Origin of the sequence: Streptomyces sp. NPDC091972, assembly GCF_044756385.1 — a bacterium.
GTDB lineage: Bacteria > Actinomycetota > Actinomycetes > Streptomycetales > Streptomycetaceae > Streptomyces.
This window is the reverse complement of record NZ_JBIVSV010000003.1, coordinates 336,320-390,784: the sequence shown is the minus strand read 5'-3', so window position 1 is coordinate 390,784 and position 54,465 is coordinate 336,320. Positions and strand designations below refer to the sequence as shown.

The 54,465-nt window shown below is 71.8% G+C and carries 54 protein-coding genes (1 of these 54 running past the window's edge); 21 read left to right on the top strand and 33 right to left on the bottom strand.

The features are described from left to right. Positions 1–74 precede the first annotated feature (74 nt). A complete protein-coding gene (locus ACIQJT_RS10905) occupies positions 75–410 on the bottom strand; it encodes a hypothetical protein (protein ID WP_365448958.1) in 336 nt (111 codons plus the stop codon). 87 nt (positions 411–497) lie between these two features. Beyond that, entirely contained in the window at positions 498–1,193 is a 696-nt protein-coding gene (locus tag ACIQJT_RS10900) for a type 1 glutamine amidotransferase domain-containing protein (RefSeq protein WP_402642001.1), read from the bottom strand. A 50-nt stretch (positions 1,194–1,243) separates the two neighbouring features. Here ACIQJT_RS10900 and ACIQJT_RS10895 point away from each other — a divergent pair, with 50 nt between their 5' ends. Beyond that, the gene (locus ACIQJT_RS10895; protein WP_402641999.1) at positions 1,244–2,188 is read left to right on the top strand and encodes a LysR family transcriptional regulator; all 945 of its coding nucleotides are present in this window, start codon (positions 1,244–1,246) and stop codon (positions 2,186–2,188) included. A gap of 161 nt (positions 2,189–2,349) precedes the next feature. Beyond that, positions 2,350–3,084: a maleylpyruvate isomerase family mycothiol-dependent enzyme gene (locus tag ACIQJT_RS10890; protein WP_402641996.1), complete on the top strand. Its 735-nt coding sequence runs from the start codon at positions 2,350–2,352 to the stop codon at positions 3,082–3,084. Here ACIQJT_RS10890 and ACIQJT_RS10885 read toward each other — a convergent pair. After that, a complete protein-coding gene (locus tag ACIQJT_RS10885; RefSeq protein WP_365448951.1) occupies positions 3,081–3,464 on the bottom strand; it encodes a MarR family transcriptional regulator in 384 nt (127 codons plus the stop codon). The genes ACIQJT_RS10890 and ACIQJT_RS10885 overlap by 4 nt on opposite strands. A gap of 86 nt (positions 3,465–3,550) precedes the next feature. Here ACIQJT_RS10885 and ACIQJT_RS10880 point away from each other — a divergent pair, with 86 nt between their 5' ends. Together ACIQJT_RS10880 and ACIQJT_RS10875 are read left to right on the top strand one after the other, a co-directional pair. Beyond that, positions 3,551–5,038, top strand: a complete 1,488-nt coding sequence (locus tag ACIQJT_RS10880) for an MFS transporter (protein WP_402641993.1) — start codon at positions 3,551–3,553, stop codon at positions 5,036–5,038. 74 nt (positions 5,039–5,112) lie between these two features. Next, positions 5,113–5,400, top strand: a complete 288-nt coding sequence (locus ACIQJT_RS10875; RefSeq protein WP_053851378.1) for a DUF6332 family protein — start codon at positions 5,113–5,115, stop codon at positions 5,398–5,400. On the opposite strand, the gene ACIQJT_RS10870 is transcribed toward ACIQJT_RS10875, so the two are convergent. The 3 genes from ACIQJT_RS10870 to ACIQJT_RS10860 form a co-directional block, all read right to left on the bottom strand. Next, complete coding sequence (locus ACIQJT_RS10870; RefSeq protein WP_402641989.1) at positions 5,361–6,026, bottom strand: response regulator; 666 nt, start codon at positions 6,024–6,026, stop codon at positions 5,361–5,363. The genes ACIQJT_RS10875 and ACIQJT_RS10870 overlap by 40 nt on opposite strands. Next, entirely contained in the window at positions 6,023–7,261 is a 1,239-nt protein-coding gene (locus ACIQJT_RS10865) for a sensor histidine kinase (protein ID WP_402641986.1), read from the bottom strand. Before ACIQJT_RS10865 ends, ACIQJT_RS10870 begins: the two co-directional genes overlap by 4 nt. A 115-nt stretch (positions 7,262–7,376) precedes the next feature. Then, positions 7,377–8,069 carry a TetR/AcrR family transcriptional regulator gene (locus tag ACIQJT_RS10860; protein ID WP_402641984.1) on the bottom strand — a complete coding sequence of 231 codons (693 nt, stop codon included), beginning with the start codon at positions 8,067–8,069 and terminating at the stop codon, positions 7,377–7,379. Between the two features lie 132 nt (positions 8,070–8,201). Here ACIQJT_RS10860 and ACIQJT_RS10855 point away from each other — a divergent pair, with 132 nt between their 5' ends. Continuing rightward, complete coding sequence (locus ACIQJT_RS10855) at positions 8,202–8,651, top strand: nitroreductase family deazaflavin-dependent oxidoreductase (RefSeq protein ID WP_365448941.1); 450 nt, start codon at positions 8,202–8,204, stop codon at positions 8,649–8,651. 19 nt (positions 8,652–8,670) lie between these two features. On the opposite strand, the gene ACIQJT_RS10850 is transcribed toward ACIQJT_RS10855, so the two are convergent. Further along, positions 8,671–9,957 (bottom strand): geranylgeranyl reductase family protein, encoded by a 1,287-nt coding sequence (locus ACIQJT_RS10850; protein ID WP_402641981.1) that lies wholly within the window; start codon positions 9,955–9,957, stop codon positions 8,671–8,673. Positions 9,958–10,090: 133 nt separating this feature from the next. On the opposite strand from ACIQJT_RS10850, the gene ACIQJT_RS10845 reads away from it, so the two are divergent. After that, on the top strand, positions 10,091–11,446 hold the full coding sequence (locus ACIQJT_RS10845; protein ID WP_365448939.1) for a dipeptidase: 1,356 nt from the start codon (positions 10,091–10,093) through the stop codon (positions 11,444–11,446). Positions 11,447–11,511: 65 nt separating this feature from the next. Further along, positions 11,512–12,219 (top strand): MBL fold metallo-hydrolase, encoded by a 708-nt coding sequence (locus ACIQJT_RS10840; protein ID WP_402641978.1) that lies wholly within the window; start codon positions 11,512–11,514, stop codon positions 12,217–12,219. 404 nt (positions 12,220–12,623) lie between these two features. Here the strand turns inward: ACIQJT_RS10840 and ACIQJT_RS10835 are convergent, their stop codons facing one another. The 7 genes from ACIQJT_RS10835 to ACIQJT_RS10805 form a co-directional block, all read right to left on the bottom strand. After that, a complete protein-coding gene (locus tag ACIQJT_RS10835) occupies positions 12,624–13,718 on the bottom strand; it encodes an ABC transporter ATP-binding protein (protein ID WP_402641976.1) in 1,095 nt (364 codons plus the stop codon). A gap of 26 nt (positions 13,719–13,744) precedes the next feature. Continuing rightward, a complete protein-coding gene (locus ACIQJT_RS10830; protein WP_365448933.1) occupies positions 13,745–14,821 on the bottom strand; it encodes an ABC transporter ATP-binding protein in 1,077 nt (358 codons plus the stop codon). A gap of 27 nt (positions 14,822–14,848) precedes the next feature. Beyond that, entirely contained in the window at positions 14,849–15,841 is a 993-nt protein-coding gene (locus ACIQJT_RS10825) for an ABC transporter permease (protein WP_365448931.1), read from the bottom strand. 87 nt (positions 15,842–15,928) lie between these two features. Further along, positions 15,929–17,596, bottom strand: coding sequence for an ABC transporter substrate-binding protein (locus tag ACIQJT_RS10820; protein ID WP_402641972.1), 1,668 nt, complete (start codon positions 17,594–17,596; stop codon positions 15,929–15,931). A 76-nt stretch (positions 17,597–17,672) separates the two neighbouring features. Beyond that, positions 17,673–18,701 carry an ABC transporter permease gene (locus tag ACIQJT_RS10815; protein ID WP_402641970.1) on the bottom strand — a complete coding sequence of 343 codons (1,029 nt, stop codon included), beginning with the start codon at positions 18,699–18,701 and terminating at the stop codon, positions 17,673–17,675. A 367-nt stretch (positions 18,702–19,068) separates the two neighbouring features. After that, a complete protein-coding gene (locus ACIQJT_RS10810) occupies positions 19,069–20,109 on the bottom strand; it encodes an NUDIX domain-containing protein (protein WP_402641967.1) in 1,041 nt (346 codons plus the stop codon). Between the two features lie 207 nt (positions 20,110–20,316). Next, positions 20,317–20,511, bottom strand: a complete 195-nt coding sequence (locus ACIQJT_RS10805) for a hypothetical protein (protein WP_402641965.1) — start codon at positions 20,509–20,511, stop codon at positions 20,317–20,319. A 151-nt stretch (positions 20,512–20,662) separates the two neighbouring features. Between ACIQJT_RS10805 and ACIQJT_RS10800 the strand changes: the two genes are divergently transcribed. Further along, a complete protein-coding gene (locus ACIQJT_RS10800; protein WP_402641962.1) occupies positions 20,663–22,678 on the top strand; it encodes an NPCBM/NEW2 domain-containing protein in 2,016 nt (671 codons plus the stop codon). A gap of 88 nt (positions 22,679–22,766) precedes the next feature. On the opposite strand, the gene ACIQJT_RS10795 is transcribed toward ACIQJT_RS10800, so the two are convergent. After that, positions 22,767–23,717 (bottom strand): ROK family protein, encoded by a 951-nt coding sequence (locus ACIQJT_RS10795; protein WP_402641959.1) that lies wholly within the window; start codon positions 23,715–23,717, stop codon positions 22,767–22,769. Positions 23,718–23,911: 194 nt separating this feature from the next. Between ACIQJT_RS10795 and ACIQJT_RS10790 the strand changes: the two genes are divergently transcribed. After that, complete coding sequence (locus ACIQJT_RS10790; protein ID WP_402642606.1) at positions 23,912–24,961, top strand: LacI family DNA-binding transcriptional regulator; 1,050 nt, start codon at positions 23,912–23,914, stop codon at positions 24,959–24,961. 6 nt (positions 24,962–24,967) lie between these two features. Then, the gene (locus ACIQJT_RS10785; protein ID WP_402641957.1) at positions 24,968–25,771 is read left to right on the top strand and encodes a hypothetical protein; all 804 of its coding nucleotides are present in this window, start codon (positions 24,968–24,970) and stop codon (positions 25,769–25,771) included. On the opposite strand, the gene ACIQJT_RS10780 is transcribed toward ACIQJT_RS10785, so the two are convergent. After that, a complete protein-coding gene (locus tag ACIQJT_RS10780; protein ID WP_402641954.1) occupies positions 25,717–27,639 on the bottom strand; it encodes a protein kinase in 1,923 nt (640 codons plus the stop codon). The genes ACIQJT_RS10785 and ACIQJT_RS10780 overlap by 55 nt on opposite strands. A 135-nt stretch (positions 27,640–27,774) precedes the next feature. After that, positions 27,775–29,079: a DUF6986 family protein gene (locus ACIQJT_RS10775; RefSeq protein WP_402641951.1), complete on the bottom strand. Its 1,305-nt coding sequence runs from the start codon at positions 29,077–29,079 to the stop codon at positions 27,775–27,777. A 221-nt stretch (positions 29,080–29,300) separates the two neighbouring features. Between ACIQJT_RS10775 and ACIQJT_RS10770 the strand changes: the two genes are divergently transcribed. Continuing rightward, entirely contained in the window at positions 29,301–30,164 is an 864-nt protein-coding gene (locus tag ACIQJT_RS10770) for an endonuclease/exonuclease/phosphatase family protein (protein WP_402641948.1), read from the top strand. 58 nt (positions 30,165–30,222) lie between these two features. On the opposite strand, the gene ACIQJT_RS10765 is transcribed toward ACIQJT_RS10770, so the two are convergent. The 4 genes from ACIQJT_RS10765 to ACIQJT_RS10750 form a co-directional block, all read right to left on the bottom strand. Further along, positions 30,223–31,185 carry an electron transfer flavoprotein subunit alpha/FixB family protein gene (locus tag ACIQJT_RS10765; RefSeq protein ID WP_280853074.1) on the bottom strand — a complete coding sequence of 321 codons (963 nt, stop codon included), beginning with the start codon at positions 31,183–31,185 and terminating at the stop codon, positions 30,223–30,225. Positions 31,186–31,256: 71 nt separating this feature from the next. Further along, positions 31,257–32,045, bottom strand: coding sequence for an electron transfer flavoprotein subunit beta/FixA family protein (locus tag ACIQJT_RS10760; RefSeq protein WP_365448907.1), 789 nt, complete (start codon positions 32,043–32,045; stop codon positions 31,257–31,259). Positions 32,046–32,272: 227 nt separating this feature from the next. Continuing rightward, positions 32,273–32,779, bottom strand: coding sequence for a flavin reductase family protein (locus ACIQJT_RS10755; protein WP_402641944.1), 507 nt, complete (start codon positions 32,777–32,779; stop codon positions 32,273–32,275). A gap of 208 nt (positions 32,780–32,987) precedes the next feature. Further along, complete coding sequence (locus tag ACIQJT_RS10750) at positions 32,988–33,401, bottom strand: TlpA family protein disulfide reductase (RefSeq protein WP_402641941.1); 414 nt, start codon at positions 33,399–33,401, stop codon at positions 32,988–32,990. Positions 33,402–33,476: 75 nt separating this feature from the next. Between ACIQJT_RS10750 and ACIQJT_RS10745 the strand changes: the two genes are divergently transcribed. After that, a complete protein-coding gene (locus ACIQJT_RS10745) occupies positions 33,477–33,893 on the top strand; it encodes a DUF4395 domain-containing protein (protein WP_365448903.1) in 417 nt (138 codons plus the stop codon). Between the two features lie 187 nt (positions 33,894–34,080). Then, positions 34,081–34,809, top strand: coding sequence for a lysophospholipid acyltransferase family protein (locus tag ACIQJT_RS10740; RefSeq protein WP_365448901.1), 729 nt, complete (start codon positions 34,081–34,083; stop codon positions 34,807–34,809). On the opposite strand, the gene ACIQJT_RS10735 is transcribed toward ACIQJT_RS10740, so the two are convergent. From ACIQJT_RS10735 to ACIQJT_RS10710, 6 genes are all read right to left on the bottom strand, one after another. Beyond that, complete coding sequence (locus ACIQJT_RS10735) at positions 34,772–35,488, bottom strand: B3/4 domain-containing protein (protein WP_402641937.1); 717 nt, start codon at positions 35,486–35,488, stop codon at positions 34,772–34,774. The genes ACIQJT_RS10740 and ACIQJT_RS10735 overlap by 38 nt on opposite strands. 7 nt (positions 35,489–35,495) lie before the next feature. After that, the gene (locus ACIQJT_RS10730; protein WP_365448897.1) at positions 35,496–36,068 is read right to left on the bottom strand and encodes a transglutaminase domain-containing protein; all 573 of its coding nucleotides are present in this window, start codon (positions 36,066–36,068) and stop codon (positions 35,496–35,498) included. 61 nt (positions 36,069–36,129) lie between these two features. Continuing rightward, entirely contained in the window at positions 36,130–36,633 is a 504-nt protein-coding gene (locus ACIQJT_RS10725; protein ID WP_402642604.1) for a GNAT family N-acetyltransferase, read from the bottom strand. Between the two features lie 50 nt (positions 36,634–36,683). Further along, positions 36,684–37,754 carry a threonine aldolase family protein gene (locus ACIQJT_RS10720; RefSeq protein WP_402641934.1) on the bottom strand — a complete coding sequence of 357 codons (1,071 nt, stop codon included), beginning with the start codon at positions 37,752–37,754 and terminating at the stop codon, positions 36,684–36,686. Further along, positions 37,751–38,500, bottom strand: coding sequence for an SDR family oxidoreductase (locus ACIQJT_RS10715; protein ID WP_365448893.1), 750 nt, complete (start codon positions 38,498–38,500; stop codon positions 37,751–37,753). Before ACIQJT_RS10715 ends, ACIQJT_RS10720 begins: the two co-directional genes overlap by 4 nt. A gap of 62 nt (positions 38,501–38,562) precedes the next feature. Beyond that, positions 38,563–39,960: a DUF6421 family protein gene (locus tag ACIQJT_RS10710; protein WP_402641932.1), complete on the bottom strand. Its 1,398-nt coding sequence runs from the start codon at positions 39,958–39,960 to the stop codon at positions 38,563–38,565. Between the two features lie 271 nt (positions 39,961–40,231). Between ACIQJT_RS10710 and ACIQJT_RS10705 the strand changes: the two genes are divergently transcribed. Continuing rightward, a complete protein-coding gene (locus tag ACIQJT_RS10705; protein WP_365448889.1) occupies positions 40,232–40,915 on the top strand; it encodes a glycerophosphodiester phosphodiesterase family protein in 684 nt (227 codons plus the stop codon). Between the two features lie 33 nt (positions 40,916–40,948). Here ACIQJT_RS10705 and ACIQJT_RS10700 read toward each other — a convergent pair whose 3' ends face one another. Next, on the bottom strand, positions 40,949–41,485 hold the full coding sequence (locus ACIQJT_RS10700) for a GNAT family N-acetyltransferase (RefSeq protein WP_365448887.1): 537 nt from the start codon (positions 41,483–41,485) through the stop codon (positions 40,949–40,951). Between the two features lie 71 nt (positions 41,486–41,556). Here ACIQJT_RS10700 and ACIQJT_RS10695 point away from each other — a divergent pair, with 71 nt between their 5' ends. Beyond that, positions 41,557–41,949 carry a VOC family protein gene (locus ACIQJT_RS10695; RefSeq protein WP_365448885.1) on the top strand — a complete coding sequence of 131 codons (393 nt, stop codon included), beginning with the start codon at positions 41,557–41,559 and terminating at the stop codon, positions 41,947–41,949. A 219-nt stretch (positions 41,950–42,168) separates the two neighbouring features. Beyond that, the gene (locus ACIQJT_RS10690; protein ID WP_402641927.1) at positions 42,169–43,491 is read left to right on the top strand and encodes a diacylglycerol/lipid kinase family protein; all 1,323 of its coding nucleotides are present in this window, start codon (positions 42,169–42,171) and stop codon (positions 43,489–43,491) included. An 83-nt stretch (positions 43,492–43,574) separates the two neighbouring features. Here ACIQJT_RS10690 and ACIQJT_RS10685 read toward each other — a convergent pair whose 3' ends face one another. From ACIQJT_RS10685 to ACIQJT_RS10675, 3 genes are all read right to left on the bottom strand, one after another. Next, positions 43,575–46,178: a cellulosome protein gene (locus ACIQJT_RS10685; protein WP_402641925.1), complete on the bottom strand. Its 2,604-nt coding sequence runs from the start codon at positions 46,176–46,178 to the stop codon at positions 43,575–43,577. A 125-nt stretch (positions 46,179–46,303) separates the two neighbouring features. Beyond that, entirely contained in the window at positions 46,304–46,843 is a 540-nt protein-coding gene (locus ACIQJT_RS10680) for a MarR family winged helix-turn-helix transcriptional regulator (protein WP_402641921.1), read from the bottom strand. Further along, entirely contained in the window at positions 46,840–48,453 is a 1,614-nt protein-coding gene (locus ACIQJT_RS10675; protein ID WP_402641919.1) for an FUSC family protein, read from the bottom strand. Before ACIQJT_RS10675 ends, ACIQJT_RS10680 begins: the two co-directional genes overlap by 4 nt. 159 nt (positions 48,454–48,612) lie before the next feature. On the opposite strand from ACIQJT_RS10675, the gene ACIQJT_RS10670 reads away from it, so the two are divergent. From ACIQJT_RS10670 to ACIQJT_RS10655, 4 genes are all read left to right on the top strand, one after another. Continuing rightward, entirely contained in the window at positions 48,613–49,143 is a 531-nt protein-coding gene (locus ACIQJT_RS10670) for a DUF5134 domain-containing protein (RefSeq protein WP_365448875.1), read from the top strand. Positions 49,144–49,425: 282 nt separating this feature from the next. After that, entirely contained in the window at positions 49,426–50,097 is a 672-nt protein-coding gene (locus tag ACIQJT_RS10665; RefSeq protein ID WP_365448873.1) for a phosphatase PAP2 family protein, read from the top strand. Positions 50,098–50,149: 52 nt separating this feature from the next. Continuing rightward, entirely contained in the window at positions 50,150–50,842 is a 693-nt protein-coding gene (locus ACIQJT_RS10660; protein WP_402641915.1) for an HAD family hydrolase, read from the top strand. Positions 50,843–51,095: 253 nt separating this feature from the next. After that, positions 51,096–51,770, top strand: coding sequence for a helix-turn-helix domain-containing protein (locus tag ACIQJT_RS10655; RefSeq protein WP_365448869.1), 675 nt, complete (start codon positions 51,096–51,098; stop codon positions 51,768–51,770). On the opposite strand, the gene ACIQJT_RS10650 is transcribed toward ACIQJT_RS10655, so the two are convergent. After that, a complete protein-coding gene (locus ACIQJT_RS10650) occupies positions 51,758–53,260 on the bottom strand; it encodes a hypothetical protein (protein ID WP_365448867.1) in 1,503 nt (500 codons plus the stop codon). The genes ACIQJT_RS10655 and ACIQJT_RS10650 overlap by 13 nt on opposite strands. A 120-nt stretch (positions 53,261–53,380) precedes the next feature. Between ACIQJT_RS10650 and ACIQJT_RS10645 the strand changes: the two genes are divergently transcribed. Further along, entirely contained in the window at positions 53,381–54,025 is a 645-nt protein-coding gene (locus ACIQJT_RS10645) for a DUF305 domain-containing protein (RefSeq protein ID WP_402642601.1), read from the top strand. A gap of 27 nt (positions 54,026–54,052) precedes the next feature. Here ACIQJT_RS10645 and ACIQJT_RS10640 read toward each other — a convergent pair whose 3' ends face one another. After that, positions 54,053–54,465, bottom strand: partial view of a DUF6214 family protein gene (locus ACIQJT_RS10640; protein ID WP_402641911.1) — the 3' portion only. Its footprint extends 52 nt past the window's final position; only the last 413 of its 465 coding nucleotides appear in the window; its start codon lies off the right edge, out of view — the gene reads right to left on this strand; the stop codon is at positions 54,053–54,055.

Genomic DNA, 54,465 nt, shown 5'->3' with positions numbered 1-54,465 from the left:
CCGCGCCCGTCCGCCGCCCAGCACCCGGCTCCCCCTCGCCCCGGGGCCGTCGGATCACTGAGGCGCCTTCCGGATCACTCCGGATGGGCCACCGCCTCCTTCTGCAACTGCACGGCGGCCAGCAGGCTCAGCTTCGGCTCCGCCTTGCGCAGAGCCCGCACCGCCGCGACCGAGGTGAGGTCACCCGTGAAGCCGACGGCGGCCAGCCGGGCGCGGACCCAGCGGGCGCGCAGCTCCGCCTCGGTGGCGGCGGCGGTGGACTCGACGAGGGCCACGGCACGTTCCAGCCCGGGGCGTTCCTCGGGCGGGGCCTCGGCCAGCGCCTGGCGCAGGGCTGCTCCGACGACATCCGCGTCCCGGACGAGCAGCACGAAGTTGTGTTTCTTGTTCAGTCCCGCGATTCCCGACATGCGGATCATCGTGACGGCAGGGTTCCGTCCGCGCCAAGCGACTTGAGGAGCCTCAGAGGCTCCGCTCGCCGCTAGAAGGCTCGCCGCTCAGCCGAGCTTCTTCAGTAGTTCGGCGGCGAGCGGCGCGGAGGACGCCGGGTTCTGTCCGGTCACCAGGTTGCCGTCGACGATCACGTGCGGGGCCCACGGCTCGGCCGCCTCGACCTGGACTCCGGCCTCGGTGAGCCGGTCCTGGAGCAGCCACCTGGCCTTGTCGGCGAGGCCCGCCTGGGTCTCCTCGGCGTTGGTGAAGGCGGCCACCCGGCGCCCGGCGAACGCGTTGGAGCCGTCCGCCTTGGTGGCGGCGAGCAGCGCGGCCGGGGCGTGGCAGACCACCCCGAGGGGCTTGCCGCTCTCCAGGGCGCGGGTGAGCAGTCGGCCGGAGTCCGCGTCGACCGCGAGGTCCTCCATCGGCCCGTGGCCGCCGGGGTAGAACACCGCCGCGTAGTCGTCGAGGTCGACCTCGTCCAGCCGTACCGGGGTCTGGAGTTCGGGGGCCGAGGCGAGCACCCCGGCGATGCGGTCGGCGTTCTCCTGCCCGCCGTTGACCTCGGCGGCGAGGCTGCCCTTGTCCACGGTCGGCACGACACCGCCCGGGGTGGCCACGACGATCTCGTGGCCGGCGGCCTTGAAGGCCTCGTACGGGGCGACGGCCTCCTCGGCCCAGAAGCCGGTGGGGTGCTGGGTGCCGTCGGCCAGGGTCCAGTGGTCGGCACCGGTCATCACAAAGAGGATCTTCGACATGGTGAAACCGTAGCCCCGCCCTCCCATAGAAATCCAATAGGCTCGTCCATGTGAGAGATAGGAACACCAATGGCTCCGAGGATCCGGGGCGGACCGTCGGAGCACCGCTGGACCTGAACCTGCTGCGCACGTTCCTGACCGTGTACCGCACCGGCTCCTTCACCGCCGCCGCCCGTCTCCTCGGTCTGTCCCAGCCCACGGTGACCACCCAGATCCGTGCGCTGGAACGGCAGTTGGACCGTGAGCTGTTCGAGCGCCGGGCGCGGGGCGTGACCCCGGCGCCGTACGCGGACGAGCTCGCGGCCCGGATCGTGCAGCCCCTGGACTCGCTGGCCGCGGTGGCGGGGCCGGCCGGGAGCGCGGAGGACGGGCCGGTCGAGCCGGTGCATCTCGCCGGGCCGGCGGAGCTGCTGTCCCGGTGCGTCCTGCCCGGTCTGGCGCCTCTGGTGGACCAAGGGGTACGACTGCGTGTGACGCCGGGTCTGACCGAGCCGCTCCTGGACGACCTGCGGGCGGGGCGCCACGACCTGGTGATCGCCACGTTCCGGCCGCGCGGCCGCACACTCACGGCCGTGCCGCTCAACGACGAGGAGTTCGTGCTGGTCACCTCTCCCGCCTGGGCCGGGCGGCTCGGCGCGCCGGAACACCTCGCGGCCGCGCTGCACGGCGTCCCGCTCGTCGCCTACGCCGAGGACCTGCCCATCGTGCGCCGCTACTGGCGGCACGTCTTCGGTAGACGGCTGGTACGCCGGCCCGCCCTCACCGTGCCCGACCTGAACGCCGTCAAGGCCGCGGTGGTCGGCGGGGCCGGGTTCACCGTGCTCCCCCGCTACCTGTGCGCCGAAGAGCTGGCGTCGGGCGCGCTGGTCCTGCTCCACGACCCCGACGACCCACCCATCAACACGGGCTTCCTGGTACAACGCCCCGGCACCTCCGGCAACCCCCACGTGACACTGCTCCGCGACCACCTCCTACGAGCGGCCCGCGACTGGTGACCCGACGGGGTTCGATGGGCCGCCCACGAATCCACGGCCAGGCCGAATTCCAGTCCGCGGGCAGCCGGGCACGGGCCCGGTCACCCACACCTCCCGCGGACCCTCCCCAGCGACCAAAACCGCCGCCTCACCCCCCGGCCACCGTCAGGCACACTCCTCCCATGGAGACAGCCGAGTTCATCCGGATCCTGGATCACGAGGGCCAGTTGCTCGCGTCGGCCGCCGAGCAGGCGGGCACCGACGCCAAGGTGCCGACCTGCCCGCGGTGGCAGGTGCGGGACCTGCTGCGGCACACGGGCACGGTGCACCGCTGGGCGACGGCGTTCGTGGCCGAGGAGGAGCCCGACTTCCGCCCCATGGGCGAGGAACCGGCTCTCGACGGGGCCGAGTTGCTGACCTGGTTCCGCACCGGCCACCGCCTCCTCGTCGACACGCTGGGTTCCGCCGCGCCCGACGTCCGCTGCTGGCACTTCCTCCCCGCCCCCGCACCGCTCGCCTTCTGGGCCCGGCGGCAGGCGCACGAGACGACCGTGCACCGCTTCGACGCGGAGGCGGCGCGCGGCGGCACCCCCGACGAGATCGGCCGGGACTTCGCGGCCGACGGCATCGACGAGTTGCTGCGCGGTTTCCACGCCCGCGCGAAGAGCCGGGTCCGCAGCGCCGAGCCCCGGGTGCTGCGGGTGCGGGCGAGCGACACGGACGGCGCCGTGTGGACCGTACGCCTGACCGGGGAGCCGCCCGTCACCGAGCGCGGCGAGGCGGGGGACGCCGACTGCGAGGTGTCCGGGCCCGCCGCCGGGCTGTACCTGGCGCTGTGGAACAGGCTGCCCTTCCCGCGGGTGACCGGGGACGCGTCGGTCGCCGCGCTGTGGCGGGAGAAGTCGGCCGTGGGCTAGGAGGAGGTCTCCAACATCCTGGTGAGGACCGCGCGTTGCACCGGCAGGGCGTCACGGTGCAGCGCGCGGCCCTTGGCCGTGAGCGACACCGTGACGCCCCGCCGGTCCTCGGCACACATCCCGCGCTCGACGAGTCCGTCCTTCTCCAGCCGGGCGATCAGACGAGACAGCGCGCTCTGGCTCAGATGGACCCGCTCGGAGATCTCCTGCACGCGGTAGGCGCAGCCGCCGTCCGCCAGGACGTCCAGAACCTCGAAGTCGCTGCCGCACAGGCCGTGTTGCTGAAGAGCGCGGTCCAGTTCGCACTGCGTGCGCGCGTGCAGCGCCAGGATGTCCCGCCACTGCTCAGCCAGCGCCTGCTCGGGCCTCTTCGCCACCATGCGCGGCACCGTAGCAGAGAAGACGAATTATTGCATCGGAATTAAATGCGCTTGCATTCGATGCATGCGCATGTAGTGTCTTCCGCATGACCTCTTCGCTCACCACGACCGCGGACGCGACCTCGGCGGTCCGCTGGACACCCAGGCTCTGGGGCACCCTGCTGGTGCTGTGCGCCGCGATGTTCCTGGACGCCCTGGACGTGTCGATGGTCGGCGTCGCACTCCCGTCCATCGGCGCCGACCTGGGCCTTTCCACCTCGACGCTGCAATGGATCGTCAGCGGCTACATCCTCGGCTACGGCGGCCTCCTGCTCCTGGGCGGCCGGGCCGCCGACCTGCTGGGCCGGCGCCAGGTCTTCCTGGTGGCCCTCGGCGTCTTCGCGGTCGCCTCGCTCCTGGGCGGCCTCGTCGACTCGGGCCCGCTGCTGATCGCCAGCCGCTTCATCAAGGGCCTCAGCGCCGCCTTCACCGCGCCCGCGGGCCTGTCCATCATCACCACGACGTTCCCGGAGGGCCCGCTGCGCAACCGCGCGCTCTCCATCTACACCACCTGCGCCGCCACCGGCTTCTCCATGGGCCTGGTGCTGTCCGGCCTGCTCACCGAGGCCAGTTGGCGGCTGACCATGCTGCTGCCCGCGCCCATCGCGCTGGCCGCCCTGATCGCGGGCCTGAAGCTGCTGCCGCGCAGCGCCCGCGAGAAGGACCACAACGGCTACGACATCCCCGGCGCCGTCCTCGGCACCGCCTCGATGCTGCTGCTGGTCTTCACCGTCGTCCAGGCTCCCGAGTCCGGCTGGGCCTCGGCCCGCACGCTGCTGTCCTTCCTCGCCGTGGCCGTCCTGCTGAGCGTGTTCGTCCTGGTCGAGCGGCGCTCGCCCGGCCCGCTGATCCGGCTCGGCGTGCTGCGCTCCGGCACCCAGATCCGGGCCCAACTGGGCGCCATGGCCTTCTTCGGCTCCTACGTCGGCTTCCAGTTCCTCGTGACGCTGTACATGCAGTCGCTGCTCGGCTGGTCGGCGCTGCACACCGCGCTCGCCTTCCTGCCCGCGGGCGCGCTGGTGGCGGTGTCCTCGACCAAGGTCGGCTCGATCGTGGACCGGTTCGGAACCCACCGGCTGATCCCGGCGGGCTTCGCGCTGATGGTCGTCGGGTACGCGCTCTTCCTGGGGATCGACCTCAACCCCGTGTACGCGGCCGCGATCCTGCCGTCCATGCTGCTCATCGGCGCCGCGTGTGCGCTGGTCTTCCCCTCGCTCAACATCCAGGCCACCAACGGGGTCGAGGACCACGAGCAGGGCATGGTCTCCGGGCTGCTCAACACCTCGGTGCAGGTCGGCGGCGCGATCTTCCTGGCCGTCGTGACCGCCGTGGTGACCGCGGGCGCACCCGAGAACGCCACTCCGCAGGCCGTCCTCGACAGCTACCGCCCCGGCCTGATCGTGGTCACCGCGATCGCCGCGGCCGGGCTGCTGATCACCCTCACGGGAGCACGCACCCCGCGTCGGCCGCAGCAGTCCGTCGTCGTCGCCAAGTCCACCGCGCGGGAGGCGGAGCGCGTCGCCGTACGCGACTAGGGGGACGCCTCCGACACCGTGTGCCCGGCGGAGCCCGCTTGCTCCGCCGGGCGCACGGCTGTGAGACTCGGAGGATGGAGACGTACGGGGGACGCCGGAACCAGGCGGAGCGGGACGCGGTCACCGTCGAGACCGGATACGCGCTGTGCAGTGCGCTGTTCGCGGCGGCGGTGCTGTTCGGGGCGGTGGCGGGACCGGCGCTGTTGTTCGAACTGCCGGACACCGTCGAGAAGTTGCTGCTCCGCGCCGGGCTGGCGATCGCTCCCGTGGTCTTCGTCGCCCGGGTGGTCAGCGTGCTGGTGCGCTTCCGGCGGGAGCGTCCTCAGCCCAGCCAGCCGGGTCGCACCAACCCCGACTCGTAGGCCAGCACCACCAGTTGGGCGCGGTCCCGGGCGCCGAGCTTGACCATCGTGCGGCTGACGTGGGTCTTGGCGGTGAGCGGGCTGACGACCAGGCGCCGGGCGATCTCCTCGTTGGACAGCCCGATGCCGACCAGGGCCATCACCTCCCGTTCCCGCTCGGTGAGTCCGGCGAGGACGTCCGCGGCCGCGGGCTCCTTGGAGCGGGCCGCGAACTCGGCGATGAGACGGCGGGTCACGCCCGGCGACAGGAGCGCGTCACCGTCGACCACCGCCCTCACGGCACGCAGCAGTTCCTCGGGGTCGGTGTCCTTGACCAGGAAACCGGAGGCACCGGAGCGGATCGCCTCGAAGACGTACTCGTCGAGCTCGAAGGTGGTGAGCATGACCACCTTGACGTCCCGCAGGGCGGTGTCCTCGGTGATGCGCCGGGTCGCGGCAAGTCCGTCGAGGAGCGGCATGCGAATGTCCATCAGGACGATGTCCGGCCGCAGTTCGCGCACCTCGCGCACCGCCTCCTCGCCGTCGGAGGCCTCCCCGGCCACCTCGATGTCCGGCTGCGCGTCGAGCAGGGCCCGGAAACCGGCCCGCACGAGCGACTGGTCGTCGGCGAGCAGTACGCGGATCACCGGTCGTCCTCCTTGGCCTTCACCTTGAGCGGCAGTACGGCGAGCACCCGGAACCCGCCCTCGGGGCGCGGGCCCGCCTCGATCGTGCCACCGAGGGCCGCGGCCCGCTCCCGCATTCCGGCCAGGCCGTTGCCGCTGCCGCCCGCGTCCGCGCCGGTCGCGGGTCCGTCGTCGTCGATACGGAGCCGTAGCGCGTCCGCGTCGTGATCGAGCCGCACGCGCGCGTGCCGCGAGCCCGAGTGCCGTACGACGTTGGTGAGCGCCTCCTGCACGATCCGGAAGGCGGCGAGGTCCGCGCCGGGCGGCAGGGTCGGCGCCGTGCCCGCCACCTCGACCGTGAGGCCCGCGCCGGCCGCCTGGGACACCAGCTCGGGCAGCCGGTCGAGGCCCGGCGCGGGGGCGCGCGGCGCGTCCCCGGGGGTGCGCAGGGTGTCGAGCACCTGGCGGACCTCGCCGAGCGCCTCCTTGCTGGCGGCTTTGATGGTGGTCAGCGCGGTGCGCGCCTGGTCGGGGTCGGTGTCGAGGAGGGCGAGACCGACCCCGGCCTGGACGTTGATGACGGAGATGCTGTGCGCGAGGACGTCGTGCAGTTCGCGGGCGATCCGCAGTCGCTCCGCGTCGGCGCGGCGCTGCGCGGTCCGGGCCCGCTCGGCGCGTTCCCGAGCCCACTGCTCGCGGCGGGTCCGGGCCAGCTCCGAGACGGCGACGATGGCGACGACCCAGGCGGCGATCACGCCCTCCTGCCCCCAGGGTGCGGCGGAGTCCCCGGACGGCGGCAGCCACCGGTAGAGCCAGTGGGCCACCAGAACGTGCCCGGCCCACAGCATCCCGAGCGCGGTCCAGGCGGCCCTGCGGTGTCCGGCCACCACGGCGCTGAAGCAGGCCAGGGCGACGCTGAGGAACACGGGCCCGTAGGGATACCCGGCGCCGAGGTAGAGCATCGCCGCAGCCGCCGTACCGAAGACGACGAGCACCGGCCGCCGGTGCCGCCACAGCAGCAGCCCGCAGCCGGCCACCAGCAGCGCCCGAGCGAACAGGTCGAGCTCGGCCCGCTCGCCGGCCTGCTGGTGGGCCGCGTAGTTGGATCCCCCGAGCACGAAGAACGTGAGGAGCAGGGTGGACGGCCACGGCCACCGGGCACCCCGTACGTCGCCGTCGGCACTCCGCCACCACGGCGGCCCGTGCCACCGCCACCGCGGCCGGCCTGCGCCGCGCCCGCCCCGCTCACCGTCCATGACAACCACGCTAGACGGCCGGGCCCGGCCGGGACGTCCCACGGGCGTGGTGATCACGCCTACTCCCGGCGGAGTACGACGACGGCGGAACCGGTGCCCTGCGGCCCCCGCGCGCCTATCGCAGCCCGACGCCCCGCCCCGACTGCCGCACCGCGTGCCGGAAGAACGGCTCGCGCTCCTCGACCACCCGGTTGAACTGGCCGAAGAGTTCGAAGCCGACCAGGCCGAAGAGCTGGGCCCAGGCCACCACCAGGGCCGCCACCACCGGGGAGGGAAGGTCGGGCGCGAGGTCGGTGGCGATGCGCTCGGCCTCGGCGCGCAGGTCCTCGGGGACCGGCGGCAGCTCCGCCAGGCCCTCCGGGCCGTGGTCGGCGTCGCGGACGATGCCGACCAGGAGGAGGCCGACCCGGGCGGCGGGCGGAACGGTGGTCTGGGGCGCGGTGTAACCGGGGACGGGAGAGCCGTAGATCAGGGCGTACTCGTGCGGATGGTCGAGCGACCAGCGGCGGACCGCCTCGCACACCGCGACCCAGCGCTCCAGCGGGGCCGCCTGCGCGACGGCCTCGTGCGCCCGTTCCGCGCTCTCCCCGAGGGAGTCGTACGCGTCGATGATCAGTGCGGTGAGCAGGTCGTCGCGGCTCGGGAAGTAGCGGTACAGCGCCGAGGAGACCATGCCGAGCTCACGGGCCACGGCCCGCAGCGAGAGCTTCGCCGCGCCCTCCGCCGCGAGCTGCCGGCGCGCCTCGTCCTTGATGGCGGCGGTGACTTCGATCCGGGCGCGGGCCCGGGCTCCTTGTGCGGTGCTCATACGGCTCAGTCTCGCACAAGAACAGAGCAGTGCACACAATCGAGAGCACCGCTCTTGCTTTGCGTCGCCGAACCGTGCAGACTGATCCCACCGAAAGCGAGAGCACCGCTCTCTCAACCGATGGGGGTCACCATGTCGTCGCCTTACTACCTCAAGGGCAGCCCGCTCAACGTCCGCCTCAACAGCGTCATCGGATGGCTCGCGCGGCACGGCTTCAGCCTCGCGGGTACGGCGGAGATGTCGGTGCGCGGCCGCAAGAGCGGGCAGATGCAGCGCATCCCGGTCAACCCGCACACGTACGAGGGCGGGCAGTACCTGGTCTCGGCGCGCGGCCACTCCCAGTGGGTGCGCAACATGCGCGCCGCCGGTGGCGGGGAGCTGCGGGTCGGCCGCAGCGTGCGGCGGTTCACCGCGGTGGAGCTCCCCGACGCGGAGAAGCTCCCGATCCTGCGGACCTACCTGGAGAAGTGGGGCTGGGAGGTCAACCAGTACTTCCAGGGCGTGACCGCGAAGTCCTCCGACGAGGAGATCGTCGCGGCCGCCCCGGACCACCCGGTCTTCCGGATCACGGTCGAGAAGTGACCCGCGCGGAAGGCACCGGTCAGGACGTGGCCTCGCCCTCCGCGGCCCGCTCGGCCGGACGCGGGTCCAGCGCGGCCAGCGCCCGCTGGGCCATCGGGCGGCCGCGGACCAGTTCGCCCAGCGAGGTGGCGCCCTGGGTGATGTCCCTGAACGCGTTCCACGCGGGCCGGAAACCCGTCAGCGCCGCGTGGAACAGGCCGGGCCGGCGCTCGAACGCGCTCAGCAGCCGCTTGCCGACGCTCATCTCGACGCCGAGGCCCGCCTTCACGGCGAACGCGTAGTTCAGCGCCTGGCGCCGGGTGTCCACCGCGTCGTGGGCCTCCGCGATCCTGACCGCCCACTCCCCCGCGAGCCGCCCGGAACGCAGCGCGAAGGAGATGCCCTCGCGGGTCCACGGCTCCAGGAGCCCCGCCGCGTCACCGCACACCAGCACCCGCCCGCGCGAGAGCGGCGAGTCGTCCGCACGGCAGCGGGTCAGATGCCCCGAGGAGATGCTCGGTTCGAACCCGGCGAGACCGAGCCGCCCGATGAAGTCCTCCAGGTACCGCTTGGTGGCCGCGCCCTCGCCGCGCGCCGAGATCACCCCGACCGTCAGGGTGTCCCCCTTCGGGAAGACCCAGCCGTAACTGCCCGGCATCGGCCCCCAGTCGATGAGGACCCGTCCCTTCCAGTCCTCGGCGACGGTCTCCGGCACCGGGATCTCCGCCTCCAGACCGAGGTCGACCTGGTCCAGCTTCACCCCGACGTGCGCGCCTATCCGGCTGGCGCTGCCGTCGGCCCCGACGACCGCCCGCGCGAGCAGGGTCTCGCCGCCCTGGAGGACCACCGCGACCGTACGCCGGTCCGGCACCGCCGAACCGTGCTGCTCGACGCGCTGCACGGTGACGCCCGTGCGCAGCTCGGCGCCTGCCTTCTGGGCGTGCTCGACCAGCTGCTGGTCGAACTCGGGCCGGTTGATCAGCCCGAACAGCATCTGCTTGGAGCGCCGGGTCCGCGTGAAGCGGCCGTTGTTCGAGAAGGTGACCGCGTGCACCCGGTCCCGGAACGGCAGCTCGAAGCCCGGCGGCAGCGAGTCCCGCGAGGGGCCGATGATGCCGCCGCCGCAGGTCTTGTACCGGGGCAGCTCGGCCTTCTCCAGCAACAGCACGCGCCGTCCCGCGACCGCCGCCGCATAGGCGGCCGAGGCGCCCGCGGGGCCCGCGCCCACCACGACGACGTCCCACACCCGCTGCGCGTCGTCCTGCACGCCGTCCGCCGAAGAGTCGTCCGCCGAAGTGCCGTCCGCCGAAGAGTTCTCGCTGCTCACGATGGTCTGCTGCTCCCGATCAAGCCGATGCCGCACCTGTCTCCCGCATCCTACGGCGGGCCCGCCCACAGACCACTGTGGGAGGATCTACGGCACTCACAGGTACAACGTCGCACCCACAAGGAGCGTGCCCATGTCGTCGAATCCGGTCGCCGAGACCGTCGCCTCACTGATGCCGAGGGCACGGGCGGAGCTCACCGAACTGGTGGCGTTCAAGTCGGTGGCGGACTTCGAGCAGTTCCCGAGGAGCGAGAGCGAGGCCGCCGCCCGCTGGGTCGCGGACGCGCTCACCGCCGAGGGGTTCCAGGACGTGGCCCTGCTCGACACCCCGGACGGCACCCAGTCGGTGTACGGCTACCTGCCCGGCCCCGAGGGCGCCAAGACCGTCCTGCTGTACGCCCACTACGACGTGCAGCCGCCGCTGGACGAGGCCGGCTGGACGACCCCGCCCTTCGAGCTCACCGAGCGCGACGGCCGCTGGTACGGGCGCGGGGCCGCGGACTGCAAGGGCGGTGTGATCATGCACCTGCTCGCGCTGCGCGCCCTGAAGGCGAACGGCGGAGTGCCGGTCCACGTCAAGTTCATAGCCGAGGGCTCGGAGGAGCAGGGCACCGGCGGCCTGGAGCGGTACGCCGAGGCGCATCCCGCGCTCCTGGAGGCGGACACCGTCGTCATCGGCGACGCGGGCAACTTCCGCGTCGGCCTGCCCACGGTCACCGCCACCCTGCGCGGCATGACCATGCTGCGGGTCCAGGTCGACACCCTCGCGGGCAACCTGCACTCGGGCCAGTTCGGCGGCGCCGCCCCGGACGCGCTGGCCGCGCTGATCCGCGTCCTGGACTCGATGCGCGGGAAGGACGGCACGACGAGGATCGACGGGCTCACGCCGGACGCCTCCTGGGACGGCCTCCAGTACGACGAGGAGCAGTTCCGGGCGGACGCCAAGGTCCTGGACGGCGTCGAGCTGATCGGCGACGGCACCGTCGCCGACCGCATCTGGGCCCGCCCGGCCGTCACCGTCCTCGGCATCGACTGCCCGCCGGTCGTCGGCGCCACCCCGTCGGTGCAGGCCAGCGCCCGCGCGCTGGTCAGCCTGCGCGTGCCGCCGGGCATCGACGCCGCCGAGGCCACCAAGCTGCTCCAGGCGCACCTGGAGCGGCACACTCCGTGGGGCGCGCGGGTGCGCACCGAGCAGATCGGCCAGGGCCAGCCGTTCCGTGCGGACACCACCAGCCCGGCGTACGCGGCGATGGCCGACGCGATGGCGGTGGCCTACCCGGGCCAGGAGATGCAGTACGCGGGCCAGGGCGGCTCCATCCCTCTGTGCAACACCCTCGCGTCGCTCTACCCGCACGCCGAGATCCTCCTCATCGGCCTCAGTGAGCCGGAGGCCCAGATCCACGCCGTGAACGAGAGCGTCTCCCCGGAGGAGCTGGAGCGCCTGTCGGTGGCGGAGGCCCTGTTCCTGCGCAACTACGCGGCGAGCTGATCCGACGGCTCTGCTGTCGGCAGAAGGCCCTCGTCCCCGGACGGGGGCCTTTCTACGGTCGTCCCATGGACGTCATCGAGATCCTCCCCCGTCTCCACCTCCTGCGCTTCCCGGTCGGCCAGGCCTACCTCTGGCGCGACGACGACGAGTTGACCCTGATCGACGCCGGTCCGCCGGGTTCCGCGGCCCCGATCGCCGCCCGCCTCCCCGGGCGCCTGCGGCGGATCGTGCTCACCCACTTCCACGAGGACCACGTGGGCGGGGCGGCCGAGTTGGCCGCCATGACGGGCGCCGAGGTGCTGGCGCACCGGTCGGACGCCCCTGCCGTACGCGGCGAAGTCCCGGGCCCGTCCCCGGTGTTCGAGGACTGGGAGCGTCCTCTGCACGCGGAAGCCCTGCGACACCTGCCGCAGGGCGGGTTCGAGCGACCGTCGAAGGTCACGGAGCTGTCCGCGGGCGATCCGCTCGACGTCGGCGGCGGCGCGCGGGTCCTTCACGTCCCCGGCCACACACCCGGCAGCATCGCGCTCCATCTCCCCACCCACGGGGTGCTGTTCACCGGGGACGCGGTGGCCACGTCCCCGGTGGACGGCCGGGTGATACCGGGGGTGTTCAACGTCGACCGGGCCGGAACCCTGCGCTCCTTCGCGAGGTTGGCGGCCGTCGGTGCCCGCATCACCTGCTGCGGCCACGGGGGACCGATCATGGGGTCATGGTCTCCCCCGAGCGACTCAACGACCACGCCGACACCGCCACCGCCCTCGCCCTCCTGAGCGACCGCGAGCTCGCCGAACTGGGTGCGCGCCGGCCGCTTCCCGGGATTCCCGCTGCTGCACCACTGGCGCGTGTTGCCCGAGGCGCGGCGGTCGCTTCCCGCGGAGCTCGTCAACGCGGAACGCACCGGTGTGCAGCTGGTGCTCTAGAAGCAGTGCGATGCTCGCGGACGCGCTGCGCAAGCCCTCGATGCGTTCACGGCCGCCGCCGCAGCAGGCCACCGTCCACGACTGGCTCCACCAGCGGCTCCGCTCGGACGACGCCGGGCCTGTGCCGACGGCAGGCGCCCCGAGGGAGTCCCCGAGGCCGCCGCCGCGCTCGTCTCACGTCATGCCCGACTGGCAGCCCTCGTCGGTGACTGCAACCGCCGTCTGGAACAGGAGAGCAGGCTCACTCCCTGGCCTCACGCCGAGGTGGCCGCACTGTCCCCGGAAGCAGCCGTCAGCGCCGGATCGAGCACGATGTCCTCGTCCCGGGCCGCGACGCTCGGCTCCTCGGGGAAGTGACAGGCGGTCAGGTGGCCGTCGACGTTGCCCGACAGACGCACCAGCGGCGGTTCCTCGCTCGCGCACTTGTCCTGCGCCTTCCAGCAGCGGGTCCGGAAGCGGCAGCCGGAGGGCGGATCGACCGGTGAGGGCACGTCTCCGGCGAGCCGGATGCGCTCCCGGCGCCGGGTGCCGTCCGGGTCGGCCTCGGGGACGGCGGACAGCAGCGCGTGGGTGTAGGGGTGCCGAGGACGGCTGTAGAGGGTCTCCCGGTCCGCGACCTCGACGATCTTGCCGAGGTACATCACCGCGACCCGCTCGCAGAAGTGCCGTACGACGGCGAGGTCGTGGGCGATGAACACGAACGCGATGCCGAACTCCCGCTGGAGGTCCTGGAGCAGGTTGACGATCTGCGCCTGGATCGACACGTCCAGCGCCGAGACCGGTTCGTCGGCCACGATGAGCTTGGGGCGCAGGGCGAGCGCGCGGGCGATCCCGATGCGCTGGCGCTGACCGCCGGAGAACTCGTTCGGGTAGCGGTTGTAGTGCTCAGGGCTGAGCCCGACCGTCTCCAGGAGTTCCTGGGCGCGCTTCTTGTGCCCCTGCGGCGGGTTGATGCCGTTGAGCCGCATCGGCGTCTCCACGATCGTGCCGACCGTGTGCCGGGGGTTCAGCGAGGAGTACGGGTCCTGGAAGATCATCTGGAGGTTGCGGCGGGCCTCCTTCATCCGGTTCTCCGGGGTGTGGGTGATGTCCTCGCCGTCGAACACCACCTTCCCGGCCGTGGGTTCCAGCAGCCGGGTCACCAGCCGGCCGGTCGTCGACTTGCCGCAGCCGGACTCCCCGACCAGGCCGAGCGACTGCCCGGCGCCGACCGTGAAGTCGATGCCGTCGACGGCGTGCACGGCCCCGATCTGCCGCTGGAAAACGATCCCGTGCCGGATCGGGAAGTGCTTGGTGAGGCCGCTGACTTCGAGGAGGGGGTCCGCGGCCACGGGCCGGCTGGTGCTCATCGCGTGCTCCTGTTCGTCCGCCGCCCTCACTGCGTCGCCCCGGAGGCCGTACGGTCGCGGATCTCTGTCCTGGTCTCCGGGGTGAGGTGGCAGGCGGCGAGATGCCGGCCGGTGCCGGGGACGGGCACCAGCTCGGGCCGCTCCACCGCGCAACGCCCCCCGGGCACCCAGCCCTTGTAGGTGCAGCGGGGGTGGAAAGCGCAGCCGCCGGGCGGGTTGATGAGGCTCGGCGGGGACCCGGCGATCGGGTTCAGCCGTCGCCCGACGTCCCCGGTGATCTGCGGCATCGACTCCAACAAGCCCCAGGTGTAGGGGTGCTGGGGCTCCTTGAGCACGTCGTGCACGGTGCCGTACTCGATGCGGCGGCCGCCGTACATCACCAGGATGTCGTCGGCGATGTCGGCAACCACCCCGAGGTCGTGGGTGATGAGGATGACCGCCGAGCCGAACTCCTGCTGGAGATCACGGATCAGGTCGAGGATCTGCGCCTGGACGGTGACGTCCAGCGCGGTCGTCGGCTCGTCGGCGATGAGCAGTTCCGGGTCGCAGACCAGCGCCATGGCGATCATGGCACGCTGTCGCATGCCCCCGGAGAACTGGTGCGGGTAGTCCCGCACCCGGCGTTCGGGCTGCGGGATGCCGACCCGCTTCAGCATCTCCACGGCACGGTCCCGGGCCTCCTTCTTCGAGACCTTGTGGTGGACCCGGTAGGCCTCGGCGATCTGGGCGCCGACGGTGAAGTACGGGTGCAGTGCGGACAGCGGGTCCTGGAAGATCATGGAGACGGTGCGGCCGCGCAGGGCGCGCATGTCGTGCTCGGGAAGGGAGACCAGCTCTCTGCCGTCGAGCCGGATCTCGCCGGAGACCTGGGCACGGGTGCCCTTGTGCAGCCCGAGCAGGGCCAGGGAGGTGACCGACTTCCCCGAGCCGGACTCGCCGACGATGCCGAGGGTGCTGCCCTTCTCCAGGGTGAAGGAGACGCCGTCGACGGACTTGACGATCCCGTCCTCGGTCGGGAAGTGCACGCGCAGGTCCCGTACGTCGAGGAAGGGGGCGGCCGCGGGATCGGCGGCCGCCGGTTGCGGTGAGGTCAGGAGGGACACGGGGTTTTCCTTGCTGCGACGAGGGGCTCAGGCGAGGCGGACGCGGGGGTCGACGAGGCCGTAGACCACGTCGACGACCACGTTGGCGAGCACGACGAACGTGGCCGCGAAGAGCGTGGTGCCGAGGATGACCGGCAGGTCGGAGTTCTGCACCGAGTCGACCGCGAGCTTGCCGATGCCGTTGATGCCGAACACCGATTCGGTGATGACCGCGGAGCCGCCGATCAGCGAGCCGACGTCCATGCCGAAGATGGTGAGGATCGGGGTGATCGCGGCCCGCAGGCCGTGCTTGAGGACGACTCTGTTGCCGGACAGGCCCTTGGCACGGGCGGTGCGCATGTAGTCCTCGGCGAAGACCTCCAGCATGGAGGAGCGGGTGAGCCGGGTGTACAGGGCGAGGTAGACGATGACGAGGGTGGCCCACGGCAGGATCAGGCCCTGGAACCAGGCGCCCGGGTCCTGGGTGATCGGGGTGTAGCCGGAGGCGGGCAGGATCTGCCACTTGTCGACGAACAGGTAGAGCAGCAGCAGGCCGACGAAGTAGATCTGCACGGAGACCCCGAGCAGGGCGAGTCCCACGGCCGCCTTGTCGGCCGCCCTGCCCCGGCGGACCGCGGCCAGCGTGCCGAGGCCGACGCCCAGGACCAGGAAGAACACCGCTGCGCCCAGTCCCAGCGAGAGGTCGGCCGGGAAGTCGTCCAGCAGGGTGCTCAGGACGGGGGTGTCGGTCTGGAAGGAGATGCCGAGGCAGGGCGCGCCGCAGTGCACGCGTACGCTCTGGTCCCCGAAGTCCCGCCCGGCGAAGAGTCCCTTGAAGAACTCCCAGAACTGCTTCAGGAAGCTCTGGTCGAGCCCGAGCGAATGCTTGATCTCGGCCAGCCGGGAGGGCGAGCAGGTCTTGCCGCAGGCCAGGAGCGCGGGGTCGGACGGCAGCGCGAAGAAGATCACGAAGGTGATCACGGTGATCACCAGCAGGATCGCCGCCGCTGCCAGCAGGCGCCGGATGAGGTAACGAAGCATGTCGTGCTGGACCCTGACGTGAGAGGGGGTGTGCCCGCCGGCCGGGGCCGCCGGCGGGACCGGGAGGGATGCGTCAGCGCGTGACGGTCAGCTCTTGACGTACGCGTGGACCAGGCTGGGCTCGGCGAGGATGGGGTCCGAGATGACCCCGCCTACCTTGGAGCCCGCCAGTTCGCTGAAGTTCATGTACATCAGCGGGACCACGGCGGCGTCCTTCATGATCTGCTCGTCCAGGGCGCCGTAGGCGGCGTCGGCCTGCTTGATGTCGGTCATCTTGGCGATCTTGTCGATCTGCGCGTTAGCCGCGGGGTCGTCGAGGTAGGACAGGTCCTGGTTGGACTGGGGCAGCTTCGCGATCTGCCGTCCGTCGAAGAGCACGGGCAGCACGGTGGAGGCGTTGGGCCAGTCCGCGATCCAGTCGCCCCAGGTGAGGTCGTACTGGTTCTTCACGTTGTCGATGGTGCTGAAGTAGTTCGCCGCGTCGATCGGCGTGATGTTCACGGTGATGCCGATCCTGCCGAGGGAGGTCTTCACGGCGTCGGCGAAGTGCTCCTCGGTCGTGGTGTTCTCGACCGCCAGCGACATGGTGAGCTTGGGGTTGCCGGCCTGCTTCATCAACGCCCGCGCCTTGGTGAGGTCACCGGCGGGGTCGGTGCTGTAGAGGTCGAACTTCTTGTAGCCGCCGATGCCGGGGCTGAGCATGGTGCTCGCGTAGTCGCCGTAGGCCGCACCGCCGAACGCGCCGCGGACGGTGGTCTTGTCGATGGCGTACTCGATGGCCTGACGGACCTTCAGGTCCTTGACCCGGGTGGTGTTGACGGCGAGGTAGTTGATGCCGGGGGCCGGGATGTCGTAGAGCCGCGACTTCAGGGACGGGTCCTGGGAGATCGTCGTCAGGTCCGAGCCCGCGATCGGCCACTGCATGATCGAGGTCTGGGCGCTGCCGGCGTCGGACTTGATCTGCTGGTCGATGGCCGACTGGTCCTGCCCGAGCTTCACGTCGATCTCGTTGACGTTCTGCTGCCGGATCGGGTCGGTCGACTGCTTCCAGGCGGTGTTCCGGGTGAGGACGAGCTCCTTGTTCTTCGCGTACGACTTGATCATGTAGGGCCCGTCCGACCACACGTGCGTGTCGTACGTGGACCCGGTGTCGTGGGCCTTGGGCACCGCCGACCAGCCGGGCATGGCGGTCGCCTGGTTGAAGTCCGTGACGGGCTGGTCGAGGTGGAACACGATCGTGGACGCGTCCGGGGTCTGGACGGAGGCGAGCTCCTTGCCCGAGTAGGGCCCCTTGTAGGAGGAGCCGCCGACCAGCCACTGACTGGCGTACGGCGGGCCGCCGTTGATGTCGGGCGAGAAGAACCGCTCGACGCCGTACTTGACGTCCTGCGCGGTGACCGCCTTGCCGTCCTGCCAGGTGACGCCCTTGCGCAGGTGGAAGGTCCACACCGTGTCGCCCTTGCTGGGCGTGCCGGTGTCGGTGGCGAGGTCACCGACCAGCTTCGGCCGGGAGCCGGTCTCGTCCCAGCCGGTCAGCGTGCGCACGAGCTCCTGGTCCATGCTCGAACCCTCGGTCGTGTAGACGCGCTGGGGGTCGAGGTGGTCGAAGTCGGCGTGGTCCAGGACGGTCAGCGTGCCGCCCCTGGTCGGGGAGCCGCTCCCGGTGGTGCCGGAGGAGCCCCCGCATGCGGTGGCCCCCAGGGCGATCGCCACGGCGGTGGCCGCGAGCGCGATCGAGCGCCTTCTGCGCGTCATGAGGTAACACTCCGTTCTTGTACGGCTCGGCGCAGGCCCAAGGGGGGCCGTTCGCGCCGGTGTTGAGGGGACCGCGTCAGCCGCGGGCCGCGCGGGGGTCCAGGGCGTCCCGGACGCCGTCGCCGAGGAGGTTCAGCGCCAGGACGAGCATCAGCAGCAGGACGCCGGGCACGAACAGGTACATCGGGTCCTGGAGGAAGAACTGCGAGGCGTCCGAAAGGAGCGCTCCCCAGTCCGGGTTGGGCGGGATGACGCCCACGCCGAGGTAGGACAGGGCCGCCTCGGTGGTGATGTTCTGCGGGACCGCCAGCGCGAAGGAGATCAGGACCGGCGCCCACAGGTTCGGCAGCAGCTGCCGGAAGAGGATGTGCCACTTCCCGGCGCTCATGATCCGCGCGGCGTCGACGAACTCCCGCTCGCGCAGCGACAGGACCTGTCCGCGCACCAGGCGGGCGGTGTAGGCCCAGGCGAACACCGCGATGTTCAGGACGAGGACGAGCAGCCGGAGGTTCTCGTCGGTGCCGCCGTGGCTGTTGGTCTGCATCGCGTTCTGGATGACCGGGGTCAGCGCGATGATGAACAGCAACTGCGGGAACGCCAGCATCACGTCCATGATCCGTGACAGCACGGAGTCGACCCAGCCGCCGGAGTAGCCCGCGGCGAGACCGGCCACCACGCCGACGACGGTGGACAGCACGGCCGAGGCGAAGCCGACGAACAGCGAGGTGCGCAGGCCGTAGACGATCCGCGCGAACAGGTCGTATCCCGTGCCCGGTTCGACCCCGAGGAGGTGGGTGAGGCTGAGGCCGCCCAGGGCCCCGCGCGGGAAGTTGCCGGTGTCCGGGTCGATCGCCCGGCCGTCGGGGGTGATGGGCCCCCAGCCGGTGACCGCCGTCAGGACCGGGGCCAGCAGTGCGATCAGGATGAAGAGCACGGTGATCACGAACGCGGCCAGGGTGACCTTGTCCCGTCTGATGCGCCGCCAGGCCATCCGGGCAGGTGAGCGCCCGGCGATGACCGTGCTGTCGCTCCGCGGTGGCGCAGTCGGTTCACCGGCTTGCGTGGTGCCGGTGTCGGCGGGCATCGGCTGCTGTTGCGTCGTCATGGTGCGGACGTCCCGGGTATGTGCTGGGGCCGGCGCGGTGTCGTGGCCGTCGCCGGCGGACGGGGTCTCGTCATGGGGCTTTTCCCTGGGGGAAGGGCGTCGGTCGCCGGCCGTTGTCGGCGCCGTGAGACTGAGCGGACTGTCGCAACCCGTCGAGAGGCCGGTCAAGGCGGAAAATGACCGGAAAGGGGATTGTTTGCGCTCCTTGCCAAGAGTTGACGAGGGCGGGACGTTTCGTTAGCTCTGGCATGGAGGTGTCGCGACGATTCCCTTGGCGTGCTCTCGCACTCCGCTTGCCTGCCTCGAACATGCCGCGCACATGGCGAAGCCCCGTCGGCGGTGCGCACCGACGGGGCCCATACGCGTGTCAGCCGATCGGAACCCCGGCTTCCAGGTACAGCGCCGCCCCGCGCTCCCGGGCCCGCAGCGCCCACCGCAGCCGCTCGTAGCGCACCGGCGGCAGCAGCTCCGCGGCCTCCTCCTCACTGGCGAAACACCAGCCGCGCAGCTCCGGGCCCGGGAGCAGCACCGCCTCCGCCCGGGTGGAGTCGAGCCGGCCGCCGTCGAAGAGGAGGCGCAGTCCGCCGTATCCGGGAGGCACGGGCGGTTCCCAGTCGACGACGAGGAGCCGTGGCACGTCGTCCAGTCGGATGCCGGTCTCCTCGGTGACCTCGCGCATCCCGGCCCGCGCGGGTGCCTCGCCGGGCTCGACGACACCGCCGGGGAACTCCCAGCCGGCCTTGTAGGTGGGGTCGACGAGCAGCACCCGGTCCTGCTCGTCGAAGAGGAGGACCCCGGCGGCCACGGTCTCGGCGGTGGGTTCCGGGGTCTGCACGATGTCGCACTCGGGCACGGTCCCGGCGGCGAGGTCCTGGGCGATCCGGGCGGCCGTCTCGTACGGGGTGAGCGCGCTGGTGTCGATCGGATGGGCGTCGGCGGTGAGCCAGGAGGCGAGGGCGGCCCGGTAGGGCTCGATGTGGTCGTACGCCCAGTGTCCCTGGCTCATCTGGCCGAGCGGCAGGGTCGGCGGGGCCTCCCGCCCGGCTATTCGTTCACGCAGGATCGTTTCCGCCGGTGCGAGGAGAACGTGCCGGACCGTGATCCGACGGGCGGCGAGCCCGCCGAAGATCTCGTCGCGGTACTCCTGGCGCAGCAGGGTCATCGGGACCACGAGGGTCCCGCCGAGCTCGGCGAGCATCGCCGCCGCCGTGTCGATCACCAGGCGCCGCCAGATCGGCAGGTCCTGGAAGTCGCCGACCTCGGCGAGGTGCTTGGGCGGCAGGAGACGCACGACCGCCGCGCCGATGTCCTCGGGGTCGAAGAGCGTGCTGTTCGGGATCAGTTCGATCAGTTCCCGTGCGGTGGTGGTCTTCCCCGCACCGAACGCGCCGTTGATCCAGACGATCACGGACTCCCCCTCTTCTGTTTGGCCCCCTGTGGCTTGCCCGTTCCACCCTGCCACGGAAACCAGCCGCAGATGAGGGCGCACGAACGCGGCACCGGGGCCCCTCGGTGGAGGGACCCCGGTGCCGCTCATGCTGTTCGGGTACCTGACGTCCGGAAACGGCCCGACTTCGCGTCCCGGCCCCAGGCCACCCCCTGCGTGCGACCCCCGTCAGTCCCCCTGGCCGAGGGCGGTCCCGCCCACGCCTTCCAGGCTCTCGCCGGAGACGGTGTGGTCGAGGGTGCTGAGGGTCTTGTCGACGTCGAGGTGATCGAGTTCCTCGCCCAGGGCGTGCGAGGGAGTGACCGCCGCGACGACGAAGCCGGTGGCGAGGGAGGCGATGGCGAGCATGCTGCGCTTCTTCATGGCCTGATCAACGGCACCGGACCGATTGGGTCACGCTGCCGTATCCGCGACCGCTCCCTTCCACCACAGTCCAACACGTCCTAACGTAAACGCTCATAACATGACGCGTACATGGCGTCAGCACCTTCAGCTGGTTCGGAGGAACGTAACGATGCGTCACCTTCACACCCGCACCACCCGCCGAAGGACGGTCGCCGCACTCACAGTGCTGCTGCTCGCGGTGCCCGGGGCGGCCCACGCCGTCGCCGACGAGCCGTCGGCCGACCCGCCCGCCCTGGCCGACGGACTCGCCCTCACCCCACCCATGGGCTTCAACAACTGGAACTCCACCCACTGCCGGGCCGAGTTCGACGAGTCCATGGTCAAGGGGATCGCGGACATCTTCGTCGACAAGGGCCTCAAGGACGCCGGATACCAGTACGTCAACCTCGACGACTGCTGGGCCCTGCCGGACCGGGACGCCGACGGCAAGCTCGTCCCGGACCCGGCCCGCTTCCCGAACGGCATCAAGGCCGTCGCCGACTACGTGCACGCCAAGGGGCTCAAGCTCGGCATCTACACCAGCGCGGGCACCAAGACGTGCAACAGCGCCGGTTTCCCGGGCGCGCTGGGCCACGAGTACAGCGACGCCCGGCAGTTCGCCGACTGGGGCGTCGACTACCTCAAGTACGACAACTGCAACAACCAGGGCGTGGACGCCAGACTGCGCTACACGACCATGCGCGACGCGCTCAGGGCGACCGGCAGACCGATCGTCTACAGCATCTGCGATTGGGGCGAGAACAAGCCCTGGGAGTGGGCCTCGGACGTCGGTCACCTGTGGCGCACCACCGGCGACATCAGCGACACCTGGGGCTCGATGCTGTCGATCCTCAAGCAGAACCTGCCGCTGGCGCCCCACGCGGGCCCCGGCCACTGGAACGACCCGGACATGCTGGAGGTCGGCAACGGCGGTATGACGGACACCGAGTACCGCTCGCACTTCTCAATGTGGTCGGTCATGGCCGCCCCCCTGCTCATCGGCACCGACCTGCGCTCGGCCTCCGCGGAGACCTTCGAGATCCTCTCGAACAAGGAGGTCATCGCCGTCGACCAGGACCCGCTGGGCAAGCAGGGCGCCGTGGTCTCGTCCGAGGGCGGGCGCTGGGTCGTCGCCAAGGAGATGCAGGACGGCAGCCGTACCGTCGCCCTGTTCAACGAGTCGGGCAGCCCCCAGCGCATCGCCACCACCGCCGCGGCCGTCGGCCTGCCCGGCGCGGACGCGTACACCCTGCGCGACCTGTGGCGGCACCGGACCCACAACACCGCGGGCACGATCTCGGCGACCGTCCCCGCGCACGGAACGGTCCTCGTACGGGTCTCCGTCGACCGCAGGTGGCAGCAGTACCCGCCCGCCGTCGAACTCGGCCTGGGCGGCGACACCTTGGTGCAGGCGGGCCGGCCCGCCGCGCTGACGACGGCGGTGACCGACCTGGGCCGCACCCCGGCCGGGCAGGTCTCCGTACGGCTGACGGGCCCCGCGGGCTGGACGGTGCGGGCGACGTCGCCGACCTCCGCCGCGATCCTGCCCACCGGCCGTTCGCTGCGCACGAGTTGGTCGGTCACCGCTCCGCCGGGGACGCCGACGGGGTCGTACGACCTGACGCTCAGGGCGAGTTACCGCTCGCCGACCGGTGTCCGGTCCGACAGCGTCCTGCCCTTCGGCGCGACCGTGGTGGTCCCGCCGCCCTCGGGTACCTCCGGCCTCGGTGACCTGCCGTGGCTGTCGGCCGCCAACGGCTACGGGCCCGCCGAACGCAACACCAGCAACGGGGAGAGCGCCGCGGGCGACGGTCACCCGATCACCATCGGCGGAGTGGTGTACGCCAAGGGGCTCGGGGTGCACGCGGAGAGCTCCGTCGAGTACTACACGGGCGCGGCCTGCGAGACGGTCACCGCGCAGGTCGGCGTGGACGACGAGAAGGGCGCGAACGGCACGGTCGCCTTCGAGGTATGGGCGGACGGCACCAAGGTGGCGTCCACCGGCGTGCTGACCAACGCCATGCCGGCCCGGCCGCTCACCGCGGACGTCACCGGCGCCCAGGTGGTCCGGCTGGTCGTCACCGACGGCGGCGACGGCATCGACTCGGACCACGCCGACTGGGGCGACGCGCAGTTGAGCTGCTGAGAGCCGCCGTACGCACGCGGCGGCCGGGCCCGTCGTCGGAGCCGGCCGCCGCGTGAACGTTTCTCTCGCCCCTGGTCGGCCCCGGCCGTCAGACCACCGCGGCCGTGCCGGTCCGCTTCGCCAATGCCGCCGCGGCCGCCCCGACCAGCCCGGCGTCCGTGCCCATCTGCGCGGGCACGATCGTCAGGCGCTGGACGAAGGACAGGGTCGCGTAGTCGGCCAGCGCCTTGCGCAGCGGTTCGAAGAGGACGTCACCCGCCTTGCCGACCCCGCCGCCGATGACCGCGATGTCGATCTCCACCAGGGTCGCGGTGGCCGCGATCCCGGCGGCCAGCGCCTGGGCCGCCCGGGCGAAGGAGGCCACGGCGACCGGGTCGCCGCCGCGGGCCGCGGCGGCCACCGCGGCGGCGGACGTGTCGCCGTCGGGACCGGGCCGCCAGCCGTTCTCCAGAGCGCGCCGGGCGATGTTCGGACCGCTGGCTATGCGCTCCACACAGCCGCGCGCGCCGCACGGGCACGGGTCGCCGTCGAGGTCCACGCTGATGTGACCGATGTGGCCCGCGTTGCCGGTGGGCCCGGCGTGCAGCTCGCCGTTCAGCACCAGACCGCCCCCGACCCCGGTGGACACGACCATGCAGAGCGCGTTGTCGTGTCCGCGCGCGGCACCTTGCCAGTGCTCGGCCGCCGTGATGGCCACACCGTCGCCGATCAGCTCCACGGGGAGCCCGCCGGCCGCCTCCCGGACCCTGCGGACCAGCGGGTAGTCGCGCCAGCCCGGTACGTTCACCGGGCTCACGGTGCCGGTGGAGGCGTCCACCGGGCCCGCGCTGCCGATCCCGAGGGCGCCCGCGCGTGCCCACAGCGGCGAGTCCGTGAGCTCGCCGAGGGTCTCCTCGACGGCGCGCATCACGCTCTCGCCGTCCTCCTGCGCCGGCGTGGCGCGCTGGGCGCGGAGCAGGATCCGGCCGTGGCCGTCCACCAGCGCTCCGGCGATCTTGGTGCCGCCGATGTCGAGCGCAGCCACGAGGTCGGTGTGCATCAGTGTCAGTTCTCCCCGTTCAACCTTGAGGAATGGACAGGCCGGTGTCGCGGTGGGGCGCTGGCCGACAGATTGCGGTGGACAGTGTCTCCCGCATCTGACAACGTTGTCCAGGCTCTATGCTCGACGCCACATCCTCATACAAAATCATGGACCGCCGCATCCCCGTCGACGACAGGACAGGACGCCGTATCGTGCCCGACACCCACAGCCGAGCAGACCGCCTCTCCACGACCCGGTACGGCAACCGCCCGACCATGAAGGACGTGGCGGCACGCGCCGGCGTCGGACTCAAGACGGTCTCCCGTGTGGTCAACGGCGAACCGGGGGTCACGCCCGAGACGGAACACCGGGTCCGGGAGGCCATCGAGGCCCTCGGCTTCCGCCGCAACGACAGCGCGCGCGTGCTGCGCAAGGGCCGTACCGCCAGCATCGGGCTGGTCCTGGAGGACCTCGCCGACCCGTTCTACGGCCCGCTCAGCCGCGCGGTGGAGGAGGTGGCCCGGGCCAACGGCGCCCTGCTCATCAACGGCTCCAGCGCCGAGGACCCGGAGCGCGAGCAGGAACTGGTGCTGGCGCTGTGCGCCCGGCGGGTGGACGGCCTGGTGGTCATCCCGGCCGGTGACGACCACCGCTACCTGGAGCCGGAGCTGAAGGCGGGCGTCGCCACGGTGTTCGTGGACCGTCCGGCGGGCCGGATCGACGCCGACGTCGTCCTGTCCGACAACTTCGGCGGTGCCCGCGACGCCGTGGCCCACCTCATCGCCCACGGCCACCGGCGGATCGGCTTCATCGGCGACATGCCCCGCATCCACACCGCCGCCGAGCGGCTGCGCGGCTACCGGGCCGCCATGGAGGACGCCGGCATCGAGGTGGCGGACGCCTGGACCTCGCTGGGCGTCACCGACCCGCAGCGGGTGCGCCGGGCCGCCGAGGAGATGCTCTCCGGCCCCTCCCCCGTCACCGCGATCTTCACCGGCAACAACCGGGTGACGGTCACCGTGATCCGGGTCCTCGCCGAACACACCCGCCGCGTCGCCCTCGTCGGCTTCGACGACATCGAACTCGCCGAACTGCTCCAGCCGGGTGTCACGGTCGTGGCCCAGGACGCGGCGGCCCTGGGACGTACGGCGGCGGAGCGGCTCTTCCGCCAGCTGGACGGGACGCTGCTGATGCCGGAGCGGATCGAACTGCCGACGCGGCTGATCACCCGGGGCTCGGGCGAGCTGCCGCCGGCGGACTGAGCGGCCGTGCGGGACCTCACCCTGGAGGCACTCGGCCTGGCCGAGGCTCCTCGCGACCATCCGCTGCTCTATCCCGGCGTCTGGCCGGCGGACTCCGCACTGCTCGACGGCGACCGGCTGGTGCCCCTCGACGGGCCGCTGCCCCTGGACCGGTGGCGGCACGAGGACCGCGTCCCCGTCCTCGCGGTCGGCTCCAACGCCAGTCCCGGTCAGCTGCGGCACAAGATGGCCGAGTCAGGCATCGCCTCGCCGGTCCCGATGCTGAAGGCACGGGTGACCGGCGTCGACGTGGGCGTCTCGGCACACGTGAGCCGCATGGGGTACGTGTCCGCGTCGCCCTTCGAAGCCCCGGACGCGGTACGGGAGTTGTTCGTCGTCCTGCTGGACCCCGAGCAGCTCGCGGTCATCGACGCGAGCGAGGGGGTGTCCCTGCCGCACGGCAACTACGGGCGGGCCTGGCTGCCGGCTCCCGAGGTGCGGGCCGAGCTGCCCGGCGGCGTCACGCTTCCGGGCGTCCACGCGTACGTCAACCGTCACGGCGTCCTGCACGACGGCACCGGCGTCCCGCGCACCCACCCCGGCCAGCGGGAGCTGCTGACCGAACTCCTCGTGGGATCGGCCCGGTTGCGGGAGCTGTTCGGCGTCACCCCGGAGGAGTTCGCGGCCCGGGCCCGCCTCCTGTGCGAGGCGGGCACCCGGCTGTTCGCCGACGAGAAGCGGGTCACGGAGTCGGGCCTGGAACGGTACGTGACGGTTCAGCAGACGGGGAGTCCCGGCACCGGCTCGTCGTTGTTCCCGCCCTTGATGTAGACGTCGCTGACGTAGACGCCGGTGTTGCCGCTGTCGTCGTCCGTCCTCGCCCACCAGACGTTGGTCCACGAGCCGGAGGTCTCGCGGCGGCCCAGGTTCGACTGGCAGAAGAAATAGTTGGTGCCCGCGTAGAGGACGCCGGCCTCGGCGCCGGAGGCGGTGTAGGACTTGGCGGTCTTCCAGACGGTGCAGTTGTACTTGCCGCCGCCGATGGCGGTGCAGGCCGGGGTCGGTGCCGGGGTGCCGGCGTCGCCGTCCCCGGTCGTACCGCCGTCCCCGGAGCCGCCGCCCGTCTCGTCGCCGTCCGAGCTGCCCGAGCCGCCGCCGGAGGAGTGGGCCGTCGCGGACGCGGAGGCTCGGCTCGTGGGTCCGGCGCTGCCGTCCTTGCCCGGCGTCTTCTTGTCGCCGGGGGTCTTTCCGGCGTCCCCGTCGGTCAGCGCGGTGCTGCCGGTAGGGCCGCCGTCGGTGCGGGGGGAGGCGGAGGAGGAGGCCGGCCCGCTCGTGCCGGAGGCGATCGGCCGGGCGTCGGCCTCGGCCTTGCCCGAGTCCTTCATCAGCGCGAGGGCCGTGCCGGCCACCGCGAGTACGACCGTGACGGCCGCGGCGGCGAGCAGGACGCGCCGCTTGCGACGGGGCGTGCGGGAGGGGTCCATGGGGGCCGTGTCACGGGCCATGGCGTAGCTCTGCGGCGAAGGTGCCGCGGGGGCCGGGGAGGTCCCCGGACCGGGGACCGGAGTGCTGCCCTGCGGGGTGGCACCGACGGCCTGCGCCGGGGATCCGGCCCGGCCGGCGGTCTCGTGCCCGGAAGCGGCCCCGACCCACCAGGGCGCCGGCGCCTCGGTGTGCCCCGTGGGGTCCGCGGCGGGCGCGGCGCCCTCCGTGGCCTGCGGCCCTGGAACGGCCGGTGCGGCCGGTGACGCGGGCACGTCGGGGACGGTCTCGGCCTGCCCCGCCGGTTCGGCCGTACCCCGCAGGGTCGTGGTGGGACGGTCCGCCCCGGGCTCGGCCCCGTCCGCCACCGCCTCCAGCAGCGCACGCGCCTCCCCGGCCGCCGGACGGGCCTCGGGCCGCTTGTCCAGCAGACGCTGAAGGACGGGGCCGAGGGGACCGGCGCGGTGGGATTCGGGCAGCGGTTCGCCGACGATCGCGGTGAGCGTGGAGAACGTCGACGTGCGGCGGAACGGCGAGGCGCCTTCGACGGCCGCGTACAGCGTGGCGCCCAGTGCCCATACGTCGGAGGCCGGTCCCGGGTCGGCGCCCTGGGCCCGCTCGGGGGCCATGTAGTCCAGGGACCCGACGAGATGGCCGGTGCGGGTCAGGTTCGTGGCCGAGCCGTCGCCCGGGTCGTCCATGGTGGCGATGCCGAAGTCGGTGAGCAGGACGCGGCCGGAGCGGTCGAGGAGGATGTTGCCGGGCTTGACGTCCCGGTGCAGCACGCCGGCCTCGTGGGCGGCGGCCAGGGCGTCCATGACCTTGGCGCCGATGCCGGCCGCCTCGCGCGGGTCGAGAGTGCCCTGCCTGCGCAGCACCTGGTCCAGGGAGGGGCCCTCGACCAGTTCCATGACGATCAGCGGGCGCCCGTCGACCTCGGCCACGTCGTGCACCGCGACGACTCCGGGATGGCGGACGCGGGCCGCGGCGCGGGCCTCGCGCTGCATCCGCAGCCGCAAATCGGCGAGTTCGGGCCCGTCCGCGTCGGTGTAGGTCCGCAGTTCCTTGACCGCGACCTCGCGGCCGAGGACCTCGTCGACGGCCCGCCAGACCACGCCCATACCGCCGCGACCGAGCTGGGACACGACCCGATAACGCCCGGCCAGCAGGCGACCGGCCTCGCCCTGGCCCTTTTCGTTGGTCTCCCCCGAAGACACCGCTGCCCCGTTCCTGTGACACGTCAATGCGTGCGGTACAGACTACGGGGCAGGAGTGACAACTCCATCCGGCGGTTGCGACTGTGACAGGGTCGCTACGTCTTCCGCCGGTGCGTGGGGACGTCTGCGGGGCGGTCAGTGCGGGGAGACGGTCAGATCGCCGCGTCGGGGTGCCGCGTAGCCTTCCAGGTCGGCCCGAGTCAGGCCGGTCAGCCGGGCCACCTCGCCGATGTCGAGCGCGCCGCAGTCGAGACCGCGCAGCAGATAGCCGCTGAGCGCCTTGGCGGTGGCCGGCTCGTCCATGACGTCGCCGCCGGCCCGGTTGGCGTAGCGGGCGAGTCGTCCCGCGGCCTGTTCGAAGCCTTCGCGGTAGAAGGCGAACACGGCCGCGTACCGCGTGGGGATGTGGCCGGGGTGCATGTCCCAGCCCTGGTAGTAGGCGCGCGCCAGCGCCCGGCGGGTCAGGCCGTAGTGCAGCCGCCAGGCGTCGTGGACCTTCGGCGTCGGCCCGACCGGCAGGACGTTGGTGGAGCCGTCGGAGACCCGTACCCCGGTGCCCGCGGCGGCGACCTGCATGACCGCCTTGGCGTGGTCGGCGGCGGGGTGGTCGCTCGCCTGGTGGGCGGCGGAGACGCCGAGGCAGGCGCTGTAGTCGAAGGTGCCGTAGTGCAGCCCGGTGGCGCGGCCCTCGGCGGCCTGGATCATGCGGGCGACCGCGGCGGTGCCGTCGGTGGCGAGGATGGACTGGCTGGTCTCGATCTGGATCTCGAAGCCGAGCCGCCCGGAATCCAGTCCGTGCGCCTTCTCGAAGGCCTCCAGGAGCCGGACGAACGCGGTGACCTGCTCGGGGTACGTCACCTTCGGCAGGGTCAGCACCAGCCCCTCGGGCAGGCCGCCCGCCGCCATCAGGCCGGTGAGGAAGACGTCGAGGGTCCGGATGCCCCGGTCCCGCACGGCGGCCTCCATGCACTTCATGCGGATGCCCATGTACGGCGCCGCCGTGCCGTCCCGGTACGCCTCGGCGATCAGCCGGGCCGCGCGGGCCGCCGTCTCGTCCTCCTCGGCGTGCGGGCGCGGGCCGTAGCCGTCCTCGAAGTCGACCCGCAGGTCCTCGATCGGCTCGTGCTCCAGCTTGGCCCGCACGCGCGCGTACACGGGCTCGGCGAGGTCGTCGGACAGCCCGACGACGGCGGCGAAGGACGCGGCGTCCGGGGCGTGCTCGTCGAGGGCGGCGAGAGCCTGCTCTCCCCAGGTGCGGACGGTGTCGGCGGCGAAGACGTCACCGGGGACGTAGACGGTGTGCACGGGCTGGCGGGTGCCGGGGTCTCCGGGGTAGCGGCGCTCCAGTTCGGCGTCGACGGGCGCGAGGGAGGCGCTGATCTCCTCGCTGACGGCTCCCGCGAGGCTCGTCGCCACCTGCTCCTGCTGGCCCTGACCCATCCCACGTCCTCCAGTTTTCCGCTCTACGGAATCAACAATCCGTAGAGCGAAGTTATCCGCGAAGCTTCCCGACGGTCAACACCCCGTCCACAGCGTGAGCCGCCGCGTTCATGCGAGCAGCCGAGAACCCCTACGCCGTCTACCGCACCCCGGCTCGACCATTCATCCTGTCCCGTCGGGAGGGAATCAACATGTCGGACACCCACAGAATGACGCGTCGCATGGGCCTCAGAACCGCCGTGGCCGCCGCCGTCACCGTGCCGCTGATGGGCACGCTGCCGGCCTCGGCCGCCAAGCCGTACCGCCGCCGACTCGATGTCATGACCTTCAATCTGCGCTACGCGAGCACCTCCGAACCCAACAGCTGGGCCGCCCGCCGCCCGGTGATGCGCCGGCTGCTGCGCCGGGAGGCCCCCACCCTGCTGGGCACCCAGGAAGGCCTCTACCAGCAACTGCTCGACATCCACTCCGACCTCGGACCGCACTACGACTGGATCGGCACCGGCCGCGAGGGCGGCAGCCACGACGAGTCCACGGCGGTCTTCTACGACAACCGGCGCCTGGCCCCCGTCGAGCACGACACGCACTGGCTCTCCGACACGCCCGCGGTCATCGGCTCGAACACCTGGGGTGCCGCGCTCCCCCGGATCGTCACCTGGGTCCGCTTCCGCGACCGGGCCGCCGGCGGACGGGAGTTCTACGTCCTCAACACCCACTTCGACCATGTGGGCCAGTACGCGCGCGAACGTTCCGCGCAGTTCCTCGGCCGGCGGATCGCCGGGTTCGAGCCGGGGTTGCCGGTCCTCGTGACCGGCGACTTCAACGCCACGGCCCACGACAACCGGGCGTACGACATCCTGCTCGCCACGGGACTGGTCGACACCTGGGACGCCGCCGCCGAACGCAGCGAGCCGTACGCCACCTTCCACGGCTACAGACCCCTGGTCCCGGACGGCGACCGCATCGACTGGATCCTCGCCACACCCGGCACGCGCGTGCACCGGGCCGGCATCAACACCTTCGCGGTGGACGGGCAGTTCCCGAGCGACCACCTGCCGGTGCAGGCCACGCTCACCCTGGGATGAGGCGAGGCCCCCGCGACCGCGTCGGCGGTCACGGGGGCCTCGTGCGCCCGGGGCGGGATCAGCCCTTGCGGGTCTTGATCTCCTCGGTGAGGGCGGGGACGACGTCGAAGAGGTCGCCGACGACGCCGTAGTCGACGAGGTCGAAGATCGGGGCCTCGGCGTCCTTGTTGACCGCCACGATCGTCTTCGAGGTCTGCATGCCCGCGCGGTGCTGGATCGCGCCGGAGATGCCGTTGGCGATGTAGAGCTGCGGCGAGACCGACTTGCCGGTCTGGCCGACCTGGTTGGTGTGCGGGTACCAGCCCGCGTCCACCGCGGCACGCGAGGCGCCGACGGCCGCGCCGAGCGAGTCGGCGAGGGCCTCGATGATCGCGAAGTTCTCGGCGCCGTTGACACCACGGCCGCCGGAGACCACGATCGCGGCCTCGGTCAGCTCCGGGCGACCGGTCGACTCACGCGGGGTGCGGCCGGTGACCTTGGTGCCGGTGGCCTGCGCGGAGAAGGTGACGCTCAGCTCGGAGACGTCGCCGGCGGCCGGGGCGGCCTCCACGGCGGCCGAGTTCGGCTTGACCGTGATGACCGGGGTGCCCTTGGAGACACGGGACTTGGTGGTGAAGGACGCGGCGAACACCGACTGGGTGGCCACCGGGCCCTCGTCGCCGGCCTCCAGGTCGACGGCGTCGGTGATGATGCCGGAGCCGATGCGCAGCGCCAGACGGGCGGCGATCTCCTTGCCCTCGGCGGAGGACGGGACCAGGACGGCGGCCGGGGAGACGGCCTCGACGGCCGCCTGGAGGGCGTCGACCTTGGGCACGACCAGGTAGTCGGCGTACTCGGAGGCGTCGTGGGTGAGGACCTTGACGGCGCCGTGCTCGGCGAGCGCTGCGGCGGTGTCGGCGGCGCCGTTGCCCAGCGCGACGGCGACGGGCTCGCCGACGCGGCGGGCCAGGGTCAGCAGCTCCAGGGTGGGCTTGCGGACGGCACCGTCCACGTGGTCGACGTAGACGAGAACTTCAGCCATGGGAATGCTCTCCTGCGGATTGCGAAGTCTGAGGGGCGGAAGGGGGTGTGAGCCTCAGCGGGCCAGGACCCTTAGATGAACTTCTGGCTCGCGAGGAACTCGGCGAGCTGCTTGCCGCCCTCGCCCTCGTCCTTGACGATCGTGCCGGCCGTGCGGGCCGGACGCTCCGCGGCGGAGTCGACCTTGGTCCAGGAGCCCTCCAGGCCGACCTGCTCGGCGTCCAGCTCCAGGTCGGACAGGTCCCAGGACTCCACCGGCTTCTTCTTCGCCGCCATGATGCCCTTGAAGGAGGGGTAACGCGCCTCGCCCGACTGGTCGGTGACCGAGACGACCGCCGGCAGGGAGGCCTCCAGCTGCTCCGAGGCGGCGTCGCCGTCGCGGCGGCCCTTGACGGTGCCGTCCTCGACGGAGACCTCGGAGAGCAGGGTGACCTGGGGGACGCCCAGGCGCTCGGCCAGCAGGGCCGGCACGACGCCCATGGTGCCGTCGGTGGAGGCCATGCCGGAGACGACCAGGTCGTAACCGGCCTTCTCGATCGCCTTGGCCAGGACCAGCGAGGTGCCGATCGCGTCGGTGCCGTGCAGGTCGTCGTCCTCGACGTGGATGGCCTTGTCGGCGCCCATGGACAGCGCCTTGCGCAGCGCGTCCTTGGCGTCCTCGGGGCCGACGGTCAGGACCGTGACCTCGACGTCGTCGTCGGAGTTCTCGGAGATCTGCAGCGCCTGCTCGACCGCGTACTCGTCCAGCTCGGAGAGCAGACCGTCCACGTCGTCCCGGTCGACGGTCAGGTCATCGGCGAAGTGCCGGTCGCCGGTGGCGTCGGGCACGTACTTCACAGTGACAACGATCCTCAAGCTCACGCCGGCTCTCCTACTGCATCGTCATTTTCGGCTGCCTCTTGCAGGCAGCATAGGCGCCCCAAGCGGCCGATCCCGGTCGGGGCGGGCTGTGCTCCGACCGCAATATTACTCACCAGTACATACAGTTCCTGCCCGCTAAGCAAGCGCTTTGAACTGTGACCTTCGCAACGCAGCGTAATCGGAACTCGACGGCCCCGCATACCGGCGTGGGCGCCTGACGAGCCGGATCAGTCGCGCAGGCCGTTGAACCGTCCCTGGTGGTAGAGCAACGGCCGCCCGTCGCCCGCAGGATCACCGATCCGCACCTCGGCCAGCACGATGCGGTGGTCACCGGCCGGCACGCGCGCGTGCACCCGGCACACCAGCCAGGCGAGCACGTCGTCGAGGACCGGGACGCCCTCGGGCCCCTCGCGCCAGGCGGTCGGTGCGCCGAAGCGGTCGGCGCCGCTGCGGGCGAAGGTGGCGGCCAGCTCCTCCTGGTGCTCGCCGAGTATGTGCACGCCCACGTGCTCGGCCCGGGATATCGCGGGCCAGCTGGAGGCGCCCGTGCCGATCCCGAAGGACAGCATGGGCGGCTCGGCGGAGACCGAGGCGAGGGAGGTGGCGGTGAAGCCGACCGGACCGGCCTCACCGCTCGCGGTGATCACGGCGACCCCCGCGGCGTGCCGCCGAAAGACGGAGCGCAGGAGGTCGGGAGAGGCGAGCTGAGCGCTGCCGAGGGATGTGGCCGTCATGCGGTGTTCCTTCTGCGAGGCGTGTCGAGCCGGACCGTGACTGCTCAACAGACCGGACAGCGCGCGCTCGCGGTGCGGGCGAGGTCGACGTGAACCCGCCCGAACAGAAGGAGTTCCGTAGGCATACGGTCAGGCTGACGATAGCTGCCGTGCACAGTCAAGTCGGTTCCGGGATGTGGGAGCCGGCTCACCGTGAGCCCTCCCGGTGTCAAACCGCCTCCCCGACCGCCGCGATGACATCCGCCTTGCGCGGCTGCCCGGCGGCGCGCCGGACGACCCTGCCCTCGGCGTCGAGGACCAGCACGGTCGGCGTCTTGAGGATGTCGAGCGCGCGGACCAGGTCGAGGTTCTTCTCGGCGTCGATCTCGACGTGGGTCACGCCGGGGACCATGGCGGCGACCTCGCCGAGCACCCGCCGGGTCGCCCGGCAGGGCGCGCAGAAGGCGCTGGAGAACTGCACGAGCGTGGCGCGCTCCCCGAGGTCCTCCCCCAACTCGGCCGCACCGAGCCTCTTGCCGTCGTCGCGCCCGCGCACCCGTACCCTCCCTCTCCGCCGCCGTTGCAGCAGTCCATAGGCGCTCGCCGTCACGAGCACCGCCGCGCACACCACAAGTCCGGTCATCACCCGCATCAGCATTCATGAGACTGCAAAGATTCCCGCCTCCTCCAGGACTGCCCGTTGCGGAATGCTTGATTCATGGACATCGATGCAAGAGGGCCGCGTTTCGGCGCGGCCGTGACGACCGTCGTGCTGGCGGCCGTTCTGATCACGGGCAGCTTCTGGCTGCTGGCCTGGCAGACGCTGGCGTTCGCGCTGGGCGCGGCGGGCGGGGTGGGCCGCTCGCCGTACGGAGTTCTGTTCCGTCGGGCCGTACGACCCCGGATCGGTCCGCCGACCGCGTTCGAGTCACCACAGCCGCCGCGCTTCGCGCAGGCGGTGGGCCTCGCCTTCGCGGCTCTCGGGCTCGTGGGATTCGGGATCGGGCCGCAGTGGCTCGGGCTCGCCGCCACGGGCGCGGCGCTCGCGGCGGCGTTCCTCAACGCCGCATTCGGGTACTGCCTGGGGTGCGAGATGTACCTGCTCGTACGGCGGGTAGCGGTACGCACGGAGTAAAGGCGGCGTAAAACCACGAGGTGGATCACGGGACGCACGTGACGAGAATCTCTCCCCCAGCGGGCACCAGGGCTGGCTACCCGCTCGTTCTTCGGGCACGATCTGCGAGATGCCGTAAACCTACGGCTGCGTAACTTATCGCCGGGAGCCAGCTTCCCGGGCAGAGCAGGAAGGGCCCACCCCGCCCATGGCAGAGCTTGTCTACCGTCCCGTCGTCGGATTCGCCCAGGCGCTGTTCAAGGCCTGGGACCTCAAGATCGACTGCAAGGGGTCGGAGAACATCCCGCGCTCGGGCGGCGCCGTGCTGGTGAGCAATCACATCAGCTATCTGGACTTCGTCTTCAACGGTCTGGCCGCGCTCCCGCAGAAGCGTCTGGTGCGTTTCATGGCGAAGGAGTCCGTCTTCCGCCACCGGATCTCGGGTCCGCTGATGCGCGGGATGAAGCACATCCCGGTCGACCGCAAGCAGGGCGAGACGGCATACGCCCACGCCCTGGAGTCGCTGCGGTCCGGCGAGATCGTCGGGGTCTTCCCGGAGGCGACGATCTCGCAGTCCTTCACGCTCAAGAGCTTCAAGTCGGGTGCGGCGCGGATGGCCCAGGAGGCGGGCGTCCCCCTGATCCCGATGGCCGTCTGGGGCACGCAGCGGCTGTGGACCAAGGGGCACCCCCGCAATTTCAAGCGCAGCCACATCCCGATCACGATCCGGGTCGGGGAGGCGATCGAGGCGTCCCGGGACAAGTACGCGGGGGCGATCACCCGCCAGGTGCGCGAGCGGGTCAACGAACTGCTGGAAGCCGCCCAGCGCGCCTACCCCGTGCGCCCGAAGGGGCCCGACGACACCTGGTGGATGCCGGCGCACCTCGGGGGCACGGCGCCTACTCCGGAGCAGGTGCGCGAGGCGGAGGCGCGGTAGTCACCTCGATCCGCGCTCCCGGACTGAACTTCTCCAGCAGCTCGGCCAGTTCGGTGCCCGCCTTCTCCACGTCGGCGTACGGCATCGGGGCCATGCTCTCCAGCAGGAAGATCCCCGAGACCGTCTCCTCCGTGAGCCTCGTGCGCGGGCCCTGGCGCCAGTTCCAGCGGCGGCAGGTCACCCCGGCGTCGTCGCGCCAGACGACCTCGCCGGGGTCCGAGTGCTCGACGACCTCCTCGCCACCGGCCGCGGTCACGAACTCCTCGTCGCCGGCGGCCCGCACCAGGCGCATCCCGCCCCGGACGCGGTCGAGGTCCTCGCCGCCGACGGGGACGAGGTGCGCGACGCTGATCGCGTTGTACAGGTCGACCAGGAGGTTGATGCGGGGCAGGCCCGCGTCCGACAGTGCCCTCTTCGCCAGCGCCTCCGCCGAGTTGCGGGTGCGCGACGGCTTCGAGCCGAACGCCGTGTAGACCTCCCGCCAGGCCGCCATGTGCGGGTCCTCGTGCGGGGCACGCCCGTCCAGGCGTACGGCGAGACGGCGGGCCGCGTCGTCGAGCAGCGCCGAACTCGCTTCGGTGCTGGGGCCGTTGACGAGCCCGTGGGCCTCGACGGCGAGGTGTCCGAAGCCGGGCGCGAGGGCACGGACCTCGTCGGACACGGTCAGGGAGAAGGTCATCGGTGCCTCAGAGTGCGGTGGGAAGCGTCTTCCAGAGGTGGGGCCGGTCGGGGGCGGCTTTGAGGACGCTCAGGACGGCCGGGTGCGGTTCAGCATACAGGACCGGGTAGTCCATCTCGTTGGACTCGGGATCGGGCGTGAAGGCAAGACGTTCGCCGTCCAGGGAGAACTGGGCGTCCACGCCGGGCTTGTTGCCCCGGGGGTCCTGGCGGTGCCAGGCGCCGTTGAAGCGGACGGCGACCAGGCCGTGGATCACGCCCAGTTGCTGGTAGCAGAGGGCGGTCGGGATGTCCTCGGCGCGCAGCAGTGCGGCCAGGGCGTGCGCCTTGGCGTAGCAGATGCCGGTTTTCTGCTCCAGGACGTCGGAGGCCCGCCAGGTGACGCGGAGGTCGCCGGAGTCCTGGGAGTGCGGAATCGTGTCGCGGACGAACTCGAAGGCCAGCCGCGCATAGGCATACGAGTCGACCGCCTCTTTGGCGAGCCGTGCGGCGGTCTCCCGCACGACCGGGTGGTCATGGTCGATGACCTCGTCGGCGGCCAAGTACGCGGAGAGGTCGGGGGTGTTCTGGATCAGCTCCATGCCCGCAGAGCATAGGAAGACGATCACCTCACGGTCAATCAATTTACGGTGCACGGTATATTTATGCGGAATAGCAGTGGACGGTCACCACCTGCGAGGCACTCCACCGCTGCTCGACCGTGGCGAGCCGCGTCCAGCCCAGCCGTTCGTAGAGGGCCGCCGCGGCGGTGTCGGAGGCCACGACGTCCAGCACCGGGTGCAGCCCGCTGTGCCGTGCCTCCTCGACCGCCCGGCCCATCAGCAGGGCGCCGATCCCGTGCCTCCGCGCCCACGGGGCGACGAACAGCCGGCCCACCACCGCGGCCCTTTCCGCGCTCGTACCGTTGCGTTCGCCCCACAGGACGGGGGCCAGGTCGCCCTCGCCGCCGCGGGTGAGGCCCACGTGGCCCGCCACCCGGCCGTCCAGATCGGCGACCCAGTCGCCCAGCGCCGAAGCCCGGGTGAGCCACTCGCCGGGCCTGGCGGGCCAGTTCACCGGGTAGCCGTCGCGGCGGTGCACCTCCGCCAGCACCCGCACGCACGCCCGCACGTCGTCGTCCGTCCTCGGCCGGACCCGGCTCCGCATCTCGTCCACACCGGCATGCAAGCACAGCCGGCCTCCGGCCGGGCGCCCGGCTAGCGGGCCATCTCCTCCTTCAGCGCCGCCACGAACATGTCCACGTCGTCCTCGGTGGTGTCGAAGGCGCACATCCAGCGGACCACGCCTGCGGCCTCGTCCCAGAAATAGAAGCGGAAGCGCTTCTGGAGGCGCTCGCTCACGTCGTGCGGGAGCTTGGCGAAGACGCCGTTGGCCTGGACCGGGTGGAGGATCTCGACGCCGTGGACGGCCCGCACGCCCTCGGCCAGGCGCTGGGCCATCTCGTTGGCGTGGCGGGCGTTGCGCAGCCACAGGTCCTTGGCGAGCAGCGCCTCCAACTGCACCGACACGAAACGCATCTTGGAGGCGAGCTGCATGGACAGCTTGCGCAGGTGCTTCATGTGGGAGACGGCGTCCTGGTTGATCACCACGACCGCCTCGCCGAACAGTGCGCCGTTCTTCGTCCCGCCGAGCGAGAGGATGTCGACGCCGACCGCGTTGGTGAACGTGCGCATGGGGACGTCGAGGGAGGCGGCCGCGTTGGCTATGCGGGAGCCGTCCAGGTGGACCTTCATCCCGTGCGCGTGGGCGTGGTCGCAGATCGCGCGGATCTCCTCGGGCGTGTAGAGCGTGCCGAGTTCCGTGGACTGGGTGATCGAGACGACCTGGGGCATCGCGCGGTGCTCGTCGTCCCAGCCGTAGGCCTGCCGGTCGATCAGCTCGGGGGTGAGCTTGCCGTCGGGGGTGGGCACGGTGAGCAGCTTGAGGCCGCCCATCCGCTCGGGGGCGCCGCCCTCGTCCACGTTGATGTGCGCGCTCTCGGCGCAGATCACCGCGCCCCAGCGGTCGGTGACCGCCTGGAGCGCGACGACGTTGGCGCCGGTGCCGTTGAAGACCGGGAACGCCTCGGCCGTGGCCCCGAAGTGGCTGCGGACGATTCTCTGGAGGTTCTCGGTGTAGTCGTCCTCGCCGTACGCGACCTGGTGCCCGCCGTTGGCCAGCGCCAGGGCGGCGAGCACCTCCGGGTGGGCCCCGGCGTAGTTGTCGCTGGCGAAACCGCGGACCTCCGGGTCGTGATGGCGACGCGCGTCGGTCTTCGGGGGGTTCACGGCTTCTCGGTGAGCCACAGACGGTTTCCGTTCACTTCGGCGGCGGGCTTGTCCCAGACACCGGCGATCGCCTCGGCCAGGTCCTTGACGTCCGTGAAGCCCGCGAACTTCGCGTTGGGCCGCTCGGCGCGCATGGCCTCGTGCACCAGTGCCTTCACCACCAGGATGGCAGCCGCGGACTTCGGCCCGTCGGCGCCCCCGGCCTTGCGGAAGGCGTCGGCGAGAGCGAGCGTCCAGGCCTCGGCGGCGGCCTTGGCGGCGGCGTACGAGGCGTTGCCCGCGGTCGGCTTCGTCGCACCGGCGGCGCTGATCAGGACGTAGCGGCCGCGGTCGCTGCGCTGGAGCCCCTCGTAGAACGCGAGGGAGGTGTGCTGCACGGTGCGGATGAGCAGGAGTTCCAGGAAGTCCCAGTCGTCCAGGCTCGACTTGATGAAGGTCTCGCTGCCGCGCCAGCCGCCGACGAGGTGGACCAGGCCGTCGACCCGGCCGAAGTCCTTCTCGATGTGCGTGGCCCAGTCGCGGGTGGAGTCCAGGTCGAGCAGGTCGACCGGTTCGCCGGTCACGGTGGCGCCGCCGGAGGCGTAGCGTGCCGCGTCCACGGCCTCCGCGAGCCGCTCCGGGTCGTTGTCCGCGCCGACGACGGTCGCGCCCGCCTCGGCCAGCCGCAGCAGTGCCGCGCGGCCCGCGGGACCGCCCGCGCCGGCCACCGCGATCACCGCACCGCTGAGAGCTCCGTTCCCCACCATGTTCTTCGCCTCCTGTGCAGCCGCCGCGACGGCCTGTGCAGTGTTCCCGGTGCCGCGCTCGCTCACGCGGCGACCCGCTCTGCGTTCTCCGCCGTGATGCCCCGGGTCGAGGCGATCACATGGCGGAGCTTCTTGGAGAGGGCCTCATAGAACATGCTCAGCGGAAACTCGTCCGGAAGCACGTCATCCACGAGTTTCCGGGGCGGCTGGGACAGGTCGAGGGCGTCGGGACCCTTGGCCCACTTGGAGCCGGGGTGCGGGGCGAGGTAGGTGGAGACGAGCTCGTAGCCGGCGAACCAGTGGACGAGCTTCGGACGGTCGATGCCGTCGCGGTAGAGCTGCTCGATGTCGGCGCAGAGCTGGTTGGTGACCTGCGGGGCGCGCTGCCAGTCGATGAACAGCTTGTTGTCGGTCCAGCGGACGACGTCGTGCTTGTGCAGGTAGGCGAAGAGGAGCTGACCGCCGAGGCCGTCGTAGTTGCGCACGCGCTCGCCGGTGACCGGGAAGCGGAACATGCGGTCGAAGAGGACCGCGTACTGCACGTCACGGGCCTGCGGGACGCCGTCCGCCTGGAGCTTCACGGCCTCCTTGAAGGCGGTGAGGTCGCAGCGCAGCTCCTCGAGGCCGTACATCCAGAACGGCTGGCGCTGCTTGATCATGAACGGGTCGAAGGGCAGGTCGCCGTGGCTGTGGGTGCGGTCGTGGACCATGTCCCACAGGACGAAGGCCTCCTCGCAGCGCTTCTGGTCGTGGACCATCGCGGCGATGTCCTCGGGCAGCTCCAGGCCCAGGATGTCGACGGCGGCGTCGGTGACCCGGCGGAAGCGCGCGGCCTCGCGGTCGCAGAAGATGCCGCCCCAGGAGAAGCGTTCCGGCGCCTCGCGCACGGCGATGGTCTCCGGGAAGAGAACGGCGGAGTTGGTGTCGTAGCCGGCCGTGAAGTCCTCGAACTTGATGCCGCAGAACAGCGGGTTGTCGTAGCGGGTGCGCTCCAGTTCGGCCAGCCAGTCGGGCCAGACCATGCGCAGCACGACCGCCTCCAGGTTGCGGTCGGGGTTGCCGTTCTGCGTGTACATGGGGAAGACGACCAGGTGCTGGAGGCCGTCCGCGCGGTTCGCGGCGGGCTGGAAGGCCAGCAGGGAGTCGAGGAAGTCGGGCACCTCGAAGCCGCCCTCGGACCAGCGCGTGAGGTCCTTGGCCAGGGCGGCGTGGTAGTCGGCGTCGTGCGGCAGCAGCGGCGACAGCTCCTGCACGGCCTCGACGACACGGCGTACGGCGGCCTCGGCGTCGGCACGCTCGGGGGCGCCCTCGGCCTCGAAGTCGATCGACCCGTCCTTGGACTGCCACGGCCGGATCTGCTCCACGGCATCCTTGAGCACCGGCCATGCCGGGTGCTCCACCACCCTGGTCACGGGAGGAACCTGGTCCCCCGAAGCCGCCTGCACAAGAATTTCCGTCATGTCCCATCCTCCACGGGAGAACCTCGCGTATGGAGACCGTATACATACGGGCTTCCGTCCAGCAAGAGCGGTCACGGGAAGTTATCCTGCTCACCCCAATGGTCACCGAACTTTTTCCTGTCGCGTGCCTTGAACACCGCGATTCCGGGTATCAGTTCTCGCTCCCCCGCACGTCACCGCGATCCCTCGCGTACGCACGGGTCCCTCACACGGCGTAGCCATTAGGCTGCGGCTCTGCACCGAGCCGCCGTCGACGGAAGCGAGTTGAACCTTGAACTTCCTTACCATCGGTCATCGCGGAGTCATGGGTACCGAACCCGAGAACACCCTCCGTTCCTTCGTCGCCGCCCAGCAGGCCGGCCTCGACGTCATCGAACTCGATCTGCATCTGAGCAAGGACGGCGCCCTCGTCGTCATGCACGACACCGACGTGGACCGCACGACCGACGGAACCGGCCCGATCGCCGAGAAGACCCTTTCCGAACTGCGCGCCCTGGACGCGGGCCGCGGGGAGCGCGTTCCGACCTTCGAGGAGGTCCTGGACGCGGTGCGCTCCCCGCTCCAGGCCGAGATCAAGGACATCGCGGCGGCCCGGGCGCTGGCCGAGGTCATGCACCGGCGGGACCTGGTCTCCCGGGTCGAGGTGTCCTCGTTCCACGACGAGGCGATCGCCGAGATCGGCCGCCTGGTGCCCGGCGTACGGACCGCGCTGATCGGCAGCAGGTTCGGCCCCGACATCGTGGAGCGCGCCGTCGAGGCCGGTGCCGGGACGGTGTGTCTCAACATCCGCCGGCTGACCCTGGAGGTCGTCGAGGCGGCCCGCAAGGCGGACCTGAAGATCATCGGCTGGGTGGTGAACACGCAGGACCATCTGCGGCTGGTGCGCGCCCTGGAACTGGACGGCGCGACGACCGACTACCCGGAGATCAAGCGCACCGGCCGCTTCACGGCGTGAGCCGCGTCCATCACGCAAGGCGCGGCAGGAACGTCACACCAGCGGCTTGACCAGCAGCTCGAACTGAAGGTCGTCGCGCTGCGGCACACCGAAGCGCTCGTCGCCGTACGGGAAGGGCGTCATCCGTCCCGTACGGCGGTAGCCGCGCCGTTCGTACCAGGCGATGAGGTCGTCGCGCACCGAGATCACGGTCATGTGCATCTCCGTGACGCCCCAGGTCTCCCGGGCGATCCGCTCCGCCTCGGCGATGATCACCTTGCCGAGGCCGCCGCCCTGGAGGGTGGGGCTGACCGCGAACATCCCGAAGTAGGCGTGGGTGCCCCGGTGTTCGAGCTGGCAGCAGGCGACGACGCGCCCCTCGCGCTCCACCGTCAGCAGCCTGCTGTCGGGCGCCTTGATGACGGCGAGCACGCCCTCCGGGTCCGTCCGCTGTCCCTCCAGGATGTCCGCCTCGGTCGTCCACCCGGCCCGGCTGTCGTCCCCGCGGTACGCCGACTCGACCAGCGCGACCAGCGTGTCCACGTCGGCGTCGGTGGCGTCACGGAAGGTGAGGCCGGCGGTGGTCTCCATGGGGCGCATCTCCACTTCAGGGGCACGACTCGGGCAGGGTCGAGAGTAACGCCCCCGATAGGCTCGCCCGCATGGTGCACGTACTGAGCAGCCGCGTCCTGCTGCGGCCCACGGACCCGGAGCGTTCCCGGGTCTTCTACGGCGATCAGCTGGGCCTCGCCGTGTACCGCGAGTTCGGCACGGGGCCGGAGCGGGGCACCGTCTACTTCCTCGGCGGCGGGTTCCTGGAGCTGTCGGGGCGCTCCGAGGCTCCCCCGGCCGCGGACGTACGGCTGTGGCTCCAGGTCCCCGACGTGAGCGCGGCACACGAGGAACTGCTCGCCAAGGGGGTCGAGATCGTGCGGCCGCCGGTGAAGGAGCCGTGGGGGCTGGTCGAGATGTGGGTGGCGGACCCGGACGGCACACCGATCGTGCTGGTGGAGGTGCCGGCCGACCATCCGATCCGCTACCGGCCCGGCATCTGACGGCACCCCGCACGACGCCGCACGGTACCGGTCCGGAATCGGGCCGCACCCAGCGCAACACCACACGTACCGGCCCGGCATCCGACCGCACCCCGCACGGCACCGCACGGTACCGGCCCCGAATCAGGCCGCACCCAGCCCGACGCCATCCGTCTCGGTGCCTCGGATATGCTCCGCCGACCGCCGTGGCCCCAGGGGGGTCGAGCAGTGGAGGAGCACATGAGCGTGGACCTGAACGGCCCGGGCCGGCGCGGGCAGCGATGGGCCGCCAGGACCTCCCTCGCCGCGGCCGCCCTCGCCGTCCTGCTCCCCCTCGCCCACGGCGGTCTCGGCGGCGTCCTGCTGCTGGCCGCCGGGCTCGCCGGCGCCGCCGTCACCGCGGCCGCGGTGTGGTGGACGCTGACCCGGCGCGGACCGGAGCGCTGGCTGGCGGCCGGGCTCGCGGTCGGCACCCCCGCGCTCGTCCTCGTCCTCTTCGTGCTCACCCTGGGCTGGGTGCTCCTGCTGTCGCCGGTGCTGTGGAGCGTGGCCGTGTGGAGCGGGCGGCACGCGCTGCGCAGCACCGGCGCCCGCCCGAAGCGGATGAAGGAGCACCGGGCGCGGTCGGTGCGGCGCCCCTTCCTGATCATGAACCCCCGCTCCGGGGGCGGGAAGGTCGAGCGGTTCCAGCTGCGGGAGAAGGCCGAACGCCTGGGCGCGCGGGTCGTACTGCTCGACCCCGAGGAGCACCAGGACGTGACCGCGCTGGCCCAAGCGGCCGTGGCGGAGGGCGCGGACCTGCTCGGCGTCGCGGGCGGCGACGGCACCCAGGCGCTGGTCGCCGCCGTCGCCGCGGAGCACGACCTGCCGTTCCTGGTGATCTCCGCCGGCACCCGCAACCACTTCGCCATGGACCTCGGCCTCGACCGCACCGACCCCGCGGCCTGCCTCGACGCGCTCACCGACGGGGTGGAGCTGCGGGTGGACCTCGGGTTCGTGGCGGACCATCCGTTCGTCAACAACGCCTCTTTCGGGGCGTACGCGGCGGTCGTCCAGGATCCCGCCTACCGCGACGACAAGATCGGCACCAGTCTGGAGCTGCTGCCCGATCTGCTCACCCGGCAGCGCGGCCCGCACCTGACCGCGCGCGTCGGGACGACCACGATCGACCGGCCGCAGGCCGTGCTGGTCAGCAACAACGCCTACCGCACCGGTGACCCCGTGGGACTCGGCCGCCGTGAGCGGCTGGACTCCGGGATGCTCGGCGTCCTCGGCGTCCGGGTGGACAGCGCGGCCGAGGCGGCGGCGCTGCTGCTCGACCCCGATCCGGCGGGGCTCGCGGTGCTGGCCGCGCGGGAGGTGGTCGTCGACGCGGACCATCCGGAGATCGAGGTCGGCGTCGACGGCGAGGCCCTGGTCCTGCCCACCCCGGTCCACTGCCGTATCGCGCCAGGAGCGCTGCGCGTCCGTGTCCCGCGGAAACGCCCCGGCGTGCCCACGCCCCAACCCCGCCTGAACTGGCGCCGGTTGCGCAAGCTGGCGGCACCGGACGGGCGGGGCTGAGTCACCGCAGCGTGTTCGTTCGGACCACGGTGACGCCTCGCACCACGGCCGAACCAACCGCGTGGGCGCACGGCTCGGTGGCTCTAGAGGGGATGCGCGTCGGCCTCCGCTGGAGCGAGCGGGGTCACCGTGACCTGGTCGATGACGGGGGCGTAGGCGGAGCGCTGGCCGAACGCGTTCCTGGTGTGGCCGTCGAAGTCGGGGAGTTCGTCGGCGGTGAAGGTGAGGGTGTTGAGGCCCGGGCGCAGCGTGACCGGGAGGGACAGGTTCCAGAAGTTGTCGAAGTGGAAGGTGGTGGGGAACAGGACGCGGTGCGCGGGGGCGCCGTTGACGGAGATGTCGGCGTGGCGGCACACCGGGTCCGGGTTGTAGTGGGTGGACGGGGGCTGCTCGCCGTTGGAGTAGCGGATCGTCAGCGCGTGGCGTCCGGCGCGGTGGGCGGTGACCGTGAGGGTGAGCGCGTTCTCGGGGCCCGCGCCGACACCGTCGACCGCCTTGCCGCCCGTGGCGTACGGGTGTCCGGTGACCCTCGCCGTGCCGGTGAGGACGCCTTCCTCGGCGGCGTGCACGGTGGTGGGCAGCAGGCCGCGTGAGGGGGCGATCCGCAGCCGGTCGACGATCAGCCGGTCCGAGGTCCCGGTGACCGTGATCTTGTTGACGCCCCCGGCGAGGAAGAGCGGTACGGCGCCGCGCTCGACCCGTCCGATCTCCTCCCCGTTGACGCTCAACTCGCCTTCTCCGGGCCCGAGCACGTCGACGGTCACCGAGGCCTCGCCGTCGTCGTCCGCGTACGCCCAGAAGGTGACGGTGCCGCCGCGCGGGAGCACCGCGACTCCGGGTCCCGAGGCACCGCGGTGGGCGTGGCTGACCCGCGCCCCGCCGCGAAGGTCCGCGAACTCGGCGTCGTACAGGGCTGTTTCGTCCTCCTCTCGCAGCACGATGTCCAGCTTGTCGACGGCCGCGTCGCCCTTGGTGACCCCGAGGTCGCGGTCCTGGGCCGCGAGGGTGATCCGGTGCCGGCCCGCGGTCAGCTCCACCCGGGTGTCGGTGTGGCCCCACACCGCCGGCTTGTAGCCGAGCGGCAGCCGCAGTTCGCGCGGGTCCTCGCCGTCCACGCGCAGGAAGACGTTGGTGGGACCCTGTTCGCGCACCAGCTCGGCGAGGTTGTGGGAGCCCGCGAACACCATGAGGTCGTACGTTCCGTCCTGCGGCACCTCCACGTCGAAGGCGAGCACACCGTCGGAGCCGGTGCGCAGCCCGCTCACGTGGTAGCCACCGGAGGTGGCGAACCGGTCGACGGCGGACGGGGACCCCTCTGGTCCGTTCTTCGAGTAGCCGCCGCCCGTGTAGGTGGCGTCCTCGGCCTCGTACGTCCGCTTCCAGCGCACGGCGGGCGGCAGTGCGGAGGCTGCGTTGCCGCCCGGGGAGAGGATCACCTGGTAGGCGGACATCGCGTCGAGCCCGGTCTGAGTCAGCGTCACCGTGCCGTCGACGACCGGTATCTCCTCGTCCCGGAGCCGCAAGGGTGGTGCGCAGGAGCCCACTTGGCCGGTCCAGGGGATCTCCGTGAGTCGGACGTGGACCACCGTGCCGAACACCTCCGCGTCCACGTCCTCGAACACGAGGTCCGCCGCCCCGCCCGCGCCCCCGAACAGCACCCTGGCCTGGCGCTTGTCGCGGTCGAGGGTGGCCACGCCCTGGAGGGTGTACTGCACGTTGGGGTGCGGGGCGACGACCCGGACGGTGTTCCCGGTCAACTGCCCGTAGGCGTTGTACAGCCACCACTGGCCGTTGGCCTTGTTCGCCTCCACCGCCGAGTCGTTGAGGTTGCCGGCGATGTTCCAGTAGGCGAGGTCGGCGTCGACCTTCGACTCCTCGATCGCGGCGATCCACTGGATCATCTGGCCCGGGACGGAGACGTGGTAGTTGTGCGCGTACTCGTTGATGTTGACGGGCAGCGGCCCGATGCCCAACTCCCTCTCCAGTTCCCGGTACCTGGCGATGTTGGTGCGGACCTCGGCGGGCGAGGACAGCTCGTGCCAGGTGACGATGTCGGGCAGCACGTCGTGCGACTTCGCGAACTCCAGGAAGTCCCTGACCTCGGGGTACAGCGCGCAGGTGTTGGGGCCGGCCACGCGGGCGTCCGGGTCGAGGTCCTTGATGAGGCGGTGCGCGGCTTCCCAGGCCGCGAACCAGGGGCCGGGCTCGGTCCGCCAGGAGACGCCGTCGTGGCTCCACTCCCCCTCGCCGAACATGTTGCCCTCGGGCTCGTTGAACGGCACGTACACGACGTGCGCCTTCAACTCCCCCATGGTCAGGACGTGTTCGACCTGGCGGCGGATCACGTCCAGATGCCCGGCGAGCCGCTCCTCACCGGTGGCACCCGGCCACTCGTACGGGAATCCCCGGTAGAAGTCGGGCAGGTAGACGTAGACGTCCCTGCCGCCCGCCGCGACGAACGCGGGCAGGATCTCCAGGGCGTCGCCGCCGGGGTGCTGGGTGCCGTCCTGGGCCTTGGTCGTCACCGTCCGCGGGTACATGCCCTCGACCACGGCTCGGCTGGGCACTCCGTCGCCGTAGAGGCCGTAGAGCGTGCCGCTCGCTCCTCCGTGGAAGGGACCGGTCTCGGTGCCGAGGTCGATGGTGAGCTTCTCGCGGGCGGGGCCTTCGGCTGCCACGGCATCCATCCTTCGTCCGACATTCCGTACGACCGTCGATGATCCGCACCGACCTGGACGAACGTAGGAAGCGCGAGGGGACCGCGTCAACAGGCCGCGGGCTTCGAAACTTGCGAAACCGCAGGTCGGAGGGGTCAGGCGCGGAGCACGCCCAGGGTGCCCTCCAGCCGGGCGAGCAGTTCCCCCAGCCGGGCGGCGAGTTCGTCCCGTGCCTCGGGGGTCAGGACGGACAGCACGGCCGTCTCGTACGCCAGTTGTTCGGGCAGGATGCCGTCGACGAGCTCACGGCCGGCCTCGGTGAGCCGGACGTGGGCGACACGCCGGTCGCGGGTGTCGCCCCGGCGCTCCACCAGGCCCCGTTCGGTGAGCTGCTTGAGGCGCTTGGTGACGGCGGCCCCGGAGGAGAACGTCTCGCGGGCGAGGTCGCCCGGGGTGAGTTCGTGACCGGTGCGGCGCAACGCGCCCAGCAGGTCGAACTCGGGGCGGCTGAGCCCGGCCCGGCGCAGCGGTGCGTCCTCGGCCTGCTGGAGGAGGGCGGCACAGCGGTTGACGCGGCCGATGATCTCCATGGGGCCGGTGTCGAGGCCCGGGTGGACGGTCTGCCACTGCCGGACGACGGTGGCGACGGTGTCGTGCGTCGCCGGGTCCGCGGGTCGTCCGTTCGGTGCCGTCATGCGCGTGCGCCCTCCGCTCTGTGGTGCCGGATCGTCGCCGCGAGCGTACGGTGTGCGGCCTGCTCGGCGCGCACGACCCTCTCCTGGGGCAGGGCGCGCTGCCACCATTCGCCGGACGCTGCCTCCACGTCGGCCCGCAGCTCGACCAGGGCGGCGGCGAGGGTGCGGCGGGCGGAGTCCAGGGCGCCGGGGGCGGGATGCGGTTCGGCCAGGAGGCGGGCGGTGTGTTCCCGGGCGCGCTCCACGGCGGCCAGCGACCGCTCGACCCGGTCGCCCGAGCGCCGGTTGGTGACGGCCACGGCGGCGACGAATCCGACGAGCGCCCCGACGAGGGTGTCCAGGACCCGCTCGGTGATCAGCCGGCCGGGCTCCTGGTGGCCGGCGAACTCGGTGATGAGCAGGGCCATCGGGGTCACGCAGACGCTGCCGAGCCAGTAGTTGCGGGCGATGAGCGCCTCGGCGCCGAAGTTGAAGGCGAGGCAGCACAGGACGAGCGCGGCCGGCCCGAGGTGGGCGAGCGGGACGACGGCGGCGAAGACCAGCACCCCGAGGAGGTTGCCGACGACCCGCTGGACGCCCCGGCTCCAGGTGAGCGTGACGTTGGCCTGGTAGAGGGAGGCCGCCGTGACCAGGGCCCAGTAGGGGCGGCCCACGCCGAGCGCGAGGGAGGCGTAGCCCGCGAGGGCGCAGCCCAGGGCGGTGCGTACGGCGATCGGGGCCGGCGTGCGCCACACGGCGTGGGCGGGGGCGGCGAGTTCGGCGTCCACGCCGAGGAGTTCGTCGTCGTACGGCGCCTGTGGGACCGGCGCGGTGCCGCGCAGGTCGCGGGCCCAGGCGCGGAGGCGGTCCGGGTCCGCGTCGGACGGGGCGGCGAGGGCGATCTCGGCGCGGACGACGAGGCGTTCGAGGGCGCGCCGGGTGCGGGAGCGCGCTCCGGCCGACAGGAGGGTCTGCCAGGCGGCCTGGACGGCGGCGTGCGCGGTTCCGCTCGGGCGGGGGCCGGGGTGCTCGGCGTACGCGGCGGCCGCGTCCAGGGCGCGGGCGGTGGCCCGTCGCTCCGGGCCGTGCGGGCGCAGCAGGCCGGGGGCCATGCCCACCAGCCACGCCCAGGCGCCCGTGGCGAGGGCCAGGGCGAGGTGGCCGGGGACCTGGCCGAGGGTCTGCGGGGCGAAGAGGGACGCGGAGCTGATGAAGGTGAGGACCACATGGCCCGGCGGGCCGATCCGGGTCGCGTCGCAGAGCGCCTTCTGCACGGCGGCCACCAGCGCGCCGACGGTGACCAGCAGCACCGCGTCGCCGGTGAGCGAGGCGGCGACCAGACCCGCACCCAGGCCCGCGACCATGCCGAGCACCACCCAGACCAGGGCGCGGGCCCGGGCGGCGTAGGGCCGGTTGTGGGCGTACAGGGCGCACAGGGACCCCGCCATGGTGTACATCGCCAGGTCGAGGCGGCCGAGGGCGAGCAGGGTGAGGTTGGGCGGGGCGACCGCGACCACCACGCTCAGGGCGGGCTTGAACCAGATGTCGGAGGGCCTGCCGAGGCGCAGCACGCCGGCCAGGGGGAGACGGCGTGTGCTCGGGGTGCCGGGGCGGGGGGTCGCACTGCTCATGCTCCACACCTTAACAGGTGTTTTACTCGTAAATGATATGAGGAGCATCTCCCTGACCTGGTGTGCTCCGCCGCACGCTCCCCGCGTACACCCTTGCGCTCGATTGCGCGCCGCATGGCCCGGGCAGGCCTTGACCGACCGTCGAGCGGGGAGGTGGGCGTGCACGGACCGGCTTCGCCCGGCTGGCTGATGGTCGCGCTCTGCGCGGCGACCGGGGCGTACTGCCTGCTGCGGATGCGCAGCAGCGTCGAGGAGCAGCGCCGGGCCGCGGGCGGTGAGGCGCTCATGGGCTTCGGGATGGCCGCGATGGCCGTGCCGGCCGCCGTGTTCACACCACCGGCGTGGGCCTGGCCGCTGTGCGCTGCGGTGTTCGGCGGGGCCGCGCTGCGCGCGCTGTGGGCGGCGCGCACGAGCGTCCACCACCTGCACCACCTGGTGGGGGCGGGGGCCATGGTCTACATGGCGGTGGTGATGGCGGCCTCCCCCGGACACCACGGAGGCGCGGGGGTGCCCGTGGTGACCGGCGTGCTGCTCCTCTACTTCACGGGCTACGTCCTGCTGTCCGGCGCCCGCCTGATACCGGTGACCGCCGGCGGGGGCACCGTCGGCTGGGGCGACCGCCCCGAACTCGCACGGGTGTGCCGGTTGTCGATGGGCATCGCGATGGTGGCCATGCTGCTGACGCTCTGACGTGCGCGGCGGTCGGCGGTCGGCGGTCACAAGGGCACTGACCCCACTCACGGCGGAACTCGCGTTCGGCGCCCCGGCGTTGCCCGGCGAGGAGCCGCGTACGACATTTCGGCATCGCCCGGCCAGGAACCGTGGCATCGCAGCACTGCCCGGCCAGGAGCCACGGGTGGCATCCCGGCGTCGGCATGCATCCCAGGATGACGGGAACCCGGCACCGGACCGCCCGCCCCGCCCGCGTCCCGGGATTCGCCTCACACCACACCGGTCGGCGAGGATCGCAGTATGCACACCCCGTCCGTCGACTCCCCGCCCCGTCCGCCGGAGCACCGGAGCGCCGCCCGCGCGACCGGTGTCCTCGCCCTGTGCTCGGTGCTGCTGCTCGTACTGGTCGCGGCGAAGTGGCACCCACTGCTCGACGTGGACGGCGACATCGCCGGCACCACCCACCGCTGGGCGGTCGACGAACCGGGGCTCACCCACGTCTTCCGCATCCTGACGGACTGGGTCTGGGACCCGTGGGCGATGCGCCTCCTCGCTGCGGTCGTGGCGATCTGGCTGGTGTGGCGGCGCAATGCCCGCTGGCTCGCCGTATGGCTGGTGGCCACATGTGCGCTGGGCACACTGGTCCAGCAGGTCATGAAGGCCGCCGTCGGCCGCGAACGCCCCGTCTGGCCGGACCCCGTCGACACCGCGCACTTCGCCGCCTACCCGTCGGGCCACGCGCTGACGGCCACGGTCGTGTGCGGGCTCCTCCTGTGGCTCCTGCACCACCACGGCGTCGGCCGCGCGCTGTGGCTCACGGCCCTGGCGCTCGCCGTGCTCTCCGTCGTGGGCGTGGGTCTCACCCGCGTCTGGCTGGGCGTCCACTGGCCCACCGACGTCCTCGGCGGCTGGCTTTTGGGCGCGACGCTCGTGTCCGCGGCCGTCCTGGTGCACCAGCGGTACCGGCCCTGACCTGCCGGGACCTCGTGGACCCGCGCGCGATCCCGGTCCGTAGGATCACCGTATGACTGCCGTGCTGTTCGACTTCTCGGGCACCCTCTTCCGTATCGAGTCCACCGACGCCTGGCTGAGGGCCGTCCTCGACGAGGCGGGAATCACCCTTGCCGAGGCCGAGTTGACGCGGGCCGCGCGGGAGCTGGAGAGCGTGGGGGCGCTGCCCGGCGGACTCGCGCCCCAGGTGCCGATGCCCGATGAGCTCGCGGCCGTGTGGAACGTCCGGGACGAGAGCGCGGAGCTGCACCGGGCCGCGTACACCGGCCTGTCACGGCTCGTCACGCTGCCCGATCCCGCCCTGCACGACGCGCTGTACGAGCGGCACATGCTGCCGGCCGCCTGGCAGGCCTATCCCGACGCCGACGAGGTGCTGCGCGCGCTCCGCGAGCGCGGGACCAAGGTGGGCGTGGTCAGCAACATCGGCTGGGACCTGCGCCCCGTCTTCCGCGCGCACGGGCTCGATCCGTACGTCGACGCGTACGTGCTGTCGTACGAGCACGGCATCCAGAAGCCGGACCCCCGGCTGTTCAAAACCGCCTGCACGGCGCTCGGCGTGGCGCCCCGGGACGTCCTGATGGTCGGCGACGACCGGCGGGCGGACGGGGGCGCGGCAGCCCTGGGCTGCGGGGTGCACTTCGTGGACCACCTGCCGGCGGCACAGCGGCCCGACGCGCTGCGGGCCGTTCTCGATCTGGTGAAGTGAGAGCCCTGCCCGACGGCACCGGTCGACGCGCGGGATCGACATCTGCGTGCGACACCGAAAAGTGTCCGAAAACGGGGTGGTCACCCCGTCCTGGTGGTCGCCTGAGGACACCATCGGGGAGTATGCTCGCCCACCCTGGACGATCCCCCGCGTCGCCCAGAGTAGGCGGCAGCCCCGACCAGGCCTTTTACGGTCCGGTCCGGGACGCACTGAGTATAGTTGGCTGGCAGCCAGTCAACGCAGGAGTCACAGCATGTCCCCGCGCAGCGCCTCGGTCAACGAAGAGCTGCGCCGTCGTTCCCGGGAGCGGCTCCTCCAGGCGGCGCTGGAGCTGGTCTCCGAACGCGGCTACGACGCCACGACCCTCGGCGACATCGCGGACCGGGCCGGTTCGGCGCGCGGTCTGGTGTCCTACTACTTCCCCGGCAAGCGCCAGCTCGTGCAGTCCGCCGTGCACCGGCTCATGCACCGCACGCTGGAGGAGGCGCTGGAGCGCGAGCCGCGCACCGAGGACGGCCGGGAGCGGATGGCCCGGGCCATCGACGCGGTCCTGGGCCTGGCCCGGGACCGGACGGTGCTGATGCGCCAGCACATGGCGGGACTGCTGGACACCGAGGGCTTCGTGCAGTGCCCGGAGCAGCAGCGCCTGGCCGAACTGCTGCGGGACACGATGGAACGGCACGGTTCGCAGACGGTCGAGACCGACTACCCGATGCTGCGCTCGCAGCTCATGGGGGCGGTCTACGCGATGGTCCTGCCGAACGTCCCGATGCCGATCACGACCCTGCGGGCCGAGCTGTTCACGCGCTACCGGCTCGACTGGGAGCAGGGCGTCCCGCCGGGCACCGAGGCGCCCGGCGGGACGTACGACACGGATCTGTCGCGGTTCTTCGAGACCGGCCCGGAGGCCGGGGGTCAGTCGAAGTAGTCGGGCTGCGTCTGGACGTTGAGCTCGCCGAGCCGCACCTTCCTGGCCGGATCCGTCCGCTTGTCGCTGAGCTTCAGCACGTCGAAGCCCTTGGCGATGTCGTTGGAGTAGATGTAGCCGTTGTAGTAGTACGCCGACCAGGAGCCGGCGGTCGTCAGCCGCTCGGTGGTGACCGGGCCGCGCTCGAAGTAGCCGATCTCCTTCGGGCGCGCGGAGTTCGTGAAGTCCCAGACGGAGACGCCGCCCTGGTACCAGGCCTGGACCATGATGTCCCTGCCCTTGACCGGGATCAGCGAGCCGTTGTGGGCCACGCACACCTCGACGTCCGCCTGGTGGCGGGGGATCTTGAAGTAGCTGCGGAAGACGAGCTTGCGCTTGTCGCCCTTGCCGACGATGTCGTAGATGCCGTCGGCGCCGCGGTTCGGGCCGATCTCCGCGTTGCAGGTGGCCGCGCCGCCGCCGCCCAGCTCGTCGGTGAAGACCACCTTGTTCGCCCGCTGGTTGAAGGTCGCCGAGTGCCAGAACGCGAAGTTCACGTTGTCCTGCACCCGGTCGATGACCTTCGGGTTCTCGGGGTCCTTGATGGAGAACAGGATGCCGTCACCCATGCAGGCGCCCGCCGCCAGGTCCTCGTCCGGGAGCACCGTGATGTCGTGGCAGCCGGTGGTCTTGGAGACGCCCGGGTTGGTGGGTGAGCCGGGGTTGCCGCCGCCGTCGGGCCCTTCGCCCGGGAAGAGCACCGGGAAGCTCACCACGGCTGCCTTCTCGGGCGCGTTCCGCGGGACCTTGATGACCGAGATGCCGTCGTGCGGCGGCTGGCAGTCGGGGTAGGCGGCGTTCGGCGAGTACGAGGAGACGTAGATGTAGACGTTCCTGCGCTCGGGCACCAGCGTGTGGGTGTGCGAGCCGCAGGCGGTCTCCACGGCGGCGACGTACTTCGGGTTCCGCTTGTCGCTGATGTCGAAGACCTTCATGCCCTCCCACGACGACTTCTCGGTCGCGGGCTGGGTGGTGCTGTTGCAACTGCTGTCACTGCGCGAGGAGTCGGTGGAAAGGAACAGCAGGTTCCCGGAGACGGAGATGTCGTTCTGCGATCCGGGGCACAGCACCTGGGCGACGGTCTTCGGCGCCCTCGGGTTGCTGATGTCGAAGATCCGGAAGCCGTCGTAGTTCCCGGAGAAGGCGTACCTGCCCTGGAAGGCCAGGTCCGAATTGGTGCCGGGCAGCGCGTCCTTGGGGATGTTGACGAGGTGCTCGATGTTGCCGGAGTGGACGATCTCGTCCTGGCCGGGTATCTCGCCGTCGGCGATCGCGGCCTTCACCTCGGCCTCGGTGCTCTTGGACACGCCCTTGCCGGTCGCCGGGCCGTCCCCGGGGTCGGGGGTCGCGACGGCGGGACCGGCGGTGAGCAGCGCGGCCAGGAGACCCGCGGCGGCCGCGGCAACTCCCAGGCGTCTGTGCCGGGTTCGGGACTCTCTCAACAGGATCACTGTTTTCCTCCCTGTGCCGTTCATGTGGAACGGTTCACGCGTCACCGCAGTATCGTCTTCACCATGCACAGATCAACAGGGGGCAACAAACTCGTCATGAAAGGACCACGGGTGACCACTGTGCTTTTCCGCCGCGCGCCCTACGTGACGGCCGCCCTGGCCGCGCTGGCAGCCCTGGCCCTCGGGGGCTGCGATTCCGGCGGGGACTCCAAGTCCGCCCCGGCGAGCGGGCCTTCGGTGCTGGCGCCCGGCAAGCCCGGTGAGGCGAACCGCACACTGTCCGCCCAGGACGCCGAGGAGCAGCGGGCCGACGACGACACCCCCAACTCGGCCGACGTCTCGTACGCCCGGATGATGATCGCGCACCACGCCCAGGCCCTGGAACTGACCGAACTGGCGCCGCGGCGCGCCGAGTCGGCGAGGCTCAAGGCCCTCGCCGAACGGATCTCGGCCGCGCAGGGGCCGGAGATCGAGGCGATGCGGGCCTGGCTGAAGGAGCACGGCCAGTCCGAGAAGGGCGACGGCCACGCGCACGCGACGATGCCCGGCATGGCGACCGAGGCGCAGCTGAAGAAGTTGCGCGCGGCGAAGGGGAAGGCCTTCGACGAGCTCTTCCTCACCCTGATGATCACCCATCACGAGGGGGCGATCACCATGGCGACGGACGTGAAGGGCCAGGGCAACAACATCCGGATCGAGGAGATGGCGGACGACGTGGTGGCCCAGCAGACCAGCGAGATCAACCGCATGCGGAACATGCTCTGAGCGGACCGGCCCATCCAACGGGCCTGTTCACCGCCGTGCATGACGCGGCGTCAGGAAACCCGCGTCGCGCGCCTGGGAGATGAGCCTGAGCGACTTGCGGCGGCTGTGCCCGGTCGCGCACATCACGGCGAGGACCGGGTCGACGCCGTCCTCCTGGGCGGCCCGGTACTCCTGCGCGATCAGCCACCGTCCTTCGAGCCCCCGGGGCCAGGCCGGGCGGGCTCGACGCGCCGGGCCCACCTCCGCGTCGGCCTCCACCTCGGGCCTGCGGCCGCACGCCTCGAAGAGGGGCTGCTCGATCCAGTCCGCGAGCGCGCCCAGGTCGTCGAGCGAGAGCGCCGGCTGCGCCCGCACGTCCTCCAGCAAGACACCGTCCTCGCTCACCACGGCGAGGGCGTCCACCCGGGCACCGTCGGGGAAGACCAGCCGGACCTGGAACC

Excerpts from the sequence above, each read along its gene's own strand:
- ACIQJT_RS10840 (WP_402641978.1), top strand. The coding sequence starts at position 11,512 with ATGGACGTCATCGAGATCCTCCCCCGTCTCCACCTCCTGCGCTTCCCG.
- ACIQJT_RS10755 (WP_402641944.1), bottom strand. The coding sequence starts at position 32,779 with ATGACGGCCACATCCCTCGGCAGCGCTCAGCTCGCCTCTCCCGACCTC.
- ACIQJT_RS10680 (WP_402641921.1), bottom strand. The coding sequence starts at position 46,843 with ATGACGGCACCGAACGGACGACCCGCGGACCCGGCGACGCACGACACC.
- ACIQJT_RS10740 (WP_365448901.1), top strand. The coding sequence starts at position 34,081 with ATGGCAGAGCTTGTCTACCGTCCCGTCGTCGGATTCGCCCAGGCGCTG.
- ACIQJT_RS10775 (WP_402641951.1), bottom strand. The coding sequence starts at position 29,079 with ATGGGTCAGGGCCAGCAGGAGCAGGTGGCGACGAGCCTCGCGGGAGCC.
- ACIQJT_RS10715 (WP_365448893.1), bottom strand. The coding sequence starts at position 38,500 with ATGGTGGGGAACGGAGCTCTCAGCGGTGCGGTGATCGCGGTGGCCGGC.
- ACIQJT_RS10855 (WP_365448941.1), top strand. The coding sequence starts at position 8,202 with ATGTCGTCGCCTTACTACCTCAAGGGCAGCCCGCTCAACGTCCGCCTC.
- ACIQJT_RS10675 (WP_402641919.1), bottom strand. The coding sequence starts at position 48,453 with ATGAGCAGTGCGACCCCCCGCCCCGGCACCCCGAGCACACGCCGTCTC.
- ACIQJT_RS10890 (WP_402641996.1), top strand. The coding sequence starts at position 2,350 with ATGGAGACAGCCGAGTTCATCCGGATCCTGGATCACGAGGGCCAGTTG.
- ACIQJT_RS10655 (WP_365448869.1), top strand. The coding sequence starts at position 51,096 with ATGTCCCCGCGCAGCGCCTCGGTCAACGAAGAGCTGCGCCGTCGTTCC.
- ACIQJT_RS10900 (WP_402642001.1), bottom strand. The coding sequence starts at position 1,193 with ATGTCGAAGATCCTCTTTGTGATGACCGGTGCCGACCACTGGACCCTG.
- ACIQJT_RS10700 (WP_365448887.1), bottom strand. The coding sequence starts at position 41,485 with ATGGAGACCACCGCCGGCCTCACCTTCCGTGACGCCACCGACGCCGAC.
- ACIQJT_RS10800 (WP_402641962.1), top strand. The coding sequence starts at position 20,663 with ATGCGTCACCTTCACACCCGCACCACCCGCCGAAGGACGGTCGCCGCA.
- ACIQJT_RS10805 (WP_402641965.1), bottom strand. The coding sequence starts at position 20,511 with ATGAAGAAGCGCAGCATGCTCGCCATCGCCTCCCTCGCCACCGGCTTC.
- ACIQJT_RS10725 (WP_402642604.1), bottom strand. The coding sequence starts at position 36,633 with ATGCGGAGCCGGGTCCGGCCGAGGACGGACGACGACGTGCGGGCGTGC.
- ACIQJT_RS10750 (WP_402641941.1), bottom strand. The coding sequence starts at position 33,401 with ATGACCGGACTTGTGGTGTGCGCGGCGGTGCTCGTGACGGCGAGCGCC.
- ACIQJT_RS10765 (WP_280853074.1), bottom strand. The coding sequence starts at position 31,185 with ATGGCTGAAGTTCTCGTCTACGTCGACCACGTGGACGGTGCCGTCCGC.
- ACIQJT_RS10770 (WP_402641948.1), top strand. The coding sequence starts at position 29,301 with ATGGGCCTCAGAACCGCCGTGGCCGCCGCCGTCACCGTGCCGCTGATG.
- ACIQJT_RS10825 (WP_365448931.1), bottom strand. The coding sequence starts at position 15,841 with ATGCTTCGTTACCTCATCCGGCGCCTGCTGGCAGCGGCGGCGATCCTG.
- ACIQJT_RS10865 (WP_402641986.1), bottom strand. The coding sequence starts at position 7,261 with ATGGACGGTGAGCGGGGCGGGCGCGGCGCAGGCCGGCCGCGGTGGCGG.
- ACIQJT_RS10905 (WP_365448958.1), bottom strand. The coding sequence starts at position 410 with ATGTCGGGAATCGCGGGACTGAACAAGAAACACAACTTCGTGCTGCTC.
- ACIQJT_RS10860 (WP_402641984.1), bottom strand. The coding sequence starts at position 8,069 with ATGAGCACCGCACAAGGAGCCCGGGCCCGCGCCCGGATCGAAGTCACC.
- ACIQJT_RS10685 (WP_402641925.1), bottom strand. The coding sequence starts at position 46,178 with ATGGATGCCGTGGCAGCCGAAGGCCCCGCCCGCGAGAAGCTCACCATC.
- ACIQJT_RS10690 (WP_402641927.1), top strand. The coding sequence starts at position 42,169 with ATGAGCGTGGACCTGAACGGCCCGGGCCGGCGCGGGCAGCGATGGGCC.
- ACIQJT_RS10880 (WP_402641993.1), top strand. The coding sequence starts at position 3,551 with ATGACCTCTTCGCTCACCACGACCGCGGACGCGACCTCGGCGGTCCGC.
- ACIQJT_RS10795 (WP_402641959.1), bottom strand. The coding sequence starts at position 23,717 with ATGCACACCGACCTCGTGGCTGCGCTCGACATCGGCGGCACCAAGATC.
- ACIQJT_RS10875 (WP_053851378.1), top strand. The coding sequence starts at position 5,113 with ATGGAGACGTACGGGGGACGCCGGAACCAGGCGGAGCGGGACGCGGTC.
- ACIQJT_RS10885 (WP_365448951.1), bottom strand. The coding sequence starts at position 3,464 with ATGGTGGCGAAGAGGCCCGAGCAGGCGCTGGCTGAGCAGTGGCGGGAC.
- ACIQJT_RS10735 (WP_402641937.1), bottom strand. The coding sequence starts at position 35,488 with ATGACCTTCTCCCTGACCGTGTCCGACGAGGTCCGTGCCCTCGCGCCC.
- ACIQJT_RS10820 (WP_402641972.1), bottom strand. The coding sequence starts at position 17,596 with ATGACGCGCAGAAGGCGCTCGATCGCGCTCGCGGCCACCGCCGTGGCG.
- ACIQJT_RS10845 (WP_365448939.1), top strand. The coding sequence starts at position 10,091 with ATGTCGTCGAATCCGGTCGCCGAGACCGTCGCCTCACTGATGCCGAGG.
- ACIQJT_RS10665 (WP_365448873.1), top strand. The coding sequence starts at position 49,426 with ATGCACACCCCGTCCGTCGACTCCCCGCCCCGTCCGCCGGAGCACCGG.
- ACIQJT_RS10745 (WP_365448903.1), top strand. The coding sequence starts at position 33,477 with ATGGACATCGATGCAAGAGGGCCGCGTTTCGGCGCGGCCGTGACGACC.
- ACIQJT_RS10730 (WP_365448897.1), bottom strand. The coding sequence starts at position 36,068 with ATGGAGCTGATCCAGAACACCCCCGACCTCTCCGCGTACTTGGCCGCC.
- ACIQJT_RS10660 (WP_402641915.1), top strand. The coding sequence starts at position 50,150 with ATGACTGCCGTGCTGTTCGACTTCTCGGGCACCCTCTTCCGTATCGAG.
- ACIQJT_RS10695 (WP_365448885.1), top strand. The coding sequence starts at position 41,557 with ATGGTGCACGTACTGAGCAGCCGCGTCCTGCTGCGGCCCACGGACCCG.
- ACIQJT_RS10710 (WP_402641932.1), bottom strand. The coding sequence starts at position 39,960 with ATGACGGAAATTCTTGTGCAGGCGGCTTCGGGGGACCAGGTTCCTCCC.
- ACIQJT_RS10815 (WP_402641970.1), bottom strand. The coding sequence starts at position 18,701 with ATGACGACGCAACAGCAGCCGATGCCCGCCGACACCGGCACCACGCAA.
- ACIQJT_RS10835 (WP_402641976.1), bottom strand. The coding sequence starts at position 13,718 with ATGAGCACCAGCCGGCCCGTGGCCGCGGACCCCCTCCTCGAAGTCAGC.